This window comes from Pseudomonas sichuanensis (assembly GCF_003231305.1).
In the GTDB taxonomy this organism is placed as follows: Bacteria; Pseudomonadota; Gammaproteobacteria; order Pseudomonadales; family Pseudomonadaceae; genus Aquipseudomonas; species Aquipseudomonas sichuanensis.
In genome coordinates, this window is record NZ_QKVM01000048.1 from 1 (window position 1) to 52796 (window position 52796).

General features: G+C 62.6%; 74 protein-coding genes, 1 tRNA gene and 1 pseudogene. 27 read left to right on the forward strand and 49 right to left on the reverse strand.

The features are described 5' to 3' along the window. The 3 genes from DM373_RS21785 to sohB form a co-directional block, all read right to left on the reverse strand. The coding region (locus DM373_RS21785) for a tyrosine-type recombinase/integrase (protein ID WP_110995547.1) at positions 1-840 on the reverse strand (840 nt) is incomplete at its 3' end. Between the two features lie 139 nt (positions 841-979). Then, positions 980-1053 (reverse strand) — tRNA-Cys (locus tag DM373_RS21790). A gap of 145 nt (positions 1054-1198) precedes the next feature. Further along, a complete protein-coding gene (gene sohB / locus DM373_RS21795; RefSeq protein ID WP_110995613.1) occupies positions 1199-2218 on the reverse strand; it encodes a protease SohB in 1020 nt (339 codons plus the stop codon). A gap of 198 nt (positions 2219-2416) precedes the next feature. Here sohB and DM373_RS21800 point away from each other — a divergent pair, with 198 nt between their 5' ends. From DM373_RS21800 to DM373_RS21815, 4 genes are all read left to right on the forward strand, one after another. Beyond that, complete coding sequence (locus DM373_RS21800) at positions 2417-3130, forward strand: histidine phosphatase family protein (RefSeq protein WP_110995548.1); 714 nt, start codon at positions 2417-2419, stop codon at positions 3128-3130. A 54-nt stretch (positions 3131-3184) separates the two neighbouring features. Next, a complete protein-coding gene (locus DM373_RS21805; RefSeq protein WP_110995549.1) occupies positions 3185-3502 on the forward strand; it encodes an SCP2 sterol-binding domain-containing protein in 318 nt (105 codons plus the stop codon). Between the two features lie 188 nt (positions 3503-3690). Continuing rightward, entirely contained in the window at positions 3691-4758 is a 1068-nt protein-coding gene (locus tag DM373_RS21810) for a phosphotransferase family protein (protein WP_110995550.1), read from the forward strand. Positions 4759-4792: 34 nt separating this feature from the next. After that, the gene (locus DM373_RS21815; protein ID WP_110995551.1) at positions 4793-5560 is read left to right on the forward strand and encodes an SDR family oxidoreductase; all 768 of its coding nucleotides are present in this window, start codon (positions 4793-4795) and stop codon (positions 5558-5560) included. Between the two features lie 3 nt (positions 5561-5563). Here DM373_RS21815 and DM373_RS21820 read toward each other — a convergent pair whose 3' ends face one another. After that, entirely contained in the window at positions 5564-6385 is an 822-nt protein-coding gene (locus tag DM373_RS21820; protein WP_110995614.1) for a class I SAM-dependent methyltransferase, read from the reverse strand. A gap of 135 nt (positions 6386-6520) precedes the next feature. On the opposite strand from DM373_RS21820, the gene DM373_RS21825 reads away from it, so the two are divergent. After that, a complete protein-coding gene (locus DM373_RS21825) occupies positions 6521-7594 on the forward strand; it encodes a helix-turn-helix domain-containing protein (RefSeq protein ID WP_110995552.1) in 1074 nt (357 codons plus the stop codon). A gap of 7 nt (positions 7595-7601) precedes the next feature. Here the strand turns inward: DM373_RS21825 and DM373_RS21830 are convergent, their stop codons facing one another. After that, a complete protein-coding gene (locus tag DM373_RS21830; RefSeq protein ID WP_110995553.1) occupies positions 7602-7952 on the reverse strand; it encodes a hypothetical protein in 351 nt (116 codons plus the stop codon). 232 nt (positions 7953-8184) lie between these two features. On the opposite strand from DM373_RS21830, the gene DM373_RS21835 reads away from it, so the two are divergent. The 4 genes from DM373_RS21835 to DM373_RS21850 all read left to right on the forward strand — a co-directional run bounded on the left by DM373_RS21835 (position 8185) and on the right by DM373_RS21850 (position 12364). After that, complete coding sequence (locus tag DM373_RS21835) at positions 8185-8370, forward strand: hypothetical protein (protein ID WP_110995554.1); 186 nt, start codon at positions 8185-8187, stop codon at positions 8368-8370. Positions 8371-8443: 73 nt separating this feature from the next. Beyond that, positions 8444-8824 (forward strand): glycine zipper domain-containing protein, encoded by a 381-nt coding sequence (locus DM373_RS21840; RefSeq protein ID WP_110995555.1) that lies wholly within the window; start codon positions 8444-8446, stop codon positions 8822-8824. A gap of 167 nt (positions 8825-8991) precedes the next feature. Beyond that, positions 8992-10821 carry an SLC13 family permease gene (locus DM373_RS21845; protein WP_110995556.1) on the forward strand — a complete coding sequence of 610 codons (1830 nt, stop codon included), beginning with the start codon at positions 8992-8994 and terminating at the stop codon, positions 10819-10821. A gap of 115 nt (positions 10822-10936) precedes the next feature. Further along, the gene (locus DM373_RS21850) at positions 10937-12364 is read left to right on the forward strand and encodes a GGDEF domain-containing protein (protein WP_110995557.1); all 1428 of its coding nucleotides are present in this window, start codon (positions 10937-10939) and stop codon (positions 12362-12364) included. A 1-nt stretch (position 12365) separates the two neighbouring features. On the opposite strand, the gene DM373_RS21855 is transcribed toward DM373_RS21850, so the two are convergent. After that, positions 12366-13127 (reverse strand): sulfite exporter TauE/SafE family protein, encoded by a 762-nt coding sequence (locus DM373_RS21855; RefSeq protein ID WP_110995558.1) that lies wholly within the window; start codon positions 13125-13127, stop codon positions 12366-12368. Positions 13128-13227: 100 nt separating this feature from the next. Here DM373_RS21855 and DM373_RS21860 point away from each other — a divergent pair, with 100 nt between their 5' ends. Beyond that, positions 13228-14127, forward strand: coding sequence for a LysR family transcriptional regulator (locus tag DM373_RS21860; RefSeq protein WP_110995559.1), 900 nt, complete (start codon positions 13228-13230; stop codon positions 14125-14127). A gap of 136 nt (positions 14128-14263) precedes the next feature. Here DM373_RS21860 and DM373_RS21865 read toward each other — a convergent pair whose 3' ends face one another. Together DM373_RS21865 and DM373_RS21870 are read right to left on the reverse strand one after the other, a co-directional pair. Beyond that, positions 14264-14458, reverse strand: coding sequence for a hypothetical protein (locus DM373_RS21865; RefSeq protein WP_110995560.1), 195 nt, complete (start codon positions 14456-14458; stop codon positions 14264-14266). Positions 14459-14922: 464 nt separating this feature from the next. Then, positions 14923-15279: an SH3 domain-containing protein gene (locus DM373_RS21870; protein WP_110995561.1), complete on the reverse strand. Its 357-nt coding sequence runs from the start codon at positions 15277-15279 to the stop codon at positions 14923-14925. 376 nt (positions 15280-15655) lie between these two features. Here DM373_RS21870 and DM373_RS21875 point away from each other — a divergent pair, with 376 nt between their 5' ends. Further along, positions 15656-15841: a hypothetical protein gene (locus tag DM373_RS21875; RefSeq protein ID WP_110995562.1), complete on the forward strand. Its 186-nt coding sequence runs from the start codon at positions 15656-15658 to the stop codon at positions 15839-15841. Between the two features lie 94 nt (positions 15842-15935). Continuing rightward, positions 15936-16136, forward strand: coding sequence for a hypothetical protein (locus tag DM373_RS21880; protein ID WP_110995563.1), 201 nt, complete (start codon positions 15936-15938; stop codon positions 16134-16136). Positions 16137-16384: 248 nt separating this feature from the next. Here the strand turns inward: DM373_RS21880 and DM373_RS21885 are convergent, their stop codons facing one another. The 39 genes and pseudogenes from DM373_RS21885 to DM373_RS22075 all read right to left on the reverse strand — a co-directional run bounded on the left by DM373_RS21885 (position 16385) and on the right by DM373_RS22075 (position 43791). Then, entirely contained in the window at positions 16385-16699 is a 315-nt protein-coding gene (locus DM373_RS21885) for a hypothetical protein (protein WP_244215111.1), read from the reverse strand. After that, positions 16692-16985, reverse strand: coding sequence for a hypothetical protein (locus DM373_RS21890; RefSeq protein ID WP_110995564.1), 294 nt, complete (start codon positions 16983-16985; stop codon positions 16692-16694). The genes DM373_RS21885 and DM373_RS21890 overlap by 8 nt, the downstream gene beginning before the upstream one ends. A 79-nt stretch (positions 16986-17064) precedes the next feature. After that, positions 17065-17274 carry a hypothetical protein gene (locus DM373_RS21895; RefSeq protein WP_425272603.1) on the reverse strand — a complete coding sequence of 70 codons (210 nt, stop codon included), beginning with the start codon at positions 17272-17274 and terminating at the stop codon, positions 17065-17067. Between the two features lie 13 nt (positions 17275-17287). Then, complete coding sequence (locus tag DM373_RS21900; RefSeq protein ID WP_425272604.1) at positions 17288-17785, reverse strand: DUF2514 domain-containing protein; 498 nt, start codon at positions 17783-17785, stop codon at positions 17288-17290. Continuing rightward, positions 17782-18411: a glycoside hydrolase family 19 protein gene (locus DM373_RS21905; RefSeq protein ID WP_110995565.1), complete on the reverse strand. Its 630-nt coding sequence runs from the start codon at positions 18409-18411 to the stop codon at positions 17782-17784. The genes DM373_RS21900 and DM373_RS21905 overlap by 4 nt, the downstream gene beginning before the upstream one ends. 40 nt (positions 18412-18451) lie before the next feature. Further along, positions 18452-18883, reverse strand: coding sequence for a phage tail assembly chaperone (locus tag DM373_RS21910; RefSeq protein ID WP_110995566.1), 432 nt, complete (start codon positions 18881-18883; stop codon positions 18452-18454). Between the two features lie 8 nt (positions 18884-18891). Beyond that, positions 18892-19188, reverse strand: coding sequence for a gp53-like domain-containing protein (locus tag DM373_RS29785; protein WP_425272605.1), 297 nt, complete (start codon positions 19186-19188; stop codon positions 18892-18894). A gap of 219 nt (positions 19189-19407) precedes the next feature. Continuing rightward, positions 19408-19971 (reverse strand): annotated as a pseudogene (locus tag DM373_RS29515) (phage tail protein); the annotation flags it as partial. Between the two features lie 10 nt (positions 19972-19981). Continuing rightward, positions 19982-20581, reverse strand: a complete 600-nt coding sequence (locus DM373_RS21920; RefSeq protein WP_110995567.1) for a YmfQ family protein — start codon at positions 20579-20581, stop codon at positions 19982-19984. After that, entirely contained in the window at positions 20569-21609 is a 1041-nt protein-coding gene (locus DM373_RS21925; protein ID WP_110995568.1) for a baseplate J/gp47 family protein, read from the reverse strand. The genes DM373_RS21920 and DM373_RS21925 overlap by 13 nt, the downstream gene beginning before the upstream one ends. After that, entirely contained in the window at positions 21599-21994 is a 396-nt protein-coding gene (locus tag DM373_RS21930) for a phage GP46 family protein (RefSeq protein WP_110995569.1), read from the reverse strand. The genes DM373_RS21925 and DM373_RS21930 overlap by 11 nt, the downstream gene beginning before the upstream one ends. Then, positions 21991-22548, reverse strand: coding sequence for a phage baseplate assembly protein V (locus DM373_RS21935; protein WP_110995570.1), 558 nt, complete (start codon positions 22546-22548; stop codon positions 21991-21993). Before DM373_RS21935 ends, DM373_RS21930 begins: the two co-directional genes overlap by 4 nt. Next, entirely contained in the window at positions 22545-23654 is a 1110-nt protein-coding gene (locus tag DM373_RS21940; protein WP_110995571.1) for a phage baseplate assembly protein, read from the reverse strand. The genes DM373_RS21935 and DM373_RS21940 overlap by 4 nt, the downstream gene beginning before the upstream one ends. Positions 23655-23657: 3 nt before the next feature. Further along, positions 23658-24920, reverse strand: coding sequence for a DNA circularization protein (locus DM373_RS21945; protein ID WP_110995572.1), 1263 nt, complete (start codon positions 24918-24920; stop codon positions 23658-23660). Between the two features lie 2 nt (positions 24921-24922). Continuing rightward, on the reverse strand, positions 24923-26821 hold the full coding sequence (locus DM373_RS21950) for a phage tail tape measure protein (RefSeq protein WP_110995573.1): 1899 nt from the start codon (positions 26819-26821) through the stop codon (positions 24923-24925). 130 nt (positions 26822-26951) lie between these two features. Beyond that, a complete protein-coding gene (locus DM373_RS21955; RefSeq protein ID WP_110995574.1) occupies positions 26952-27248 on the reverse strand; it encodes a phage tail assembly protein in 297 nt (98 codons plus the stop codon). Beyond that, on the reverse strand, positions 27245-27592 hold the full coding sequence (locus DM373_RS21960) for a phage tail tube protein (RefSeq protein ID WP_110995575.1): 348 nt from the start codon (positions 27590-27592) through the stop codon (positions 27245-27247). Before DM373_RS21960 ends, DM373_RS21955 begins: the two co-directional genes overlap by 4 nt. 60 nt (positions 27593-27652) lie before the next feature. Continuing rightward, positions 27653-29149 carry a phage tail sheath subtilisin-like domain-containing protein gene (locus DM373_RS21965; RefSeq protein WP_110995576.1) on the reverse strand — a complete coding sequence of 499 codons (1497 nt, stop codon included), beginning with the start codon at positions 29147-29149 and terminating at the stop codon, positions 27653-27655. Next, entirely contained in the window at positions 29146-29331 is a 186-nt protein-coding gene (locus DM373_RS21970) for a DUF2635 domain-containing protein (protein ID WP_110995577.1), read from the reverse strand. The genes DM373_RS21965 and DM373_RS21970 overlap by 4 nt, the downstream gene beginning before the upstream one ends. Then, positions 29328-29918: a phage tail terminator protein gene (locus DM373_RS21975; protein WP_110995578.1), complete on the reverse strand. Its 591-nt coding sequence runs from the start codon at positions 29916-29918 to the stop codon at positions 29328-29330. The genes DM373_RS21970 and DM373_RS21975 overlap by 4 nt, the downstream gene beginning before the upstream one ends. A gap of 30 nt (positions 29919-29948) precedes the next feature. Further along, a complete protein-coding gene (locus DM373_RS21980) occupies positions 29949-30470 on the reverse strand; it encodes a hypothetical protein (RefSeq protein ID WP_110995579.1) in 522 nt (173 codons plus the stop codon). Beyond that, on the reverse strand, positions 30463-30825 hold the full coding sequence (locus DM373_RS21985; RefSeq protein WP_110995580.1) for a head-tail adaptor protein: 363 nt from the start codon (positions 30823-30825) through the stop codon (positions 30463-30465). Before DM373_RS21985 ends, DM373_RS21980 begins: the two co-directional genes overlap by 8 nt. Further along, positions 30825-31133, reverse strand: a complete 309-nt coding sequence (locus tag DM373_RS21990) for a head-tail connector protein (RefSeq protein ID WP_110995581.1) — start codon at positions 31131-31133, stop codon at positions 30825-30827. The genes DM373_RS21985 and DM373_RS21990 overlap by 1 nt, the downstream gene beginning before the upstream one ends. Next, entirely contained in the window at positions 31134-31445 is a 312-nt protein-coding gene (locus tag DM373_RS21995; RefSeq protein ID WP_110995582.1) for a hypothetical protein, read from the reverse strand. 54 nt (positions 31446-31499) lie between these two features. Next, a complete protein-coding gene (locus DM373_RS22000; RefSeq protein ID WP_110995583.1) occupies positions 31500-32702 on the reverse strand; it encodes a phage major capsid protein in 1203 nt (400 codons plus the stop codon). After that, positions 32699-33340 carry an HK97 family phage prohead protease gene (locus DM373_RS22005; RefSeq protein WP_110995584.1) on the reverse strand — a complete coding sequence of 214 codons (642 nt, stop codon included), beginning with the start codon at positions 33338-33340 and terminating at the stop codon, positions 32699-32701. Before DM373_RS22005 ends, DM373_RS22000 begins: the two co-directional genes overlap by 4 nt. Then, positions 33327-34541 (reverse strand): phage portal protein, encoded by a 1215-nt coding sequence (locus tag DM373_RS22010; RefSeq protein WP_110995585.1) that lies wholly within the window; start codon positions 34539-34541, stop codon positions 33327-33329. Before DM373_RS22010 ends, DM373_RS22005 begins: the two co-directional genes overlap by 14 nt. A gap of 2 nt (positions 34542-34543) precedes the next feature. Then, the gene (locus DM373_RS22015; RefSeq protein WP_110995586.1) at positions 34544-36223 is read right to left on the reverse strand and encodes a terminase large subunit; all 1680 of its coding nucleotides are present in this window, start codon (positions 36221-36223) and stop codon (positions 34544-34546) included. Between the two features lie 3 nt (positions 36224-36226). Next, complete coding sequence (locus DM373_RS22020) at positions 36227-36718, reverse strand: terminase small subunit (RefSeq protein ID WP_110995587.1); 492 nt, start codon at positions 36716-36718, stop codon at positions 36227-36229. Between the two features lie 118 nt (positions 36719-36836). Next, a complete protein-coding gene (locus tag DM373_RS22025) occupies positions 36837-37172 on the reverse strand; it encodes an HNH endonuclease (protein ID WP_110995588.1) in 336 nt (111 codons plus the stop codon). Beyond that, positions 37172-37495, reverse strand: a complete 324-nt coding sequence (locus tag DM373_RS22030) for a phage holin, lambda family (protein WP_110995589.1) — start codon at positions 37493-37495, stop codon at positions 37172-37174. Before DM373_RS22030 ends, DM373_RS22025 begins: the two co-directional genes overlap by 1 nt. Before the next feature lie 73 nt (positions 37496-37568). After that, a complete protein-coding gene (locus DM373_RS22035) occupies positions 37569-38120 on the reverse strand; it encodes a hypothetical protein (protein WP_157966875.1) in 552 nt (183 codons plus the stop codon). Between the two features lie 182 nt (positions 38121-38302). Next, the gene (locus DM373_RS22040; protein WP_110995591.1) at positions 38303-38989 is read right to left on the reverse strand and encodes a hypothetical protein; all 687 of its coding nucleotides are present in this window, start codon (positions 38987-38989) and stop codon (positions 38303-38305) included. Between the two features lie 10 nt (positions 38990-38999). Further along, positions 39000-39317: a hypothetical protein gene (locus DM373_RS22045; protein WP_110995592.1), complete on the reverse strand. Its 318-nt coding sequence runs from the start codon at positions 39315-39317 to the stop codon at positions 39000-39002. Beyond that, positions 39314-40603, reverse strand: coding sequence for a tyrosine-type recombinase/integrase (locus DM373_RS22050; protein WP_110995593.1), 1290 nt, complete (start codon positions 40601-40603; stop codon positions 39314-39316). The genes DM373_RS22045 and DM373_RS22050 overlap by 4 nt, the downstream gene beginning before the upstream one ends. Beyond that, positions 40600-40896 (reverse strand): DUF1364 domain-containing protein, encoded by a 297-nt coding sequence (locus DM373_RS22055; protein ID WP_110995594.1) that lies wholly within the window; start codon positions 40894-40896, stop codon positions 40600-40602. Before DM373_RS22055 ends, DM373_RS22050 begins: the two co-directional genes overlap by 4 nt. A gap of 196 nt (positions 40897-41092) precedes the next feature. Continuing rightward, complete coding sequence (gene dnaB / locus DM373_RS22065) at positions 41093-42475, reverse strand: replicative DNA helicase (protein WP_110995596.1); 1383 nt, start codon at positions 42473-42475, stop codon at positions 41093-41095. Continuing rightward, positions 42468-43259: a replication protein gene (locus DM373_RS22070; protein ID WP_244215113.1), complete on the reverse strand. Its 792-nt coding sequence runs from the start codon at positions 43257-43259 to the stop codon at positions 42468-42470. Before DM373_RS22070 ends, dnaB begins: the two co-directional genes overlap by 8 nt. 322 nt (positions 43260-43581) lie before the next feature. Then, on the reverse strand, positions 43582-43791 hold the full coding sequence (locus DM373_RS22075; RefSeq protein WP_110995598.1) for a transcriptional regulator: 210 nt from the start codon (positions 43789-43791) through the stop codon (positions 43582-43584). A gap of 87 nt (positions 43792-43878) precedes the next feature. On the opposite strand from DM373_RS22075, the gene DM373_RS22080 reads away from it, so the two are divergent. Then, positions 43879-44622 carry an XRE family transcriptional regulator gene (locus DM373_RS22080; RefSeq protein WP_244215114.1) on the forward strand — a complete coding sequence of 248 codons (744 nt, stop codon included), beginning with the start codon at positions 43879-43881 and terminating at the stop codon, positions 44620-44622. Between the two features lie 587 nt (positions 44623-45209). Here DM373_RS22080 and DM373_RS22090 read toward each other — a convergent pair. Next, positions 45210-45440: a hypothetical protein gene (locus tag DM373_RS22090; RefSeq protein ID WP_110995601.1), complete on the reverse strand. Its 231-nt coding sequence runs from the start codon at positions 45438-45440 to the stop codon at positions 45210-45212. 253 nt (positions 45441-45693) lie between these two features. Here DM373_RS22090 and DM373_RS22095 point away from each other — a divergent pair, with 253 nt between their 5' ends. From DM373_RS22095 to DM373_RS22135, 9 genes are all read left to right on the forward strand, one after another. Then, on the forward strand, positions 45694-46077 hold the full coding sequence (locus tag DM373_RS22095; protein ID WP_110995602.1) for a response regulator transcription factor: 384 nt from the start codon (positions 45694-45696) through the stop codon (positions 46075-46077). Between the two features lie 20 nt (positions 46078-46097). Next, complete coding sequence (locus tag DM373_RS22100; protein ID WP_110995603.1) at positions 46098-46367, forward strand: hypothetical protein; 270 nt, start codon at positions 46098-46100, stop codon at positions 46365-46367. Continuing rightward, positions 46364-46909: a hypothetical protein gene (locus tag DM373_RS22105; RefSeq protein WP_110995604.1), complete on the forward strand. Its 546-nt coding sequence runs from the start codon at positions 46364-46366 to the stop codon at positions 46907-46909. Before DM373_RS22100 ends, DM373_RS22105 begins: the two co-directional genes overlap by 4 nt. A gap of 81 nt (positions 46910-46990) precedes the next feature. Beyond that, positions 46991-47377 carry a hypothetical protein gene (locus DM373_RS22110; protein ID WP_110995605.1) on the forward strand — a complete coding sequence of 129 codons (387 nt, stop codon included), beginning with the start codon at positions 46991-46993 and terminating at the stop codon, positions 47375-47377. A gap of 268 nt (positions 47378-47645) precedes the next feature. Beyond that, the gene (locus tag DM373_RS22115; protein ID WP_244215115.1) at positions 47646-48197 is read left to right on the forward strand and encodes a hypothetical protein; all 552 of its coding nucleotides are present in this window, start codon (positions 47646-47648) and stop codon (positions 48195-48197) included. A gap of 85 nt (positions 48198-48282) precedes the next feature. Continuing rightward, positions 48283-48591 carry a hypothetical protein gene (locus DM373_RS22120; RefSeq protein ID WP_110995618.1) on the forward strand — a complete coding sequence of 103 codons (309 nt, stop codon included), beginning with the start codon at positions 48283-48285 and terminating at the stop codon, positions 48589-48591. A 3-nt stretch (positions 48592-48594) separates the two neighbouring features. Next, entirely contained in the window at positions 48595-48981 is a 387-nt protein-coding gene (locus DM373_RS22125; RefSeq protein WP_110995607.1) for a hypothetical protein, read from the forward strand. Positions 48982-48994: 13 nt separating this feature from the next. Further along, positions 48995-49918 (forward strand): DNA cytosine methyltransferase, encoded by a 924-nt coding sequence (locus DM373_RS22130; protein WP_110995608.1) that lies wholly within the window; start codon positions 48995-48997, stop codon positions 49916-49918. Between the two features lie 275 nt (positions 49919-50193). Continuing rightward, on the forward strand, positions 50194-50715 hold the full coding sequence (locus DM373_RS22135) for a Lar family restriction alleviation protein (RefSeq protein WP_110995609.1): 522 nt from the start codon (positions 50194-50196) through the stop codon (positions 50713-50715). Positions 50716-50943: 228 nt separating this feature from the next. Here DM373_RS22135 and DM373_RS29285 read toward each other — a convergent pair whose 3' ends face one another. After that, complete coding sequence (locus DM373_RS29285) at positions 50944-51225, reverse strand: hypothetical protein (protein ID WP_110995610.1); 282 nt, start codon at positions 51223-51225, stop codon at positions 50944-50946. A gap of 199 nt (positions 51226-51424) precedes the next feature. Here DM373_RS29285 and DM373_RS29290 point away from each other — a divergent pair, with 199 nt between their 5' ends. The 5 genes from DM373_RS29290 to DM373_RS22160 all read left to right on the forward strand — a co-directional run. Next, positions 51425-51802: a hypothetical protein gene (locus DM373_RS29290; protein ID WP_244215116.1), complete on the forward strand. Its 378-nt coding sequence runs from the start codon at positions 51425-51427 to the stop codon at positions 51800-51802. A 64-nt stretch (positions 51803-51866) separates the two neighbouring features. Then, on the forward strand, positions 51867-52016 hold the full coding sequence (locus DM373_RS28830; RefSeq protein WP_157966876.1) for a hypothetical protein: 150 nt from the start codon (positions 51867-51869) through the stop codon (positions 52014-52016). Next, complete coding sequence (locus DM373_RS22150) at positions 52013-52216, forward strand: hypothetical protein (RefSeq protein ID WP_110995611.1); 204 nt, start codon at positions 52013-52015, stop codon at positions 52214-52216. The genes DM373_RS28830 and DM373_RS22150 overlap by 4 nt, the downstream gene beginning before the upstream one ends. Then, complete coding sequence (locus DM373_RS22155) at positions 52213-52596, forward strand: ASCH domain-containing protein (RefSeq protein WP_110995612.1); 384 nt, start codon at positions 52213-52215, stop codon at positions 52594-52596. Before DM373_RS22150 ends, DM373_RS22155 begins: the two co-directional genes overlap by 4 nt. Further along, positions 52593-52796 (forward strand): hypothetical protein (locus DM373_RS22160; protein ID WP_244215117.1); only part of this gene is annotated, 204 nt, incomplete at its 3' end. The genes DM373_RS22155 and DM373_RS22160, both read left to right, overlap by 4 nt.

Consider the following 52796-nt stretch of genomic DNA (forward strand, 5'->3'; position numbering starts at 1 on the left):
ACGCAGGTCATGGAAGTGCAGGTCACGGACCAGGGCCGCTTTGCAAGCCCGGTGGAAGTACTGGCTCACCGAGTGCGGGGACAACGAGAAGATTTTCCCATCCAGCCGAACCGGCAAGCCGTCCAGCAACGCCCTGGCCTTGGAGGACAGCGGCACAAGCCGACGGCTGCCGTTCTTCGTGTCCTCCAGCAACACATGCTTGGCCTTCACGCTCTCACGGCGAAGGCCAAGCAGCTCGCTGCGCCGCATGGCAGTCTCGATCGCCAGTTCGATGATGGCCGGCATTTCCGCATGGATCTCCCCTGCCGCCTTCAACACCCCGTTGAGCTCGATGCTCATCGGCCGGCGGTCCCTCTCCTTTGCCCCCTTCGGCATCCTCAGCTTCATCACCGGGTTGCTCAGCCCCTCAATACCCCAGTCCTTGATCGCCACCGTATACAGGTGGCTGATGATCGCCAGGTCCAGCCGGACCGTGGCCGTGGACTTCCCCTCCTTGAGCGCATCATCCCTGTACAGCGCAAAGTCACTGGACTTCAAAGCGGCCAGGCTCTTGCCAGCGAAAGCGTGCTTCTTCCACTTGTTGATCCTGGTCAGCTCCTGCTTGGCGCCCTTCTTCATTGAGCTGATCTCACGGGCATACCGATCCAGTGCTTCAGCCAGCGTCGTTCGCTCGGCCTCGCGCATGTCGACGAACCGCGCTCGCGACATGTCGCCCTCGATCTCGGACGCCCAGCGCTGGGCCTCGGCCTTGGTGTCGAAGGTTGCTGATAGAGCTGGGTATCCCTTGCGGCGGATCTTCGCCCGCCATGCGCCGCCTGGGCGCTGTTCGAAAGTAGCCATGCTGCGGATTCTGCCGAGGGCTTGTGGGACGCGCAATTTCCTTCGGTGTCCCAGATTTGTCCCAAATGGGGACCCCTGGGGCAATCCGCAGGCATGAAAAAAGCCCCGCAACCTCAATGATTGCGGGGCTTTCGAATGGTGGAGGCCGAGGTCGGAATCGAACCGGCGTAGACGGATTTGCAATCCGGAGCATAACCACTTTGCTACTCGGCCTCAAAGTCGGAGTCAGCTTTCGCTATCTCCTTGAAACCGCTGGGCTTTTTCAAGTTCAGCTGCGTTTCGATGGAGGCCATTATGTCGGCAATCGATTGACCTTGCAACCCCCTTCAAGAAAAAAATCTTCAAGAGGTTCAAGGTGTTAGCGAAGGCGCCCAAGTTTGCTCCACAGCCCTACCAGGGTGTTCTCCACCGCGCCACTGGCAGCCACGCCAATACGCTCCTGCAGGCTCTTGCGCTCGGCAAAACGCAAGTGGAATACATTGGCCTCGCGGGCGCTGCGGCTCAGGTACTCGTCACTGGTGCCAAGCTCATCGACCAGATGGCGGTTGAGGGCCGCTATGCCCAGCCAGACTTCGCCGGTCGCCACCTCATCGATGTGCAACTGCGGACGGTAGCGGGCAACGAAGTCCTTGAACAACTGATGGGTGATGTCGAGGTCTTCCTGGAACTTCTCCCGGCCCTTTTCGGTGTTCTCGCCAAACACCGTCAGGGTGCGCTTGTATTCGCCAGCCGTGAGCACCTCGAAATCAATATCGTGCTTCTTCAGCAAGCGGTTCACATTGGGCAGTTGCGCCACCACGCCGATCGAACCGAGCACGGCGAACGGTGCGCTGACGATCTTCTCGCCGATGCAGGCCATCATGTAGCCGCCGCTGGCGGCGACCTTGTCGATGCAGATGGTCAGGGGAATGCCGGCTTCACGAATGCGCGCCAGCTGCGAAGCTGCCAGGCCGTAGCTGTGCACCAGGCCGCCGCCGCTTTCCAGACGCAGCACCACTTCGTCACGTGGTGTGGCCAAGGTCAGCAGCGCAGTAATCTCGTTGCGCAGGCTTTCGGTGGCCGAGGCCTTGATGTCGCCATCAAAGTCGAGGACGAACACCCGGCGTTTCTGCTCGGGCTTTTTCTTCTTCTGTTGCTTCTCGTCCTTCGCCTGCTGCTTGCGCAGCGCCTTGAGCTCGCCTTTGTCGAGCAGACCCGACTCCAGGCGCTCACGCAGCTCTTTATAGAATTCGTTGAGGCGGGTGACCTGCAATTGCCCACCCGGCTTGCGCCGCCCCTTGCCGCGCAGACCGGCGATGGCCGACAACACCATCAGGATGGCGATCACCAGCGTTGCGGTTTTGGCGAGAAAGCTTGCGTATTCGGCAAGAAACTCCACGTTGACTCCTTGATAGACCAGCGCCAGACAGGCACGAAATGCTTGCAGCATACCGGGCTGCCTGGGCTGCTGCCAGCCGTCGACAACGCCGGCAACACAGTTCAAACGACCTTTTCAAACGCTTGTATGTTTTTTCGTTGACAGCCTTGGCAGGGCATCCTAACCTCGCTGCAACCTCCAACCGGGCCGGACAACTTCGTGGGCAACCTCTACCTGATCCGACATGGCCAAGCCTCTTTCGGTGCCGCCGACTACGACGTCCTGTCGGCCGTAGGCGAGCGTCAGAGCCTGGCGCTGGGCGAGCACCTCGCCCAACTCGGGCTGCGCCTGGACCGTTGCGTCGCTGGCAGCCTGCGCCGCCAACAGGATACCGCCCGCCTGGCACTGCAAGCCTTGCACGCCAGCGGCAGCCAGCCCCCTGCCATCGAAACCGACCCGGCCTTCAACGAATTCGATGCCGACGGGGTGATCCGCGCCCTGCTCCCCAGCCTGCTGGCCGATGAACCCGAAGCGCTGCACGTGCTGCGCAACGGTGCGCAGAACCGCAGCGAGTTCCAGCGCCTGTTCGCCTTGATGGTACAGCGCTGGCACGCGGGTGAGCATGCCCACGACGACGACCTGGAAACCTGGCAGGCCTTCACTGGCCGAGTGGGTGGCGGTCTGCAGCGGCTGCTCGACAGCGCTGCCAGTGGTGAAAACATCGCCCTGTTCACCTCGGGTGGCACCATCGCCGCCCTGCTCCACCTGATTTGCGCAATCACGCCGGCGCAGGCATTCGCCCTGAACTGGCAGATCATCAACACGTCGCTCAGCCACCTGAAGTTCCGTGGCCGTGACGTGGTACTGGCCTCCTTCAACAGCCAAGCCCACGTGCAGCTGCTGAGGGCGCCGGAGCTCATCACCTACCGATGAACCCGGCCTGTTTTGTCCCTGCGGACTTGAATATCACTTAATAAGGAAAACACCATGAGCGATGTAGCAAAAGCCGTCGAGGCGATGAAAGCGAAATTCAACCCCGCCGCTGCCGCCGGCCTGGACCTGGTGTTCGGCTTCAACATCACCGACGAAGACAAGCACTACGCGCTGCTCGTCAAGGATGGCACCTGCGAGATCCAGGAAGGCGAGAACGCCGACGCCAACTGCACCCTGGTGCTGGACAGCGAGACCCTCAAGGGTATCGTCAGCGGTGAGACCGATGGCATGCAGGCCTTCATGGGCGGCAAGCTGCGCGTCGAAGGCGACATGATGCTGTCGATGAAGCTCAGCGAGCTGTTCCCGGCCTGATCGGCAGCGCGAACCGCGAATGAAAAAACCGAAGCGTCCTGCGCTTCGGTTTTTTTTTGCCTGCCCAGCATCAAGGCCATTGATCGACCGGCAACACCCCGACCAATAAGCGTCTGGCACGCTTGTACCAACAGCCATGGGAAATTAGATTAGCCAATAATCCTTGCTACAGATCATAAGGAAATCGCATGACGATCACCGATCAGTCCACCCAGGTCCGCCCCGGCGAAGAACTCGATGCCGCCGTCATCGATCCCTATCTGAAGGATCACATTCCCGGCCTTGAAGGCGTGCCGACCATCAGCCAGTTCCCCGGTGGCGCCTCCAACCTCACCTACCTGCTGGCCTACCCGCAGCGGGAGTTCGTGCTACGCCGCCCGCCGTTCGGGCACAAGGCCAAATCGGCCCATGACATGGGCCGCGAGTTCCGCATCCTCAACCGGCTCAACGAAGGCTTCCCCTACTGCCCCAAAGCCTACGTGCACTGCACCGATGAATCGCTGATCGGCGGCGAGTTCTATGTGATGGAGCGGGTCAACGGCATCATCCTGCGCTCGGACATCCCGGCCGGACTGAACCTTGACCCTGCCCGCACCGAAGCCCTGTGCAAGAGCTTCATCGACCGTTTGGTCGAATTGCACCAAGTGGACTACAACGCCTGCGGGCTGGCCGACCTGGGCAAGCCGGAAGGCTATGTACAGCGCCAGATCGAAGGCTGGGCCAGCCGCTATGAAAAGGCCCTGACGCCCGACGCGCCGCGCTGGGAGCAGGTCATTGCCTGGTTGCGCGAAAAAATTCCGGCCGACCACCCGCGCCCGGGCATCGTGCACAACGATTACCGCTTCGACAACGTCATCCTCGACAGCAACAACCCCATGCGCATCATCGGCGTGCTGGACTGGGAGATGGCCACCATCGGCGACCCGCTCATGGACCTGGGCAACAGCCTGGCCTACTGGATCGAGGCCAGCGACCCGGCACCGGTGCAACTGATGCGCCGCCAGCCCAGCAACGCACCGGGCATGCTGACCCGCCAACAGTTCGTCGACTACTACGCCGAGCGCGCCGGTATCACGCTCGACAACTTCGATTTCTATTACTGCTATGGCCTGTTCCGCCTGGCCGGCATCGTGCAGCAGATCTACTACCGCTTCTTCCACGGCCAGACCCAGGACAAACGCTTCGCCCAGTTCATCCACATGAACCGCCTGCTGGAGCAAATGAGCCTGCAACTGATCGACAAATCCCGCCTGTAAAACCCGGCAGCGACAGACAACAAGGAATACAAGCATGTCCAAGACCCAGCTGTTCGACCTCGACGGCAAGATCGCCTTCGTCTCCGGCGCCAGCCGCGGCATCGGTGAAGCCATCGCCCACCTGCTGGCCCAGCAGGGCGCCCATGTGATCGTCTCCAGCCGCAAGCTCGACGGCTGCCAGCAGGTGGCCGAGGCGATCATCGCCGCCGGCGGCAAGGCCACTGCGGTGGCCTGCCACATTGGCGAGATGGAGCAGATCCAGCAGGTGTTCGCCGGGATCCGCGAACAGTTCGGCCGCCTCGATATCCTGGTCAACAACGCCGCCACCAACCCGCAGTTCTGCAATGTGCTGGACACCGATCTGGGCGCGTTCCAGAAAACCGTCGATGTGAACATCCGCGGCTACTTCTTCATGTCGGTGGAGGCCGGCAAGCTGATGCGCGAACACGGCGGCGGCAGCATCATCAACGTGGCCTCGATCAACGGCGTGTCGCCCGGCCTGTTCCAGGGCATCTACTCGGTGACCAAGGCGGCGGTGATCAACATGACCAAGGTGTTCGCCAAGGAGTGCGCCCCCTTCGGTATCCGCTGCAACGCCCTGCTGCCGGGCCTGACCGACACCAAGTTCGCCTCGGCGCTGGTGAAGAACGACAGCATTCTCAACGCCGCCCTGCAACAAATCCCGCTCAAGCGCGTGGCCGACCCAAGCGAAATGGCCGGCGCCGTGCTGTACCTGGCAAGCAGCGCGTCCAGCTACACCACCGGCACCGCACTCAATGTCGATGGCGGTTACCTGTCCTGAGGCTCAGCCCTTGAGCGCCTGCAGCGTGTAGCTCAGCGGCAGGCGCCAGGGGGCTTCGATCAGGCGCCACTCACCGTCGGCGCCCTTTTCCATCTGCCCCGGCAACGCCTCCCAGGGGATGCTCCGGTGCTCCTCAAGGGCAGTCAGCCGCAGGCCATTGCCCAACAGTGCGCTGATCACCTCGCCCAGCCCGTGGTTCCACTCGTGGGTCTCGGTCTGCACCAGTGCCTGGTCGGTGTCCACGTAGGTCTGGTCGCTGTGCCACACGGTGGGCGCTTCACGCTCGAAATACGGGTAGTCCAGTTGCAACCGGTCCTGATGGTCCTCGTTGACTGCCATCAGCATCGGATGGCCATCGCGCAGGAACAGGCGCCCGCCCGGCTTGAGCAAGGCCGCCACCGTGCGCGCCCAGCGCTCGATGTCGGGCAACCAGCACAAGGCGCCGATGCCGGTGTAGATCAGATCGAAGCTGCCTGCCGGCAGCACCTGCTCGGCACGATAAACGTCCGCCTGCACATACTCGATGCTCGCGCCACAGCGCCCGGCCAGGCTGCGCGCCTGCGCCAGCGACGCCGCCGAGAAATCCAGGCCCCAGGCCTGGGCGCCAAGCCGAGCCAGCGACAGGGTATCGGTACCGATGTGACATTGCAGGTGCACCGCGCGCAAGCCGCGAAGGTCGCCCAGCCGTGGCAGGTCGAAACGCACGACCTCGGAAAGGTGCCCGGGATCGCGAACGAATGTCTCGACTTCATAATCCTTCGAGGCCGCGTGCAGCGGCGCGCGCTCATCCCAACTGGCGCGATTGAGTTCCAGTGATCGGCTCATGCGGTACATCCCTGTCCTGATGGAGTCAGATGCCACGTTAACCGCCCCTGCGCCGGCGCGGCAATACCCGTCAACCTGAGGTTGACAGCTCAGGTATACTGCGGCCTTCGGCCCCCGCCCAAGGATCCAGCACCCATGACGGAAAACAGCTTCGCCTTTCGCCTCAAGGAACTGCTCGAACACCACAAGCTGACCCTGCAAGCGGTTGGCACGGCCCTGGGGATATCGCGCACGGCGGTGCACAAATGGACGCGCGGCGGCGAGATCGACTACGACAACCTGCGCAAGCTGGCGGACTTCCTCAAGGTCAACTGGATCTGGCTGCGTTACGGCGAGGAAGCCCTGCACAGCGTGCAGCAGGCCGAAGTGGTCGAGCTGCCGATGACCGACGTGCGCCGGCGCTACACCGCCGAGATCATGGAGAGCGAAATGCGCATGAAGCTGGCCCAGGAAGGCGCGCGCATCGTCACCTGGGAGTGGAACCTGGTCAGCGACGAGGTCACCTACTCGCCCAACGTCGAGGCGGTGTATGGCTGGCGGGTACGGCGCAACGAGGATTTCTGGGCACATATCCACGCCGAGGACGCCCGCCACATGCAGGGCATGTACGCCCAGGCAGTCGCGCAAGGCACTGGCTGCGAGTGCGATTTTCGCATCACACGCCCCGATGGCAGCCAGCGCTGGATCGCCTCGCGCGCAACGGTATTGCAGGACAGCGTCGGGCGCCCGGTGAAGATGGTCGGCATCAGCATGGACAACACCGAACGCAAGGTCGCCGAGGAACACCTGCGCCAGAGCGAGGAACGCTTTCGCGCGATCTTCGAACTGGCCTGGGGGGCATTGGCCTATATCGACCCGGACGGCACCTGGCGACGGGTCAATGGCGGCCTCTGCGAATTGCTGGGCTACAGCGAGGGCGAGCTGTATGCCATGACCTTCCAGCAACTGACCCACCCCGACGACCTGCCGGACAACCTCGTGCTACTAGGACGCATGCTGGCCGGCGAAATCGAGCGCTATGAAGTGGAAAAACGCGTGCGGCACAAGGATGGCCGCTTTATCTGGGTGCGCGCGCGCACTTCGCTGCAACGGCATGCCGATGGCCAGCCGGAGCACCTGATCAGCGTGTTCGAGGACATCGGTGCCGAGCGCGAAGAGCACGAGCGTTTGCAGGCGCATATTGCCGGGCTGGAGGCGCGGCTGCGCTAAGCGCAGCCTACAGGCAGGTCGCCGCTGCCGCCCGGCGCTGCAGGGCCATGCCGTCGTTGTGCTGGGCGTAGTAATCCACCCGCGTGCCGCCGGCCTGGGCGTAGACATCGACGAACGATTCCGCCTCGCGGGTATACACGGTGAAACCGCCCGCCTTGCGCGCTTCAAGGTAGCCGCTGGCATCCACGCCAAAGGTCTTCTCTTCCTGCCAGCTGAACTGGATGCACTGGGCGACCACATCCGGGGTCTTGTGCGAGTCCAGGCGTGCGGTCGGCGCGCCGGTACGCGCTGTCTCCATGGTCGACGACGCACAGCCCACCAGCAGCAGCGCCACAGTCATCGGCAGAATCGCTCGCATGTTCCATCCTCGGGACAAAAAAGAACGCGACTCTAGCACGGCAAACCAGGGTTCGGCGTCTGTCCCGACCTGATTCAGTGCCAGCCATGTGCACGACGTTTCGCCCACCCGCCCTGGCCTGGATGCCGCTTATCGCCAGGGCACCAATATTTTGCGGGGTAAAGAAACCAAATCGATCGACCAAGGTCTCAGCGAGTACCCGGTAAACCTTTACCGATCAAGGACCTATATCTTGAAGACTCGCCTCGCAAGCCTTTCGCTGATCACCGCCGTGCTGTTGCTTGGCGGCTGCTACAGCCACCACTACCACGACGATGATGATGGCTGGCGCGACGGTGATCGCGGCCACCGCCATCACCACCGCCATGATCGCGATGACGACGACGATCGCCAGTACCGTGACCGCTACCAGCGCTGAAGCGTCTTCCCAACCTTGATTCGCCGCCCGCAAGGCGGCACCCCACCCCGATGATTCCTCTGAGGTTCACAACATGCGTCTGACTCTGCCTTCCCTCGCCCTCGGCCTGCTGCTCTGCCAGGGTGCTTTCGCCGGTGACGGTACCGCGGCCATCGGCGGTGGCCTGGGCGGCGCCTTGGGTAACGTGGTCGGTAAACAGATCGGCGGCAGCACCGGCGCCGCCATCGGCGCAGGCCTGGGCGGCGCGGCCGGCAGCGCCGTCGGTGCACGCAAGGGCAACCGCACCGAAGCAGCCATTGGTGGCGGCCTGGGTTCGGCCGGCGGCTCGCTGATCGGCGGCAAGCTCGGCGGCTCCAATGGTTCGACCATCGGCGCGGGCCTGGGCGGTGCGGCCGGTGGCGCCATCGGCAACCACATGGGTGACAGCAACCGCAAACACAAGCACCGTCACTGATCGACGCTGACACCCTCGCGGGCGGTGCAGGCTTGTTACATGGCCGCACCGCCCGCGATCGTTTCGCCCGGCAAAACATTGCAGCACGTCAACGACGCATTCGCGTCAAGCTGCCACACTAGGGCCATCGCTTTTCGCGCCCTTGTGTGAAGGAACACCCCCTCCCCATGAACCAAGAGTTGCTCTGGGTCCTCGGCCTGCTGGCCGTCGTCGTCGTGCTGTTCATCATCAACCGCCCACGCATGGACGTGGTTGCGTTGCTGGTGATCCTCATCCTGCCGCTCACCGGCATCCTTACCGTGGACCAGGCCCTGGCCGGTTTCAGTGACCCCAACGTGGTACTGATCGCTGCACTGTTCGTGATCGGCGAAGGCCTGGTACGCACCGGCATCGCCTACCGCATCGGCGAATGGATGAGCGAGCGCGCCGGCAACAGCGAGGCGCGCCTGCTGGTGCTGCTGATGGTGGCGGTGGCCGGCCTGGGCTCGGTGATGAGTTCCACCGGGGTGGTGGCGATCTTCATCCCCGTGGTGCTGAGCATTGCCGCGCGCCTGAAACTCCCCCCCAGCCGGCTGATGATGCCGCTGAGCTTCGCCGGGCTGATCAGCGGCATGCTCAGCCTGGTGGCCACGCCACCCAACGTGGTCGTGCACAGCGAGCTGATGCGCCACGGCCAAAGCGGCTTCGGCTTTTTCAGTTTCACCCCGTTCGGCCTGGTGGTGCTGGTACTGGGCATTGGCTACATGCTGCTGACCCGCCACTGGCTCAATGGCGAAGTGCGAAAGGATGGTCGAGTGGAAACCCGCCGCACCCTGCTCGACCTGGTGCTGGACTACAAACTCAACGGTCGCGAACGCCGCCTGCGCATCCGCCCGCACTCGCCGCTGATCGGCCATACCCTGGGCGAACTGGAACTGCGCACCCGGCATGGCGCCAACGTGGTCGGCATCGAACGCCAGCACAAGTTCACCACCCGGGTGATCGCCGCCGACTCGGGCACCGTGCTGCAGCAGGGGGATATCCTGCTGCTCGACCTGTTCGCCAACCGCGACGACCTGCGCAGCCTGTGCCAGACCATGCAACTGGAGCCGCTGCACTTCAAGGCGGCCTACTTCATCGACCAGTCCCAGGAGCTGGGGATGGCGGAAGTGTCGCTGCCGCCAGGCTCGCAACTGATCGGCAAGAGCATCCTCGAACTTGCGTTCCGTACCCGCTACGACCTCAACGTGGTGGGGCTGCGGCGCGACCAGCTGGCCATCGAGGAGCAACTGGTCGAAGAAAAGCTGCGCCTGGGCGACACCTTGCTGGTAGTCGGCCCGTGGAAAGCGGTGCGCCAGCTGCAGGCCAAGCCCCGCGACTTCCTGGTGCTGAGCCTGCCGGCCGAGATCGACCAGGTGGCACCCGCAAGCGCCCGGGCGCCTTATGCCTTGCTGAGCCTGGCGGTGATGGTCGGGTTGATGGTCAGTGGCCTGGTGCCCAACGTGCTCGCCGCGCTGATCGGCTGCCTGCTGATGGGCGCGGGGCGCTGCATCGACATGAACAGCGCCTATCGCGCCATTCACTGGCAGAGCCTGGTGCTGATCGTCGGCATGCTGCCGTTCGCCCTGGCGCTGCAGAAGACCGGCGGCATCGACCTGGCGGTGGGCGCCCTGGTGAGCCTGCTCGGCGATGCCGGGCCAAGCGCGATCCTCGCCTGCCTGTTCGCCGTCACCGCAGTCATCGGCCTGTTCATCTCCAACACCGCCACTGCCGTGTTGATGGCGCCGGTGGCCATCAGCACCGCGCAACAGTTGGGCATGTCGCCCTACCCGTTCGCCATGACGGTCGCGCTCGCGGCATCGGCTGCGTTCATGACCCCGGTGTCGTCACCCGTCAACACCCTGGTGCTGGGCCCCGGGCAGTATCGCTTTGCCGACTTCGTCAAGGTCGGAGTGCCGTTCACCTTGCTGGTGATGCTGGTGACCGTGCTGATGGTGCCGTGGGTTTTTGGCTTGTAATCTGACGCAGTATTCAGGAAATTCCCGGCGAATTGACATCAATTGGCGACTTGAAACAAACTGACGCGACTTTGCCCCAGGTGCCTACGGCCGTTTTCCTGGATTCCGTCTTCGCTTGCCGGTCGAGCTTATGGTGTCTCCAGTTCCGTCGCGCCTACTGCCTTTGGCCATCCTGTTCGGCTTGACGCTCGCCCTGACACTTACGGGCATCCTGGCCAGGCCGATCGAATCCCTGTCGTTGTTCTGGCCGGTCAACGCCGTGCTTGCCGGCGTATTGCTGCGCAACCCGCGCCAGGCCACGGCGGCCGGCTTCGGCCTGATCTACCTGGGGATGGTCGCTGCCGACCTGGCCACCGGCTCCGCCTGGCAACCGGCCCTGTGGTTCAACCTGTGCAACCTTGGCGCCATCCTCAGCATCTGGTACCTGATGGCCCGTTTGCCACGGGTTCACAGGCGCCTGCGCACCCCCCACGGCACCCTGTGCCTGTTCGGCGCCTGCGCTGTCGGAGGCATGGTGGCCGCCAGCCTGGCCTGCGTCATGGCCGCGCCGTGGTTCGAACAGTCATTGCGCGCCACCTGGCTGGCCTGGTTCAGCGAGCAGTTCTCCACCAGCGTGCTGGTCCTGCCGGTCCTGCTCACCGCACCCTCGCCCCGCGCCTTCACCCGCAGCTCCAGCCAGCCGATCTCCCTGGCCCCGCTGCTGGTGATGCTGGCCTCGCTGGCCTTGAGCATCTTTTTCGGCGGGCCGGGGGCGATTGCCTTCCCGATCGCCGCGCTGCTGTGGTGCGCCTTGAGCTACTCGCCCTTTCTCGTTTCGTTGCTGACCCTCACTGCCGGCAGCACCTTGATCGTTGCCGTGGCGCAGAACCTCATGCACTTCAGCGTGCCGCAGAGCGAGCCTGGCGTGACCACCTTGATGTCGGCACGCCTGGGCATCGCCATGCTGGTGCTCGGCCCGCTGGTGGTGGCTTGCGTGAGCAATGCCAACCGCAGCCTGATGGCGCGCCTGGCGCACCAGGCCACCATCGACCACCTCACCGGTACCCTCACCCGCAGCGCCTTCACCCGCCGCGCCAATGGCCTGCTCGACAGCCGTCAGCAGCAGGCTCCGGCCCTGCCGTTGACCCTGATGATGCTCGACATCGATCATTTCAAGACCATCAATGACCGCCACGGCCACGCGGTGGGTGACCTGGTACTGCGCCAGTTTGCCGACACCCTGCAGGACCAGTTGCACGACGGCGAACTGTTCGCCCGCCTGGGTGGCGAGGAGTTCGCCATTGTCGTCCTGGGGCTCGCGCCGGAGTTGGCCAGGTTCACTGCCGAACGCCTGCGCCGGGCCGTTCAGGACCTGCAGTTCGCCCAGGCCGGGCAGCGCCTGCAGATCACGGTCAGTATCGGTATCGCCGGCTGCACCAGTGACGTTGCCGCGCCCAGCCTCGATGTGCTGCTGGCCAGGGCCGACCAGGCGCTGTACCGCGCCAAGGCCCACGGCCGCAACCGTATCGAGCTGGCCGAGGCCCAGCGCCAGATCGTGGTCTGACTCAGCCGGTGAACAGGTCCCAGCTCAGTTTGGCGATCAGCACACAGAGCAGAATCAGGAACAACCCGCGCACGAACCCCGCCCCCTTGCGCACCGCCAGCCAGGTACCCGTCAACGCGCCGAGGATGTTGAACAGCGCCATCGGCAGGGCAATCGCCCACAGCACATTGCCCGAAGGGATGAAGAACACCAGGGCCGCCAGGTTGGTGGCAATGTTCACCAGCTTCGCCGAGGCAGAGGCATGCAGGAAGTCGAGGGCGAAGAAGCGAATGAACAGGAAGATCAGGAAACTGCCGGTACCCGGCCCGAACAGGCCGTCGTAGAAACCGATGGCGCCACCGATCAACACCGCCAGGCATTGCTCCTTGCGGCCAATGACGGTGGGCTTGTGCAAGGTACCGAAGTCCTTCTTGCAGAAGGTGTACACGGCCATCAGCACGATCATCGCCAGCACCATCGGCCGCATCACGCTGGCCGGCACCAGCGACACGGTGGCCGCGCCGCAGAACGACATGACGAAGGCGCTCAGCGCCGCCGGCACGATCAGCCCCCAGTCCAGTTGCACCTTGCGGATGAACGAACGCGCGGCAAAGCTGGTGCCACAGACCGACGCCAGTTTGTTGGTCCCCAGCAGCGCGGCTGGCTGCGCAGTGGGCAACACGTTGAACAGGGCCGGGATCTGGATCAGCCCGCCGCCACCCACGGCGGCGTCGATCAGGCCAGCGGCGAAGGCAAACAGCGAAAGCAGGGCGATATCCATCATGTCGGCAGTCCAGGCGGCAATAAGCAGGCCGCCAGACTAATCAAAGCGCCGCGCTTGTGTTGAAATGCCACGTTGCGAAAACTGCAACGAGGAACAGCCCATGGCCCTGGACATGCTGCGTGAGATCCAAGCATTCGTCAGCGTTGCGCACAAGCGCAGCTTCGTCAGCGCGGCCCGCGCCCTGGGCCGCTCGCCCAGCGCCGTTACCCGCGCGGTGCAGGCACTGGAAGATAACAGCGGAGCCAAGTTGTTCAACCGCAGCGCCAGCACCGTGACCCTCACCGAAGCCGGCGAACGCCTGCTGCCCCATGCCGAGCGCTTGCTGGATGTGCAACGCGATGCCGCCGACGAACTGGCCGCGCTGGCGGGCAGCGCGCAAGGCTGGATCCGCCTGGCCGCACCCGAGGTTCTGGCCCAGCAGGTACTGCCGCAGGTACTGGCCGAGTTCTCCAGGCGTCATCCGCAGGTGACCCTCGATGTGCAGTTCAGCGACCAGGCGCTCGACCCGCTGCTGGGCAAGCTCGATTTCGTCATCCGGGGCGCATTCCCCCAGTCCAGCGAGCTGATCGGCTACCCGCTGTGGAGTTACCGCCGACACCTGTATGCCAGCCCGCAGTACCTGGTTCGCGAGGGCACACCCCAGGGGCTGGAGGATCTGGAGCAGCACGCACTGATCCTGCACACCGCGCCACGCATCCTCAAGGCCTGGCACTTCTGCCGCGAGGGGCACATCACCAGCCTGCGGCCACAACCACGGTTGCGCCTGGGCTCAGGTGTCGCAGTGCTGCAAAGCACCCTGGCCGGCGCCGGCATCGCCCGGCTGGCCGACTGGCTGGCCGAACCCGAGGTGCGCGCCGGGCGCCTGGTGCGGGTCTGCGCCGATTACCACCTGACATCCAGCAGCGGCCAGGACCCGCAGATGCATGCGCTGTACCCGGCAGGCGACGTGCCGACCCGGGTACGCGAGCTGCTGCAGGCCCTGCGCGCCGCGCGTCCGTGAACACAAAAACAGAGGGTGAAAACGCTGTTCACTTTCTGCTCAATTTGACAGAAGCCACGGACCACTAGGCCCAGAGAACTTTATCCACAGACCTACCCACGTTTTTTGTGGACAGTTTCGGCAACGCTTGCAGGAATTATCTGAGCTTCAGCAATGCCGTATTGGCCAACCTGACCAGTTCGATCCATTCACTTGCACTGATCACTCCAGAATGCTCCAACGCTTCGGCACTGCGCAGCGCCTGATCGTAGTCCTCCTCATGCAGGATGCCCTCTGCGAGATAGCGACTGCGCCACTCCAGCAACGCTGCAGTGTCTTTCTTGCATTCCATAGTGCGTATTGTCTCCAAGGCAAGTGATCGGCCCGTGTTCCCGGGCCCTTTTTACGGGGGCGGGAGACTACACGAGCACCTTGCACTTGAGAATGACTTGCAGCTACCGCCTGTCTAGACGACTTCGGCAAATGGCCAAGGGCCGGAGGGAGAAAATCGAGCCCGCCTTGATGCCAGACGGGCTGAGGGATGAAGCGCGGGTTTTCAACCTGGCGGAATGGTACCCAGCAAACCGATCATGATAGTCAGCAGCAGAAAACCACCCAGGAACAGAGCAAGCTTGCCCATCGGAACCTCTACAGTGTGATGACGGAACAGCGGGGCCGGCCGATGCGGGTGCAGAGCAGCACAACCGGCCCGGTGTTTGCCGGTTCGCAAGCGCCGGGCCTGGAAGGTATTGTCGGCTCGACGCTGATACGGTTACAGATTCAGGTTCGTGGAAAAAAAGCAGATCAGATGAACTTTCAGCAGCCCAGCAAGCGCAGTTTCTGCTGCGGCAGCCAGCCCAGTTCGCCGTTGCGCAAGTTGCGACACCACAGCCAGCCGTTCAGTGGCCGCAGGCCTTCGACCTGCTGGCCCGGATCGATGTCCAGTTCATGGGCGCAATAAGCCTCCACTGCCCTGCCCCGGTCGACGCCGATCCGCTCGATCACCTGCGCCGGTACCCAGCCCGGCACCTGCCCGCTGCAACTGCACAGGTACCAGTCCTGCCAAGGTTCCTCGCCCTCGTAGCGCTGACCGATGTCCAGCAACGTGCCGCCGGCGAAGGTGATGGGGGTGGGGTATTCACTGCGGTGGTGCTCTATGACGACGTACTTCACATGCCTCTCCCTGGCGGTGAAAAGCGTCGATGCTAGCAGAAACCGCCAATGCGGGATCGCCGGGGCCGGCAACTTCGCGCGCAAGGCAATTGCAACATATCGTTTCGACTCATTCGAAGACGTCCTACGGCGCCTGGTCCATTATCGACGCTGTGTGTATGGCTTAAGCCCAACCATGCCAAGGCTTCTGGCGCGTCCGTTGGAGAACACCCAAAAATCAAGCCCTGCTCTATTCGTAGGACCAATCTGAATGTTCTGTAGTCGAATTACCGCCAACTCAGGAAGCGTGTATGAATGATCAGTATTGGCACGCGGAATGAGCTGATACCTTCGTTGGCTCTAACAACGGCAAGGAGGCCCTTCATATGAGATCGACATGGATCAGTACCACACCTCCGCCCTCTCCCTGCAGAAACATCTGCTGAACCTGCGCCAGGAACTGGTGCGGTTGAAGGCAGACGGCCAACTGGAAAAGGCAGATCACCTCGCCGGGTTGATCGCGCATATCGAACTTACGCTGGCTGACATGGCCTCGCCCTTCAGGTCACCGACGTTGCAGTGAACACAGGGGTTGGGCGAGCGTTTGGCCTGGAGGGTGGTAACCTAGGGCTCGAGCAGAATGCCACTCACCCTCAGGCACCAGGAAGATCCGACACGTGCACGACGCACTCGATAGTCTACTAAGCGCGATTGGCAGCATTTTCGAAGCCATCGGCAACCTCTGCAATGCACTGCTCAACTGGCCAAGTTTCGACAAGCCACGCCGGGTGTTCACCCGAGGCTTCGTGGCGTTCTGCGTGCTGGTTGCGGTGCTGGAGTTGTGGTTCTTGAATGCGACGTTCGGGCAGGGTGCCTGATGGGGGAAGCGGCGGGGATGACCATGCCCCAGAAACGCAAAAAGCCCTGAATAATCAGGGCTTTGAATGTGGCGGAAGCGTAGAAATTCGAACTTTAGGATAGTTGCCCATCGACGGTTTTCAAGACCGTACCATAAGCCCAGCAATTGCAAGGCGTCAACGCCAAAATCGATTCCAAAACAAAGACGAAACGGCACGGCTACAGGCCGCATACTGCAAGGGTCGCCGTTTCAGTTTTGGAACCGATTTCACCCCCTCTCCGGCGCTCCGCCGACGACGATCCGTCCTGGCTCGTCCCTCTCCCACTCAGCAGCAGATTCATACTGAAACAGCCCGATGTGAAAGGCCTCCTCATGCTCGAGCAGCGCCCACTCACGAGCAGCCTCGGCAAACTCCAGCATCTCGGAAAGCTCACCGCTGTCGATCTCGCAGCGGCGATGGGCGGCATAGGCCATCTCGCACAGCACAGCGGCGCGCCCGTCAGGATCCGTGACCAGGGCGGACTGATCGTTGAGCTCATCCAGCCAGGCCGCTGGGAGCTGAATGGCTGTGCGCTTATTCAACACGGCACCACCAGGACTGCGCGTACAGAACGCCGTCGATCTCCTCCACGCCGGTGATGTTCATCCCGAGCGTGGCCATGCCAGTCACTTTTGCATCGAGCAGCGGCGGGATAACGTCCGGGCCTGGCGTGTGATTGAACACCGTGGCCTGGGTGGTGACCCGGCCAAGCACTGGGCTGTGATGCTCGCCGATCTGAATGTCAGCCCTGAATGACTGGGCCTTGCGCAGCTGGTCGGCCGGGATAGCAATACCGCGCTCCCGTCGACGAACGAGGTTGAAGTACATAGGGCACCGATACTGTATAAAAACACAGTATCGTATAGAGCGACCTCATCACAGGCAACGCCCGATCGGCGGCACCCGGTCAGTGGCTGGTGTAACCAGGTCCGCCGAGCACTTGCAGCTGGTAGTCGATAATGGCCTGGAACAGCGACTCAGCCAGGATCCTCAGGCGCTCAACCTCTTCAGGCGGAGCGCCAAGATCCCTCGCTTCGTGGTAAAGCCTCATGGCCTCGACTGCCTGCTGCATTTGCGGGGAGTCCGGCATGATCACTTTTTCTAGGCTGCGCTTCACGGCTCAGCTCCAGTCATTCGACCAGGGCAGTATAGGACCCCTCGCAGGTCAGCCCCGCTATTCGGGCGCGGTCATATGCTGCCGCCAGCTCTCGATTCGTATCGACAGCCCGCTCGAGCAGGTCGGAGAGCACCATGGCGGCGCGGGTGGCTGCCTGGCCTCTGGCGATAGCGCCGGAATCCGTGGCGGGGCAACTGACGGCGGCGGCGAACTGGGCGGCGTCACCGCGCAGCCGCTGGCCAGCAGCATCAGCGCTGGCAGCACCAGCATCAGCAATCGTTCGTTGTTCCTGCGCATGCGCCCTCACCTCTTCCATGACCGCCTCGCGGCGATTCTCTTCTTTCCGGGCGTCACGCTCGCCCAGCAGCTCGGCCAGGCGATCGCCGCTGTCGCGCTTGGCTGATGCCTGCTCAGCCTCTGCACGCTCAACAGACCGGCCATGCTCGTAGGCGCCCCAGTAGGACGCCACCACCAGAAGCAGCGCGATGACGCGCATGCCCCAGCCGTTCACGCCAGCACCTTCAGCGCCAGGTCATACAGCGCCTTACGCTCTGCTGCGCCATGCGGCACCCGGCCCGACTGGCCGGTATTGATCACACTGCCGATGTCCTGGATGCGGCCGGCGTCGGCCAGCTCGTTCAGGCCATGCTTCGCCCACCACCAGGCGGCGGACTGGGCGGCATGCTCGGGCTGCTCGAGCAGTTCAGGCTGATCTTCCAGCGGCAGGCCCAGGCCGGCGGCGGCGGCGCGGTAGTTCGAGCGGCCGGTAAGCTGGATCAGGCCGCGCCCCTTGAATCGCCATCCATCGCCCGAGGTGTCCGCGCCGTTGCCCATCCGGCCGCCGTATACCTCGTTGGCGATTTTCTCGGGCTGGCGGGCGTAGGTGCCGGCGTTCTTTGGGGTGAACCGGTTTGGCCAAGTGCGTACCAAGGCCTCGGCGCTGTAGTTCAGGTTCTCGACTAGGCTGCGCAGTTGGCCAGACTCGTGGCCAACCTGGGCCAGGAATGCGGCCATGCGCACGCGACTGTCGATCTTCCAGCGCAGTGCGGCGCGGTTCAGCGCAGGCAAAAAAATGCCCGCTACTGGGCGGGCTTTGGGAAGAATCTGCAGCAATTGCTGCTCGGTAAGTGGTGTCATGCTCTCTCCAGGCAAGAAAAAGCCCCGACAGTGCGGGGCTTCATTGGGTTTGTTCTGCGATCCAGGGCGGTGCCACGGGGCGCTGCGCGCGGTCGGGGAAGGCTTCAGACTGGGGCCAGTCGCGCAGCTGCTGCATGTACTCCAGCAACTCGGTGAACTGCCCAGGCGTCAGGGTGGTGGCCGCGCCGATCTCCAGCTGATCGCGGTGGCGATCACGCAACCAGACCAGCGGGCTCAGCGTGCTGTCCCGCCAGCGGCGCTCGTCTTCGGCCTGGTCCGCCGGTGAGGGCGGCGGCGGATCGATCAGCACGGGCAGGCCGGCGGCGTCATGTTCGCGTAGTTTGCCCAAGGGCGGATTGGCAATCACCGCCATGTAGCGCTCCTCGGTAATCTGCACGGCATCCGCCGGCATACTGTCGTGAATGCCTTCCAGGTAGGTGCAGCCGGTGGCCCTGCTGTAAAATCGTTGCATACAGATCCTTAGTAGCCGATGGCCAACCAGTTGTATGTGTTGGTGCCCGTCGCATTTGTCGCACTGATGAGCGCGCTACCGCTGAGGTTCGTCTTGGTTCTGACCATGACAACAGCCGCGCCGTTGTCGGTCTGCATGTTCACGCAAGCGAAAACACAGGCCGACGGGAAGGCGACCGGCAAAGACAGCGCGATGTTCTCTCCCGTGTGGCTTGTGGTCGCCCACTGCACAATCAGCCCGCCCATCCAGGTAGGGAAAATGATGTAGCCGTTGGCGGCCAGGCTAACCGCGAAGCCCCAGCGCATCTTCTTCGGCGTAACCGCTACGGTGTCCAGTTCGCCCGCGTCGACCTCGGCCTGCGTGCCGATCCGAAGCACACCGCGCAACACCTCCGTTGCGTTGGCCGCCGCCGAGCGGAGCGCCTGGAATACACGCAGCGGGCTCAGCCACTTGTTCGAGACGGTGCCTTCCTCGGCTTCGACCTTACTCGCATGGTCGCTTGTTGAGACGCCATCGGTGATGCCGTAGTCGGCCAGCGTGGTCGACTTCTTGCCCAGCAGCACACGGAACGTCAGCGCCGTGGCGCCGAGCGTGGGGGGCTCGGTGTTGGTCAGCTGCCACACGGTCAAGCTGTTGACCGTGCCGGCCTGCACCGACACCAGGTGACCCGGCGTGCACTCGGCGCTTTCGTTGGCGTCCTGCGCACGCACCCAGGCGTTGGCAGACACGGTGTAAATCCAGTTCTGCGAGGCGGCCGCCTGATCCTTGACCAGCACCCGATCACCGGCGACCAGCGCTACACCGTCGACGGTCTGCAGCCCACTCAAACCGATAGGCCCGGTGGTGGCGCAGCGCACCGACTTCTTGTAGTCCGACGACGCCATGGTTTGGATAGCGCGCAGCAGCTGTGCACGGTCGGCCTCATCAGGCACCATGCCGGCCGCCTGGATCACGCCAAGCAATTCGGCCATCAGGGCGTTCGCCCAATCAGCCGGAATCAACGATCCCGGCGTACCTGCAGCCGGGTCCTCATCTACAAATTTGCCATTGACAAGCCCGGCGTTGGGCAAGCTCTTTGGATAGTCCACTCTCTACTCCTCACGTGAAATCAATATTGACTATCGTGTGGGCGGGCGCCGCACGGCGAATGACGCACTCAAGGGCGTTCCCAGGATTCATGCCGAATCGTTCGCCCCAATAGCTGGCACCGAAGCGCCGCCCAACCCGCTGACGATCGCCTGTGTGCAGCGTCCACAGAAACTGTGCTTTCCAGGTCCCGAAACGCGAAGGCCCGAACCGAGCACGACCAAAGCGAGGCGCCCGATGTTCGGTAATTGTTGCGTTGGGGTAGCCCTGCCCAACAGCGAGACTGATCAGGTACGCGATATCTTGGCCACCAATGGCGGTTAGCCTTTGTTGGACCGAGAGGCGGCGATCCTCAAAAGATGGGTTATTGCCGAGGCAGGGATCGGGAAGCCCCATCACAGCCTCCCAATCCGGCACAAGCTCACTCACCCCGCTTGCATCCATTTCGTTGAGCGCAGCAACGGCCCGCGCTTCGATACGGGCAAACTCCTGCGAGACCCCTTCCAGCACCAGATCCACCTCAGGCACAAGCTCCGGATCCCAGGCCGGCCCGAGCGGCAGCAGCGCTCGCAGCTGCTGCTTGTACTGTGCCGACGATCTCATGCCAGCCATGCGCAACCCCCGTAGGTCAGTAGCTCGTTGTTCGCCGGCGCGAGGTCAGCCGCTGGCGAAACCAGTTCGTGATCCCATTCGCCCCTGGCGCCACTGATTGCTTCTCGCATATGACTCAGCAGAAGCTTCTCGCCCAGGCCGGCCTCACGGTTATGCAGGTCGAGTAGCTGCGCTTCGACGGCGGCGCGGGTCGCCGTTGTATCTGGATCGAGGCGGACCTGATAGGTGACAGGCACCGTGACCGGTGCCAGCACATAGACCTCGGCAGTTACCGGCCGGCGCTCCTCGATGTATGCCTTCACCTCCGCCAGCTCACCAGCGTCTGGCACCGGGTTGGCGTCGTCGTCACGCATGAAGAACACGCCGACCGTGCCAGGTCCCAAGTAGCTGCGCACGCACCAGGCGCGGGTCACACCGGCGCACTCCAACGCCCAGGTTTCATAGTCGTCCCTGTTGCCACCGTGCGGGATCACGCGATAGGAGCGGATCACGCGAGCACGTAGCGACTCAACGCTCTCTTGAGGCGTGCCGCCAGTCAGGCCGGGCGCCAGCACGGTGAATGCCCCCGCTATGCCCTCAACAGGCTGCACCAGATTCAGGGTTAGCCCTTCGACCGCATTGCCCAGTGCGCCGGCATCTACCGCTTCGACGGTCGTGGTATTGGTTCCGGCCTCGGTCGTTATGCTGGTGGTCACTTTGTAGGCGCGGCCGTCTTCCGCTTGGAGCACCGTGTCGATATCGAGCGCAGCCCCTGCAGCAGCCTGAAAGCGCACAGGACCATCGGCGGGCGCAGCTGCTTTGCGGGGCTGCTGCAATCGCAGCGAAGCAATGCGCTCCAGCGTTTCCTCGTCGGCGGTATCGGGCAGGATCTGCTCGACAATCCAGTTGAGGTAACCGTAAAGCCCAAACGCTGTGCCGGCTTGCGACCTGGCCAAGACCTGAGCATCGGAGTGCCGCAGGGCGTTGCTGCCAAGATCTGCCTGAGCACGACTGATGAGTGTCGGCAGCGCCGGGATTTCAAACGGCATAGTTCACCTGCCAGAGTTGGTCTGAATCGATGATGAGAGGTGCGCCGCTGGGCAGCGTCAGCACGACACGAAGGTTCAGTCGAGTGCTATCGGCGCGCTCGCTGGTGACTGCCACGCTGAGCACCTGGCCGTCGTCTACCAGCCATCGAAGCGCCTCTTCGGCGTAGTACTCGGCGTCACGCTGGGAGCGCTCCGTCAGCTTTACCCGGCGCAGCAGCCAGAGGCGCGAGCCGATGCGGTCATCTGCAACGCGCGGGAAGCTATCACCCCACCAGCCGTAGCGCTCTTCGTCGTCGACCGGGTCATCTGGGCCGGCGCGCCGCCAAGTGAACAGGCTGATTACAACAGTCCGCACGAGCGACTTATCGGATTCGGCAAGGGTCATGGGGCAGCACCTACAGGGGGATTCGATTCGGCGTTGCCGCGGCTGATGCCGTCGTGAATGTGCTTGATCTGGCTGACGCCTGCGGCCACTTGGTCGCCATCGGATTCGATGCGCCCAGTGGTCGTGATGAGCGGAGTATCAAACTCGACGCCAGAGCTGGCTGTTACCTTGAAGACCTCGGTATCGAACTCGACCGCTTTTTCAGCCTTGACCTTGAGCGTCAGGGTTTCCAGCTCGACTACCCGGCCTCGCTTGAACACGAAACTGTCGCCCTCGTCGGTGTACAACGCCACCTCTCCCGGCTCCAATTCCTTCAGCCGAAAGCGGCGGTCTGCTACACACACCACCACCCCATGGGAGCGATCGCCACCCAGGAAGAGCGCGATGCCTTCGGCGCCTTGCTTCGGATGGCTGGTGAAGCCGTAGGGTTCGAAGTGCTCCAGGTCATCCTTCACTTCACCGGCGGTCAATCGCATCTGCAGCGCCTGGAGCATGTTCCCGGCGCTAGCCAAGACCACTGTGCCGCGGGCCATCATGCGCGTCAGCATAGTCATTGTTTCCCCCAGTCTTCTGGCAGCAAGTATTCGAAGTTGTCGCCCTTCTTGCCCTTCTTCAGCTTGCGGCGCTTCAGCGGGTCGGGCGGCTCTGGCTCGTAGCCTTCAGGCGGGCCGACCACCAGGGTCGTGATCATTCCGCTTTCGCTCAGGGTGTAGGTCACTTCGGCAATCACCATGTCGCGATCAAAGCCGATCAGCGGATCAATCACCCGCACAACGGTGTTGTGGCGCCACAAGGCGCCGTTGCTCTGCCGCCAGCCTTGCACGGTGTAAGTGGCCTGCAGGGCTTTGCCCATGCGGTTGCCACGTTCCCAATTGGCGCGACCCTGGGCGAGCTCGTCGGTCATCTGGCCGGTCTGGTGGATGATGTGCGTGCGCTTACGCGAAGTGCGGCTGTCGCTGACAGATGCCGACACCTCGGCCGCCTTCTCGCCGTAGGCCTTGTCGGTGCCGCTGCGCTGGCCAAGCACCTGGTACTCGGAGAAGACACCCGAGAAATCCAGGCCAGCGCTGCCGGTAAGGACGTTGCTGCCGACTTCGATCCGATCGAAGGCGCGACCCTGGCTGCCGACGCTGGCCAGCACAACCTGGCCCCTGGCGTCGTCCGTGGAAAACACTCGGAACAGGGTGAGCAGGCGATCGATGGATTCGAATGCAGTCTCTCCCGGCTCGATGGTGTGGTCCGACAGTTGCGCTGTAGCCGATATCTCGCTGCTGACCCGCAGGTTGTACGGTGCAGCCAGTGCGCTGACGATCGCTTGCGCGCTCTGGTTCTTCCATTGCCCTGGCTTGTTGACGGCGGCGCAGTCCACCAGGTCGGCAGTCAGCGAGCGGCCGGATACCGACAGGGTGATCTGGTCGGCGCCATGGCTGATCGGCGTCGAGAACACCCAGCCGGTTAGCACCAGATCGGCACCAATGCGCACTTCGCAGCGCGCCCCCTGGCGGATGGGGCGGACCACCTCCTGCCCTGGCCAGCGCCAGGTGACGCTCAGGCGGAAGTCACGGGCCTGGCGCTCGATCCCCGCGGAGATCTCCACGTCCTTCCAGCCGCCATAGTCCAAGCCGTCAACCGTCAGGGTGACGGCGTTCTGTCCATCCATGCCCTACTCCTTTGCGAGCTTCAATGGTCGCGGCGGGACGAACCCGGGGTGTCGAAGGCGGTTGCGCTGCACCACCTCACCTTGGCGAGTGGCATCGCCGAACCGACGATATGCCAACACCAGAGCCGGCAGCGTTTGCTCAGGGGTCACATCGACCAGGCGCACGCCCGAGGCGGCCACAGCCGTCAGGTGGTCGCTGAGCGCGTGCCGCAGATCGGTCAGCGCCTGGTAATGCGCATGGCCAGCCTTGAGCGATGCCTGCCAGATCGCATCGCTCAAGTCATCCCGAAGCGCGAGCACGTCATCGGCGACCGGAACCTCTGGGCGCTCGATCGGCTGCTGCACTTGCTGGTCGAGCGGAGGGACGCTTGCCGGCGGCTCGGCCGGCGGCGCCACTGGCAGGTCGGCCACGATGGTGCCGACCTGGACCAGCAGCGCGTCCTGCACCAGGTCGGCTGTCGCCTGAGCAGCTGCCGATGTATCAGCGCCGCCAGCCGGCGGCAGCGTGTCGACCGCCCGAACCGACTCAACCTGCTGATTCGCCATGCTGAGCGAGCCGCGGTAGCTGGAGACTGAGGAGTCCGAGGCAAATAGGCTGAACAGCCCGCCACCGATGCTGCCGAAATAGCTGCCAAACATCGAACGAAGACTGTCCGGCGCATTAACGATCGACTGCACGAAGCCTGTGACACCATTCACCGCCGAAGCGATCGGCGAGAAATGCTGCTGCACCGTGGCGAAGACGCCGCTGACGCTGCTGCGCAAGCTGTTCAGGTTGATCCTCGCCGCGTCGACTCGCTCCATGGCGGAGCCGTAGCGCCCCAGCGCCGAGTCAAGCAAACCTTCGGAGGCCTTGGCTGCACGCTGCTGCGTGTTCGGCTTCGCGCTTGGGTACTTGCGGGGCTGGTCCGGATACATCTCCAGCTCGAAACGAACCAGCCCCCCTTCGCGACGGTCATGACTCACGTCGCAGGAGCCGGCCTTGACCAGCATGCGCCCGAGCCAAGGGTGTACCAGTTCGCCCGCGCCCGGGGTCTCCAATGCATCCAGCAACTTGTCGCGGCGCTCGAAGCAGTCAGGCCCGATGATGAAGGCCGTCAGCTTGTGGGGTTGAGCGCGCTTGCCCAGTTGCTCGAAGAAGGGATCGTCCCGCTGCACAAACTCGTGCAGTTGCCCGCGCTGGCCTGTCGGCATCGAGGTCTGTTCGACTTCAAACGATACGCCACGAAAGGACGCCGGCAGCAGGCTGTCACGCCAGGTTGTCACGCTCATCCTGCCCCCAGGGTCCGATGGCCCACGTTCGGCTTGATTTGCAAGCCAGCCTGATTGGTTTTCGGTTGTTCGACGCGTGTGCCGGGCGGCGCGCCGTTGATGTTGATGTTCAGCTCGCCATTGACCTGGGCCTTGTTGCCGGCCATGACCAGGCTGCCAGGCGTCGGTGCCTTGAGCAGAGCCCCCGCCGAAGGGATCCCCATGGCCGAGGTCATGCCCTGCTGCCGCGCAAGAGCTTGCGCTCCCGCATTGGCCGCGAGCATCGAGCCGTCTCCTCCCCCGAGCGCCTCGCCATTGCGCTGATTCTGGGCGTAGGCGGCGCGCTGCACCTTGGCCGTGATGCCTTCCCCGCCCTCATCCAGCCCCATGAACTTCATGATGGGTTCGATGAAGCCGCTGATCTCACCCCACAACGACTTGAAGAACTCGGCGATGGGCTCCCAGTTTTTGATGATGAGGCCGAGCGGCGTCCAGGCGGCGAACTCCTTGAACATGTCCCAGGCCGGGACCGCATAGGCCTTGATCAGCTCCCACATGGCAGAGAAGAACGGCCCTACCGTTTCCCAATTGGCGATGATCAACCCTGCAGCAGCAGCGATACCTAACGCGATCAGGCCGATAGGGCTTGCGGCCAGCGCCAAACCCATGACCTTGGTAGCAACCGTCGCGGCCACAATCGCGGCGCGAATGCCGGTGAATGCCACGCCGGCCCCAACCAGGCCGCGAACCAGGTTTGGGTTCGCCTCGATCATCGCGGCGGTGTAACTGATGAGGGGCCTGATAGAGTCGACGGCCTCATTCAGGCCGGGCAGCAGCGCATTGCCCAGGGCTCGACCAACCCCGTCGATGGTGTTGCGCAGCAGCTGCAGGTTGTTCGCCGTAGTCGCTGCCCGAGAGGCGTACTCCTTGTCCATGGATCCGGAGTAGCCCTTCTCGTCGGCCACCTTTTGCAGGTTGCCTTTGAGTAAGTCGAGGTTGGTCAGCAGCGGAGCGATGGCGGTGATCGATTCGCTGCCGAACAAGTTGGCCATTAGCCCGGCCTGTTTGGACTTGTCCACGTCCTTGATTCGGTCAAGGATGCCCAGTACCGCGCCTTGGGCGTCGGTCTGCATGGCCTTGGCGACTTCCTTGGAGTCGAGCCGCAGCGCCTTGAACGCTTCAGCCTGGCTCTTTGTCGCCGCTGAACCCTTGGTCATCGCGAGCATGAAGTTCTTGATGCCCGTGGCGGCCACCTCCTCCTCCACACCCACACCGGCCATGGTTGCGCCCAGGGCTGCGATCTGGCCCGATGCCAGGCCCGCGATCTCGCCCAGCGGACCGATACGGGTCACGATGCCCGAGATCTGCTTGGTGTTCGCCGGCCCCGTGTTGCCCAGGTAGTTGATCTTGTCGGCCAGCGCGACCACGTCGTCCTGGCCCATCTTGAACGAGGTGCGCCACTTGGCCATCATCTCGCCGGATTGATCGGCGGTCTGGTCGAAGGCTACCCCCATCTTCACCGCGGCCTCGGCGAAGCCAAGCAGTTCATTCTTGGCAATACCGGACTGGCCGCCCGCGGCGACGATCTTGGCGATGTCGCCGGCCGCCATGGGCAGCCGTTCGGACATGCGCCCGATATCATCCCCCATCTTCTTGAACTGCTCTGGGGTGTCGAAGTCGACGACCTTCTTCACGTCGGCCATCTGCGACTCGAACTCGATGGCTTTGCTGATCCCGGCCACGAACGGCGCCGCGATGGCGCCACCCGCGATCAGATCACGAAACCCGATCTTGCCGAGCCCGGTCTTCTCCAGGCCCTTCTGAAAGCTCGAAACGTTTTTGCGGATCCCCGCCAAGGTTGGCGAGAGCTTGTCGACGCCGGTGATGAGCGCCTTGAGCTGAAACTTGTCGGCCATCACGGCACCTGCTGCAGGGCGTTGATGCGCTGGGCGTGCACCAACGATTCGAGGAAGAGGTCCAGCGGCTTGGCGAGGATCTGGTCAGGATCAACCTTCCAGAACCACGCAAGGTCGTAGGCGAGTGCGATCAGGCTTTCGGTGTCGGCGAGGCCGCACTCATGAAAAAACGGGCAATCGCCCAGCTGGCCGTGTGCAGGTCAGACAGGTCCAGCTGGTTCACCGACGACGGTGGAATGCCGGCGCAGACGGCGATGTACTTGGCCGAGGTGTCCATGTCCAGGCTGATCTCGTCGTTCTGGTTGACCTTGTAGGGCAGCGACTTGATGGCCCGAACTTCCTGAACCGTAGGCCGGCGCAGCTTGAGCTCGTTGAGTTCTTCGTCTTGCGCCTTGATTGGGCTGGACAGCTTGATCACTTCAGTCATTGCCATACCCCTTTGAGGCCGTCGAATTGCAGGTCGGCAGTGCCGTCGTCACCGCTCAACACAGGCTCGTCGACCAGGTAGGCGGCAGACAGCACGTACACCTTGCCGTTCTTGAATTCGCAGGTGATGGTCATGTCTGTACCGGTCACCAGTTTTTTCAGCGGAAAGTCAGGCGTGTACACAGCAGTGACCTTCACGTAAGGCGTCAGGTCCTCCTCCTTGTAGCAGCCCGGCACCACCGACTCTCGCTTCACGTCCATCAGCGGGGCCTCACAGCCGCCAGTGATGGTCAGCTGGGCACCGTCCACTTTGATGTAGCAGGTGCCAGCGACTCTTTGACCCATGGTCTTGTCTCCGAAAATGAAAAAGCCCGCTCAGGCGGGCTTGGGATATGGGCGACCGAATCAGGCCGCGTCGTCGTACTGCAGCCGGAACTGGTTCAGGAGCGCGAAGACGCGCAGGCCGTTGATGTAGTCAGGCGGGAACAGCACGTTCACCCGGCTGGGATCGTTGTTGTCGCGCTCGACCACCAGGTGCTCGGCGAACAGTTCGGCGTTTTCGACGTGGCCTTCGTTTTCCAGCTTGCCGTACTGGGCGATCAGCTCGCCGCGAATGGTGCTGGGCGTCACTATCGGCTGGCCGGCGCCGAAGCGGGTGCCGTCGCTGGCCAGTTTGTGCCGACCATACTTGCTGGTGATGACACCCTGCAGGCGGCGGATGATGAAAGCCGACTGGTGCATGGTCTCGCTGTCCAGGTACGAGTTGTCCGGCTGGCCGTAAGCGTTCTTCTGGTAGGTAGTGATCGAGCGCTGAATGCGCATCGAGCCGCCTTCGAAATAGGCCGTGCCGACACCGTAGCTGAGCAGCGACTGACGTTCGGTGAGCGTGAATCGGCCGCTTGCCGGCGCCGCGTCGATACCCGGCATGGCGCCGCTCTGCGTCGGACGGCTGGCGTCGGCGGAGATGAAGGCCGCCGTACGCGCCGCGAGCGCTGCAGCTACTTGCCAGACCGGTTGCGGCACACCCTGCTCCACCCCCTGGATGGTGACATGCTGGTCGTTGCGCGCCTGGCCCGCAGCCACCAGCGTGCCGATGGTCCCACGCTTGGCGCTGTAGACGTGGCCGAACAACTGCTTGGCCCAGGACCAGCGGCCGGCGCTGTCGTCCATGGCCAGCTTCCAGGCATCCAGGGTGGTGGTGTCGGTCCAGGGTAGGCAGATGAACTCGAACGGCTCATCGCCGAGGGCAGCCAGGGCATCAATCTGGTCAGGCGTGCCTGCACCGCTGGCCATGGCCGCCACCGCGACGGTGAGCCCGGCGGGGGTGAATTCGCCATTGGTCTTGCCCAGGCGATTCATCTGCACGGCGATGTCGTTGCCGCTTTCGCCCTTCCACTTGCAGGTCAGGGTCACAACTGCGCCTGCAGCTGCTGCAGTGACCGGAAGATCAGCCTTGGCATTCACCTGCACCGCCAGCGCCGAAGCTGCCTGCTCAGCAGTTGCGGCGGCAGTCACAGTCGCCTGTACGCGCACACCGCCGATGTACAGGCTCAGCAGCCCGGACTCGGTCGCAGCACCGGTCACCGTCACGGTGCCCTTTGCCTCCACGCCGGTAGTGGCCTTGAGCGGCAGACACCAAACCTCACCCACCGGGTCGGCTTTGCGCCAGATTTCGTACATGGCGGCAAGCATGGAGCCCTGGCCGCCGATGGACTTGGCCAGGCTGACGCTCGGCACGAGCACCAGCTGGCCGATCTCTTCCGACGTGGCGTCATCATTGACCTGGGCGACGATCAGCCGGCGCATCACCGACGACGCAGTGTTGGCCGCCGAGTTATCCATCTCCGCGTAGAACAGCGGCACACGGATATCGGCAGGGATGTTGCTGAAGCCGATGCTCATTGCTGGATTACCTCTTTCTTGGCCGCCTTGGCCTGCTTGATGGTGATGTCGCCATCGGCCAGGCGGCGGCGCCACCAGTCGCTGTCGACTACTTCGCGGCCCTCAGCGGGCAGCAGACTACCCGTCTGCGGGTCTGGCACGGCGCGGCCGGCAGCCGGCACCACGGTGATGCGCTGGGTCATGGTTCGGGGTCTCCGGAGAACTTCATTTCGATACGCCCATCAGGGCCGGGGTACTGCAGGTTGGGGTCGGCCGGATCGATGCAGTCCATGTTGATGGTGGCCCCGGTGAACGCCGGCAGGCCGTCGAGCTCGTGCTCGTGCCACGTTTCGGCCGGGTCGTCAGAGCTGTTACGACCGAGCTGGAATGCTGCCGAGAAGCTGAAGCGGTAGACCACCCGGGCTCGGTTGATCAGCACCAGGCCGCCGCCGTCATAGACGATCGGATCGTACTCGGCTGCCGGCCGCCAGCCGACCAGGGCGCGCCACAACTCCTTGCGGAAGTCGTGCAGCAGGTCGGCGGCCTGCTGGCCGCGCTCGTCCTTGGTATCCATGGCCAGGACCACCTCGAAGCGGTCCTCGACATCTTGGATCACGGCGTTCGTGGCTTTGTTGTCGCCCGCCTTGTCATCGGCGGCAATCACGTAGGCCGAGGGGTTCTTCAGCAGCGCCGACTCGCTGACCGCATCCAGGTCGATGCCGCCCGAGACCCTGGCAGCCAGGCTCGGGCAGTTCTCGCGCAGGTGCGCGATGATGGGGGAGATTTTCATGTTCGAGTTCCGGCCCGGCGGGCCTGATGACTAACCGAGGGCCGCGGCGAATGCAGCCTTGAGGATGGATTCGACCTGGCTCTTTTCGTCTTGCAAGGCGTCTTCCATGTAGTTGGCTCTGGGGGCGATTCGCCAAGCGCCTGCAGATCGGATGGCTTTTTCAGCAGCCAGTTGCCCCGGGGCGCGACGATTGGACTTTCCTCGACCTTTCCCCGGGGCTAGTGCTTTGGGCTTACTCCCCATCTTCACGCCGTAGTGCAGGTAGGCGGGGTAATACTCCGCCATCGCTGAGGTCTTGAATGGTGCGATTTTTACCAGGAACCCGGCGCGGGACACCTTGAACTTGATGGAGTCGACGGTCCTGCCGGTACGGTTGATTGGATAGCTGTCCTGGCCGCGTGCCAGTGCCAGGTTCAGCTGGGCGCGGCGGCTGACCACCTGGCCGGCCTTGCGCATCCCCTTGCGGATCTGCTTCTTGTCGAAGATCTCCCGGCCGAACTGGTCGAAGCCTTCAATGTGCAGATAGCTATCGACGGATGCCGAGTTAGCCATAGATACCTCCTCCGACCTGTTGCTGACCGAGCTCTTCGACCTCGATCACGGTGAAGCGCTTGCCAGCCCCCCACGGCGCGCTGCGCTTGACGCGATAGACCATGCTGCCAGAAACGATTTCGTGGGACGTGGTGACACCCTCGATCCGGCGAACCCAGACGCGGTGGGTGATCGTGTCGTCGGTTTGCACGCTGTCGGTGTAGGCCGCAGTGCCGACCGCGCGGAGCTTTGCCCAGCGCTGTCGAGGCTCGGCAAAAACCGACTCCACGTCGGCCTCGTCAACAGGCATATCCTCACGCAGGCGAATGGTGATGCGCTGGTCGAGTTCTCCAGCGCCAGGTTCAAGCTGTGCCATCAGAAGCGTTTCCTGTACCAGAGGAGTCGATCCACAGCGAGCGGCATTGCAGTTGCCCCGGCACCAGATGCTCCGACCACGACCGCCTCGCGGTTGGCGTACCAGTGACCGACCAGCAGCAGGATGGCTTGCTCCACGTCACGGGTGAGCCCCATCTCATCGGGTTCAACCGGATCGGCCGCAACCAGCCTGCGGTCACAGTGCTGCTCGATATGGGCCTGAGCTGCTGCGACGTAGCCACCGATCAGGGCGTCTTCCTCGTCGCCATCAACTCGCAGGTGCACCTTAACGATGGCCAGGTCGAGCATTTACTTGGCCTCAGCCGCAGCTTTCTCGGCAGCAGCCTTTTCAGCTGCCGCTTTTTCTGCTGCTGCCTTCTCGGCGGCGGCTTTCTCAGCAGCAGCCTTTTCCTCCTTGGGCGCAGCAGGCTTGGTTTCCTTCGGTTTCGCCACACGCGGCTTACCATTGGCGTCAACTTCGACGGCCAGGCCTTTTCCGATCAGGGTGTAGGCGTACTCATCATCGGCATCGTCGAAGCTTTCACCGGCCTTGATCTTGTTGGAACTGGCGCCCAGCAAGGCTCCGTTACCAACAAAACCCCACAGAATCTTGATTTTCATGCTGCCTCCAGAAACGAAGAGGCCGGCGGTGCGCCGGCCTTCAGTGAGGGTTGGTTACGCGGCGACCAGGAATCGCCCCTTGACCAGCGCCTTCTTCTGACGCACGCCGAGGCCCAGTCGCTCCTCAACCAGCAGCGCCCGCTCGTTGCGGATGAACTGATCGTTGATCAGGCCCATCTTGAACAGGAAGGTCAGGCGATCGAAAAGGGTGGTGGAGCGCGCGAAGTTCGCCACCAAGAACTCACCGCCGGTTTCGGTATCGCCCTCGTCCATGCTATCGGAGGTGATCACCGGACGACCCCACAGGATCGGAGTCACCAGGCCCTGCAGGTTGGCAAACAGATAGCGGTTCTCGCCGTCCTTCTGCAGCTCGATGTTCATCCAGTCCAGCTCGGTCATGACCGTACCGTCAGCAGACATCTTCGACTGCTTGCGCACTTGGTAGATCGCGCGGCGCACCAGGTCGATCGAGGTGTCGCCAGCCTTGTTCAGGGTGGTGTCGTAGGCGGTCGCCTGGGTCATCAGGCCATTGAGGTTCTCGCCGGTACCGTCACCTTTGAGGATCTGCGCCTCCTCCTCCAGCTTCAGGTCGTAGCGCAGCAGCTGCTGCAGGTAGGCGAACATCTGAGGCACATCGTCGAGGGCCTCGTCGGTGACCGGCATCCACACCGCCAGCTTCTTCACGCGGTCGGTGACGCGCTCGAAGGTAACGTTGCTGGTTGGCTTCAGGCCGCCTTCAGCCACTGGCGCGGCGCCGGTGGTGTGCAGCAGCTCGCGGAAGTAGGTGTATTCCTGCGCGGCCACCGGGATGACGGTCAACAGGTCGCGGATGCGTAGCTCCTGGCGGATGCCAGGTTGAATCACCGGGTCGTAGACCGGCGCAACGATTCCAGCACTGGTGACCTTCATCTCCTTCATGCTGGCCAGGTCGGACTTGGTGACCTCGAGCTGGGCCAGCGCTGCGTTCTTCTGGCTGAGCGCCTTGTAGCTGTCGTCGCCCTGGATCATGTCGATAAAGCTTTTGCCTTCGCTGGGCAGGCCGCGCAGCTTGACGCCTTTCTGCTCCAGATCGACCACCTGGTCGATGACCTTCTGCAGCTCGCCCTTCTGGTCCTCGATCTGTTTTTTCAGGTCGCCAGCCACCTGGTTACCCTTCTGGACCTCGTCCATGGCCGCATCGTACTTCTTCTGCAACCCCTCGAAGCCGCTCTTCAGTTGCAGCTCCAGGGAGTCCTTCAGTTCTTTTACTTCGCTCATTGCGCTACTCCAAAATGGTGGGTGAACAGTTGGGAAATGTCTTTCAGCTCATCCACGATCGCCGTGGCCTCGCTCCCGCCGTCACGGCGTAGCGCGGTGTAGCCGAGCGAAGCGACTGCCGCCGCTTCCTTCTGCGAGAGGCCCATGCGTTCGCGCAGGGCCTTCTCGAAAAGCCTGATGTCCGACTTGACGCTGAGGACTTGCGCCTCAGGGTTCATGCCGAACGGAACGAAGGAGGCTTCCCACAGTTCGGCCTCCTTGATGACTCGCACGCGGCGGCCGGCGCGCTCCTCAAAATCGGCCTTCAGGGTGTTGAAGCCGATCGACATGCTGTCGAGGACTTCGTCTTTCATCAGCTCGTATGCGTCGCGCGCGTAGCTGACCTTGAGGTTGACCTGCCCCTTCAAGAGCAGGCCGTGATCGTCCGACGTGAAGTCGGCGGCGCCGACAAGGCGGGTCAGGTCGTGATACAAGGCAAGCTTGAGCTTGCCGCCACGGGTTGCTTTCACTCGGGTGAAAGCGCCAGGGACAATCACGTCATCGCCAAGGTCCACGTTGTTGAATACTGCCGCGTAGCCCTCGAAATTGCCGGCCTCGTCGACGGACTTGAGCTCAAACGGGCATTCAAGGTTTGCCATTCTTCTCCATCTCCCACCGGGTGACCCGGTTGTATTCGTCGCCTTCCAGGGGAGGCAGGTTTTCCTTCACGCGGACCTCATTGATGGTCATCCAGCCAGAGCCGCCAGATCCGCCGAGCGCACTGCCGTAGTAAGTGGCACGACCCGCACTATCGGCACGCAGCAGCCCCTCGACCGCGAACTCGGCAAAGCGAGCGCCAGATCGATAGAGCTTGTCGTTGAATTCGTCCTCGACTGCGTCGATGAAGGGCTTTAGGCCGAAGGTGATGTAGCCCGTGAGCTGCTGCTCAAGGTTCGAACCCAAGATCGAGGTCTTTCCGGCTCGGTTGGCCAACCAGAGCGGCACGCCATAGATGCCAGCCAGCGCCTCCTCCTGGAACTGCTGAGACTCGATGAACTGAGCATCCTTCTGGCTGATGCCGGCAGGGACGATCTTCGGATTGCCCTGCAGGATGGCCATCTTGCCGATGTCGTCGGCATCGGCCTTGCGCACATCGGGGAACTTCTCCATTACCTGGGCCTGCTGGGCCTTGGTCAGGAATTGCTCGTAGATGACATAGCCGCCGGTGAAGCCGCCCTTGCGCATGAAGCGCGCCGACCATTGCTGCCCGGCCTTCGCCAAGCCCATGGTTTCGGCTTGGTGCTCTATCGGCGAGAGGCCTACGATGCCGTCCAAGCTGAACAGCTTGAAGTGGAGCATGTGCTCTGGCGACACCGGATAGGGATCGCCCTCGCTTGGTGTCACCACGTAAATCAAGTCATCTTCGGTGTCGATCTTCACGGTCCGACAATCCAGCGGCACAAGGCCTATCGGCTCGCCATGGATGTTCCGTTCGATCAGTGCGAATGCATTGCCGCGCAACGCCATGTTCACGACCACGAACTTGAGAAAGTTCAGCATGGTCATGTAGGGGTTCGGCTTGCGCAGTAGCTTGAGCATCCGATCGTTACCAGTGACCAGTGCTCGGCCGCCTTGCTTGTCATCGTACAGCTTGAGTGGCAGGCCACTCAGTGACTCGGAGAGGATCTTGACGCAGGACCAGACCATGCTGATCGACAGCGCCGTCTTGGTGCTGACCCTTATCCCTGCTTTGGTGCGCTTACCGCCGACCTCCAGATCAACTTCGACATAGTCGCCCGTGGCCGGGTCGGCGTAGCCGAAGAAGCCCCAGGTCGCGGGGTTGTACCATTTGAATGCCATGGTCAGCCTACTAATCCAAAGAAGCCGTGGTTGAGATAGTCGTCCAGGCCGCCGCGGGCCTCGGGGTTCAGAGCCATCAGCGACACGGCGTTGAAGGTCGCCATGAGCGGGTCAATTTTTGCGGTGCCAGAAGCCTGCTTGGTGATCAGGAAGGCGTTCGCCGAGGGCACGCCCTTGGCATTGCCGCAGGACCAAGCCATGAGCGGCTGGCCGCAATGGATGAGTGATCCCTCGGCAAGCCGCCGCTCGGTCGTCTTGATCGCGCCGGTGAGCTTCCACCCCTGCGAGATGCCGACCACCTGCTCTTCGTCGATCTCGACATCGGCCAGGGCATCCAGCACGGCACCGATGCCGGCCGGGTCCAGGCCGACCTTGTCGAGCAAGCCCGCCTGATTGATCCTGGCCACGATGGCGGCGAGCTGATCCACGTCGTCGCCGATCTTGTCGACGATGGTTACATCGCCGGCAGCCTTCAAATCCAGCAGCCGTGGCGCCTCGGACTTGCGCCGATCCAGCACTGACGGGTGAGCCCAGGCATGCGCCCAGTGCAGCCAGGTGCGGGACTCACGAACCCGACCGATCACCGCAAGCCCGAGCAAGTCATCCAGACCGCCGCCATCGACGCCAGCGACGATTACCTCGCACTGCTCGAGCAAGTCGTCCAGCCTCATGCCTTCTTTCGCCTGAGGCTCCCAGAAGGCGGCACCGACCCAGCTGTCGGACATGAGTGCCAGGCCGATCTCGATGTTGAGGTGCTTGGCCAAGAAGCCGCGCATCTCTGCCTCGCCATCGATTTCAGCCTGCATGTGCAGGCGTTCCAGCGTGGGGCGATCTACCGAGTAGTTGATGTTCGGGTTAACCAGGTGGAAGTTTTCAGGCTTCCGGGCCTCGCCGCTCTTGATCATCTCCTGAGAGAACTCATAGATAATCGGCAGGAAGCGGTTGTCATCGATGCGCCCATCTCGCACGCCGCGGGCATAGTTCAGCTTCGACTTGAACACCCCGGCGGGCGGTTCGTTCGACTGCGTGGTCAGCCAGATGATGAAACCTTCAGGCCTGGACAGCAGGCCACCCGTGGCTTCGCGGATCATGTCTGCCGCCTTGGGGTTCTTGCCGAACAGCCAGGCCTCATCAATCAGCACGCCGACAGCCTTCTTGCCGCCGACCACATCGCTGTCCGCCGCAACCACCTTCAACGTCGCTCCCGTCTCTCGATGGGTGATCAGGCGAAGATGCGGCTGTACATGCAGCAGGGCCTTCAGTTCGTCATCGTTACTGACCATGTCCTTGGCCGGGATGAACGAGTTGTCAGCAATCTCCTTGGTCGGGGCCAGGATGATGAACTCTGCCGAAAGCCGCCAGTTTCGTATCAGCGCGGTCAGCATGATGCCGGCGGCGATCGTCGATTTACTGTTCTTCTTCGGGATGCACAGCATCACCTCGCGGATCAGGCGCTCACCTGTTTCGCTGTTGTAGCTGCCGAAGATCGCACCAGCAAAGGCCAGCACCCACGGCGCACAAGACGCCTCAATCGTTGGGCTGCCGGGGGCGTCGACGATCTTCAGCCCTTTGAACACCTCTAGGCCGGCCTCCGCCTCGTCCGGGAACAGCGGCTCCGGGATGATCGATTCGCCGGCAGCCAGAAGCCGCCACCACTCCGGGCAGGCAGTAGTCCATTGCATGGCTTACCCCTTGACCATACTGAGTGATGGCTTGCCAGCTGGCGGCTTGCCCTGGGAATACTTGCCCTTCCCCGCCTCCTTGGCGGCCTCGGCCTTCTGCTCTTTCTTGCCTTGGTCGGCGACCTTGCCGTGCAAATAAGGCATCAGCGTTTTGGCCGCCTCCAAGCGCATGCGCAGATCGGCCCCATCAGCGTTCATCAGCTCGGTGAGGAACGCCCGTGGGTCGTCGGTGTGGGTGAGCACTACATCGCCCTGCTCATCCTGAGCGGGGTCGTCACCTTTAACTTTTCGACCAGGTTTAACCTCAACGCTGGCCTCCTGCTTTTGCTTGAGCCGGCGCCCCACCTCCGCGAGGACATCGGGATCTTTAGCAAGCTTGGAGCCCGCTTGCGACGCGGTCTTCTCGGAATATCCGGCAGCTATCGCCGCTTCGCGATTTGTGGCCCCCGACAGCAAAGCGTCAACAAACCGCCGCTTCTTGTCGGTTAAAGCCATGGTTAACTTTTCCAGAAACGGGAAAAAATGTGCGCGTGGGAGGGCGAGTGGTCTAGAAGCGTGGAAGGCCTGAGGTTTTTACCCCCCCCCTCCCCTTGCGGCACGTAGTTGGCGTGCATCAGGCCAGCCCGGCAGCCTCCTCGGCCTGCTTGACCGAGTCGTGGCAGTGCTTGCAGAGGGCCTGCCAGTTGCTCTGGCGCCAGAACAGATCCTGATCGCCGCGGTGTGGTGTGACGTGGTCAACGACCGTGGCGGCGACGGTGCGGCCATGGCGTTCGCAGTAGACGCAGAGCGGGTGGTCGCGCAGGTAGCGCTCTCGCGCCTGCTGCCACTTGTACCCGTAGCCGCGCTCGGTGCTGGTCTTGCCACTGCGCCAACTGCCAGGCGTGACCACCTTGACCCGAGAGCCCGATGCGTCCTTGAGGCGGCAGGTCAGCGTTTTTAGCCTGGCCATCAGCTTTCAACTCGACGAGACGCGGCGCGCTCGTAGTAACCGCGCACCTTCTCGACTCCAAGGAAGCCAACAGCTCCGCCAGCAAAGGTCGCCATGCTCTGGGGCAATCCAAGCCACTCCAGCAGCGGGACGAGTGACAGCGTCACAAGGCCGCACAAGGCGCCTTCCAAGTACATCTGCCGTCGGTCGCCGCCTCCATACACAACCCGGAGAACAGCGATCGCGACGGACAGGCCGGCGGCGTACAGCTGGGGCTGGTGAGCGAACAACCAGGCAATTACTACGGCCCACAGGCCAGGATCCTTCTCGGGCATGTTCGGCATCTCGATTCCTCCCGTTGCTGGGAGCGCAAAATGAAAAACCCCGCCGAAGCGGGGTTTGTGGTGTCAATCTGCCTCAGTAAACGTTCATCTCGAACGGAACGGACTGGGCCTTGATGGTGTTGAAGTAAAACGCCTTGGTGAAGGGCTTGGAAACCGCAGACTTCCACAAATGACTCATGTTTCGCTGCGCCTGCTCAGGCGTTTCGTACTGAGGCTGGAGAGTGCGCATGACGGCGTAAGTCGAGCACATCATCACCCGCAACTGGGGGTCATTCTTAGGGCCTTCCGGCCCCGTGAACTTGGCATTGGAGATTTTGCCCTTCGAGTCCACGTCAAGGATGATATCAAGGCCGGCGCCGTTCAATTTGAGCGTCTGGTAAACCACCTTTCCATCCTTGATCAGCTCGCCCTTGCCAAGCTTGGCGCCGGCACACTGCGGGATCTCCTTTAGATGCTTGCTCATCCCGGACTGGAACGACTTCGGCGTCAGGTCCAAAGAGGTTTCCTTTGCAGCTGTCGACTTATTCGCCTCCCAGTCTTCTGGGATCAGGTACTCCGTTTTTTGTGCAGCGCTCGCAATGAGCGGGACCATCAGCAGGCCAATTGCAGCAGTTCGCGCAAACATTCCTTTTGCTCTCTGGTGAATAAGTGAGATCGGAATGCTATCAGTCTTTGCTGAATTCGAGAGGCCCGAAAACGCAAAAGCCCGACACAGTGGCCGGGCTTTCGGTGGTCACTCCTCAACACGCGCAGGAATGACAGGATGGGGATAATTTCGCTCAGTCGCTCACTGATGTCAACAGGCAATCATGCGGCCTCACTCATCAGCAGCCCTTCTGCCTCCAAAATCACCCGCACCTCCGCCAGGGCGTCGTCGATCATGCCGTCGAGCTTCTCGTTGATACCTTGCCTCCAGCGTCGGCGCGTCGGCTCGGGCGTGGCATCGAGATCCCAGGTGTTCATGTCGTAGAAGCTGTCCGGCAGGATAATCACATCCTCTTCGAGCGCCTCGATGCGCTTCTTTGCGGCATGGCCGGCGGCGACCGCAGCATTCACGGTGGCCTCGCGGCGCCATGGCGAGGCATCCAGCGGGATGTTCACCGAAACAGATTGCGGGGCCTTGCGACGCGCTCCCTTGAGCTTCGGAATGGCCCAGGCAGTGACAGCCTTGTAGATGAAGAGTGTCGGCGCCGGGCTCGCGATCAGTGGCCGGACCAGCGTAATCGCCTGAACCTTCTTCGCCTTGTTGGTGCTGTATTTGGCGACCAATGCATCCCAGTGCCGCCCCTTGAGCATGTGGTGCAGGCGGGCCGACAGCCAGTAATCGACCTGGGTGCGGTCGATACCGCCAGAGCGGCCACCCAGTGACGCCAGGCAACCACCCTCCTCCTCTGCCGACTTGTAAAGCTTCTGCCAGGCCTGGGCCTTCGCCGATCCCTTCTCGCCCGCCGCCAGAGCGGCAACTACTGCACCCGATACGCTGCTGTAAACCATGTCCTTCCCCTCAATCCCCGGTGTAGTTGGTGCCGCCGGCGCCGCGCCGGTTGCTTCCCTGATATCCCGCCTCCGGCCCGCCGGCCTGAGGTCTTTTCAACTGTTCGATCTGCCGTGTTGCGGCCTGCAGCCTCATGCTGAGCTGGGTCACCAGTTCATCCAGGGCCAGGGCCTCGCCAGTTGCAGCCGCCACCCACCCGGAGGCGTTGCAGTGGTCGCATGGCAGTTCGTAAAACACGCCCTTGATGACCGCTCTCCCACGGCACAAAGGGCACTGAGCCAGGTCGATCACCGGCTTCTTGATGGCCGGGCCGTGGCTCTTTCTCATCGTTTCGAATCCTCGCCTATGGTTGTTTCCTGAATCCCGTCGCAGCCCTTGCCCTGCGTGGCTTGCGGGCCATTACCCGAATCTGCGTTTCTAGCCTCCTTCTTCCCGTGGATGCGCTCGAAACCCTTGCTGTCGAGAAACGCATGCCACTGCTCCAGGGCGTCGCGCTTGCGCTCCTCGGCGGTGGTCTGGATGTACACCTGCACGTTGTGGCCCATGGCGTGGTTGATCAGCAGCTCGCCGATCAGGAAGTCGATGCCCTGGTCTGCCCAGCAGCCCCGTGCCAGCTTGCGCAGGTCGTGACTGGTCCACTCGCCCTGCCCCAGGCGGGTGAACACCTCGGCGGCCTGCTTCTCGCTCAGGCAGCGGCCGGACCTGCCCGGGAACAGGAAGCGGCCGGTGTAGCCCTGGGCCTGCTGGAACTCGCGGTACCCGCTCAGCAATGCGCACACCTGATCGGTCAGCGGCAGCGAGTGCTCCACCCGGGTCTTGGTGTTTTCTGCAGGCAGGTACCAGCGGCGGGCGGCCAGGCTGATGTGCGGCCACTGCGCCATGCGGGTCTCGCCGACACGGTTGCCATGGCACAGCATCAGCAGGGCGAGCATGGCATCGGCGGGGGCCTGGGCGTTGGCCTCGGCCAGCAAGGTCAGCAGGTGCTCGATCTGCTCAGCGCGCAGGCGGGCGGCCTTGGGCTTGATGCGCGCCTTGGTGAAGTCACCGAAGCGCATCCCCGCCATCGGGTTGGTGGCGATCATCCCCAGGGCCTGGGCCTTCTTGAACGCATCGGCCAGCAGGCCGAACACCAGTCGCACGTACTCGAGCGACAGCTGCTCCTGCAGCGGCCACACCAGATCGCGGTCCAGGGTGCTGCGGCTCACATCGGCCAGGGCCATGCCACCCAGGCGCGGGATCAGGTGGCGGGTGATGGCCGACTTCGCCGTGGCCTTGCGCTTGGTCGACAGGCTGCGGGTGCGCTCCAGGCGATCGGCGAACCAGGCCAGCAGCTCGCCCACCTGCTCCCAGCCCGACACGGTGGCCACGCTATCGGCAGCCAGGCGCTGGCGGATCTCCGGCAGCGCGGCCAACACCACCTTGGCGGACTGGTCGGGGTAGGCGCCGATCCGGTGCCAGCGTTTGCGCACCACCAGGTACCAGGTGCCACGCGGGCGGGTCTCGCTGAACCGGAAGCGCAGGCCCGGGTAGCGCGGATCGCGCAGCAGCACGGCGGACAGGTCGTCGCCACGGCGTCGCAGCTCGGCGTCGGAGAAGGCGATAACCGAAGTCATGCGACCAGCACCCCTTCGCTGAGCAGGATGGCCTGGGTGCGCATCACGCCCTCGGCGTGGTACTGGCGCGCCGTATCACGATCAACGGCACGGCTGCGACCGTCGCAGGCGTCATGGCAGGCGCTGCAGCACCAGGCGCCCTGCAGGTCGTGCGGCTTCTTGCCAACGCCGCAGGTGCCGGCCAGGCGATAGTGTGCGAGCACGGTGGTTTCGGGGTTGCCGTTGCAGACTCCCGGGATGCGCACCTGGCACTCCCGACCGCGCGCGGCCTTGGTCAGTTTGGTCTGCCGCATGGGCTGTCTTCTCCATGAAGGTCAATGACGCTGTAAGCGCTCGGCCACATGAGCTGGCCGTGGGCAATCGCCGAGGCCTCGTCGCGGTAGAGCGCAATGGGTGGTTGCTGCGAAACGGCCAGGCCGAGCAAGTCGCCACGGCAGTACAGGGCCCACCGGTAAGCGGTGAGGTCGGGCGGGGGCAGTAGGTGCTTGCTCAAGCAGGAATCTCCTTTTGGGCATAGCGCGCGGCCAGCGGCCTATCCTTGGTCGTGGGCGCCTTGGCTGGCGGCTGCCAGCTGGCAGAGAGGTTTTCGAAGCGGTTGTACTGGCCCAGGAACGCCGCGCGGACGGTGCCGGTTTCGATATCGCGACCCTTGCCGATGATGATCTCGGCCACGCCCTTGAATTCGCTGTTCTCGTGATAGACCTCGTCGCGATACACGAACAGGATCACGTCGGCGTCCTGCTCGATGGCCCCAGATTCACGCAGATCGGACGGCACCGGGCGCTTGTTGGGACGCTCCTCGCATTTTCGTGAAAGCTGACTGAGCAGCACGACAGGGATACCCAGTTCGCGGGCAATCTGCTTGCAGCCGCGGCTGATGCCGCTGATCTCCTCGGTACGGTTGCCGCCCTCGCCTTCCATCAGCTGCAGGTAATCGACCATCAGGAGGTCGAGGCCATAGCGCATCTTGTGGCGGCGAGCCAGCGAGCGGATTCGCCCAACGGTGGCGCCCGCTCGGTCAGCGATGAACAGGTTCGCCTGTTGCACCTTCAGCGCGCCGAGCCCGAGTTCAGTCGCATGGGACTGGCAGGCAGAACCGTTCTTGATCAGGTTGAGCGGGACACGCCCTTCCGAGGCCACGGCGCGGTCGATGAGCTGGCTTTTGCTCATCTCCAGGCTGACCACCAGCGCCGATTTGTTCTGGCGCACGGCGGCGTCGAGGGCAAACCCCATGCCCAGAGTTGTTTTGCCCATGCCTGGGCGCCCGGCGACGACGATCAGTTGCTCGGGCTGCAGGCCGCCCAGCTTCTCGTCCAGGTCATCCAGGCCGGTAGAAAGACCGATCAGGGTCTCGCCGCGTGACAGCCTGTCGTGACGCTCCTGCCAAACCTCGACTTGGCTAGCCATCAGGTCGGCGGCCTTCACGACCTCCTCGACCTCACTGCCGGAGTCAATCGCCATGGCCGCCGCCTGCACCGATGCGATCTTCGCCTGGATATCGCCCTGGCTCTGGGCGATCTCGAGTGTCCGCTCGCTCAGGTCGTAGAGCGCCCGCTCGATGGCGCGCTCGCGGACAATCCCGGCATACGACGCGGCGTTGGCCACGCTCGGGGTGTTCTTCACGATCTCGGCGCAGTACGCCAGCGCGTCGTCGCCGGAGGTCAGCACGCCGATGCGGTCGGCCACGGTGAGGAAGTCGACAGCGCTGCCAGCGGCGCGCACCGCCATGATCCCGCGATACACGTCGGCGTTGTCGGCGAAGTAGAACGATTCGGCCGAGAGATCATCGGACAGCACGTCGATCAACTCAGGGCGCAGGAGCATTGCGCCCAGCAGGCTGTGTTCGGCTTCGGCGCTGTAGGGATCACGCATGGTAATTGCCCTCCACCACCTTCACGAAGTTGGAGGGAGTGATCAGCCAGTCGAAGGTGGCGCGGAAAGGCTTGGAGCCATTGCGACCCTCGACTCCGCCCGTCAAGAACTTGGATGCACTCACCTGGGCGAAGTAATCAGCCCAGAAGCCCAGGTCGCGATGCACGTCGCTCTCCCTCCAGCGGGCCTGCAGGACGCGCTTGCGGCCTTCGCTCAGGATCACCACGGCTGGGAGCTGAGGCAGAGCCAAGTGGTACAGGTCGACAATGGCCTGGTATGGGCATGCGTCCATCGCCGGTTTCTGTCGAGCGGGTTTTACCTGAGCTGGTTGGCCCTCAGCGACGACGACTACTCCGTCAGGAGTAGTATTTGTATTTCTGTCTTTATTGTGTGGTAGAAACGCCACATTGGACGTGTCGGAAACGCCACACTGTGGCACTTCTTTTGGCTTGTTCGGATGGGTGTTTTTCTTGTCGATTTTCCACTCGCCGACAGGTGAAAAACCGATCGGGCTGCGGCTGCCGCCATCGCGGTAAATCACGCCCTGACGGAGCAGCTCGGAAATAGCGCGGGACACGTCTTCGCGACGGATGCCTGACATCTGGGCGATGTAGGACGCCGCAATGCAGGCGCTCTCCAGGTTGTAGCCAGCGGTTTGGCGGTGGATTGCCAGGGCGACACGAAGCTCGCGGCCTGACAGCTCAGCCCCGATCAGGGCCTCGTACAGGTCGTTGTCCATTCGGGTGAATCCGCTTTTCGATTGGATGGGGGTGACGGTGCTCACGCCTCACCTCCGCACAGCGATGCCCGCAGGTGCTCGACACACTCGCGACGGAGTGCGGACTTCGAGGAGGCTGCGTATTGGAGGCGAATCATTCGCGCGGCATGGAGTGCGGCGGACTGGTGGTAGGCTTTCTGGTGCGAAACGGCCAAGGGTGCGGTGTTGCTTGCATCCATTGCAGAGTGCATAATCGACCTCGATGTTTGTTGTAGAGAAGCCGCCCTGCCAGGCGGTTTTTTTTCGCCTGCGATTCGACTACTGGATGGATTCGCAGGTGTTTCAGTCATCTACTGGCGCAAGGCCAGGTCACGCATAATTCGCTTCGTCAGGCCGCTGACTGCTTCACTGCCTGATGGCAAAGCTCCTTAGCTGTCACCACTCCACCGGTTAGCTCCTCGGCGAGGAATGCCCGCTTTGCGCTCATGGTGGTGGTGCCGGTGAACCAGTAGGAAACCGCTGCCTGGCTAACGCCGAGCGCCTCTGCGGTCTTCGCTTGCCCGCCAAAGAAATCGACGAGCTTTTCAATGGGGGTCATGGATTTAACTCCTGATAAGCGTGCTTATACTGTATGAATAAGGAGCCTTATTTGCAAGCCTATAAGTTGCCTTATAGATTCCCGGGCATGGATACCCTCGCAGACAGAATCAAGGCAGCGCGTAAGCATGCGCAGCTGACCCAGCGCTCACTGGCCGACAAGGTCGGTGTAGAGCAGCCCGTCATTTCCCAACTGGAGACGGGGAAGAACCTCCGTAGCGTCCACCTCACCAAGATCGCCCAGGTATGCCGGGTTAGCCCCCTCTGGCTTGCTGAGGGCGTTGGGCAGATGACCCAGACCGATTCGCAACCAGCAAATCAGCCCATAGCGCACGAGCTGGAGCTGCTTGGAGAGCTCTCCGCCTGGGATGAAGGTGATCCGCTTGATGATGATGACTGCGAAGTGCCCTACTTCGCAGAGGTGGAATTTTCTGGTGGCAATGGAATGACAGAAGTAGTCGAGGTCGCTGACCGCAAGCTGAGGTTCAGTTGCGCCACCCTTCGAGCGGCGGGCGTCGACAAGAAAAGCGCTGCAGTTGCACGCGTCAAGGGTCGAAGCATGGAGCGTCTAATCCTAGATGGCGCAGCCATAGGATTCGACATGAGCGATACGTCGATCATTGACGGCGAGATCTACGCCTTCAACCATGGCGGATTGTTGCGGACCAAGTACCTCTATCGCCTACCCCAAGGCGCTGTCCGTATCAGCAGCGAGAACGACGATGAGTACCCCGACGAGGTAATGACAGCCGAGCAGTGGCAGGATGAGGTTCGCATGCTTGGCCGAGTATTCTGGTGGTCAACCGTGCGCAGATCGCCCCGCCGCAAGTAGCCATTCGCCCATCTTGAACAGCCCGCCGCGAGCGGGCTTTTTCATGCTTATCAGAAAATTTATAAGGAGGCTTATTGACACGAAAGATAAGCGTACTTATATTTTGTTCATCGCCGGATCAACACCGGCCAGCAACGAAGGCAGCGATGAACAGGCCTCAACTGTTCAGAGGGGTGGCAACTGCCCTGGGCGTGCAGCGTAAAGCGCCAAGACCAGTTATCCAGCGGGAAGAAATGCCGAAAGGCCCGCGGCTGGAGGAACAAGACGAGTGCGAACTGGGCCAGGTCCAGGTGGTAATCAAGGCGCACATGAGCCAGCGACCGACGCCAGTAGCGGGTCGCGGCAGATTTCACTAGCTGGCCTTGGCGACAGGGCCAGACGGGAAATCAACGGGAGAAATGCGATGCAGAGTAAGCATCAAGTGGCGGGGGCGTCGGTCAGCGCGCCGACGCTGGAGGGGAGAATTGAAGCTGCACTGATGACCTTGGCATGCCGGGGCGAGCCCGGGCTGAGGACGAAGCTCGCGCTCATGCATCCCAGCCGGGATATCGATAAAGACAACTGCTTGAAGTACGCCACCATCGTGCTCAGTCGGACGATAGCTGCTTCATTACAAGCTTTGCCTCCTCAGGAGTCAGCGAAGATTTCGACAGCGTTAGCTGAATATCTCGCTTCAGAATTCGAATGTCCGTGACCCCATACCAGAAGCCATCCGACAGTTCGACAGCATCACCGATCTTGATCGCCTGATCAGTCTCTAGGTGCGTTGGGTTCATATCGTCAGCGTCGTGTAGGTATTTCAGCTTGAGCTTGCGCATATGCAGCTCGCCCTCCTTTGCAGGCTGTGTTGTGTGAGAGCGCTCAGCCTAGCGCAAAGCCCGTCACCTGGGCAGTGGTGAGCTGGCCGCCGGCCATCAAACAACCAGCGCCACGTCAGCCTGACGTTAACTGCCCGATCACCTGGTCTTCCCCAGCACCAGGCTGCATCGGAGAGCCTTCCCGACCCTACACAAGCGTGTTTAGGGAGACAGGCGGGATCGGCTCTCCAATGCAGCCCACCGAGGACACTTCATGGAAACGATCACTTGCGGCTCATGGATTGGCCAGCTCGGTAAAGCTCTGGCTCCCCGTGAGCTCGAAGCATTGCTGTGGGTGGCCCAAGGCCTCACCACAAAGGAAATCGCCCGTCAGATGGCGGTCAGCCCCGGCACCGTGGCCAACCGCATTGAGGCCGCGCTCTTCAAGCTGGAGGCCGGCCGGCGCATCGAGGCGGTCACCAAGGCAATGCGACAACAGATCATCAGCCCGCTGTGCATTGCCCTCGCCGGCCTGATCGCCATGCATGCGGTGATCGACGACAGCGACCCGCTCCGCCGCGACCGCCGAGCGCCCGAGCGGCGCACCGCCCAAGTCCGCATCGTTCGCAAGGCCGAGGCCTTCGAATACCACGCCTGATTCCCCACGAGGAACGCCCTATGCAAACAGCAATGCATCCCGCCTTCGAGGCGAAACTCGCCGTGCTCGCGGCACTGCTCGAGCGCAGCCAGGCGGTGCGGGACGAAGCCCGCGCCAAGGTTGAGAAAGGCAGTCCGCGCTACCAGGCCTCAGGCCATGGCAATACCTGGGACGTGGTCGAGATCGCCACCGGCGCTGTTCAGGGCTTCGCCTACAGCTACCGGGCTGCGTTGCGCTTCGTCGATGCGATGGAGGCCGGGGCGGCAAGCAAGCAGAGGGCCCTGCAATGAACACTGCCACGCACCAAGACCAGCGCGCCGCCGTGCTGGCCCAGCTCAATGCGAGCATTGATAGCTTCTTCCTCGATGGCGGCCAAGTGCAGTGCCTGCCAGCCAGCGAGTACGTTCCGCGGCGCGTACACCGCGATCTTGAGCCAGGGCGCGTAAAGGCGACGCCGGTGAACAAGAGGTCGGAAAAAAGGCTGCAGGACATCGAGCAGGTTCGCGAGCTGGCCAGGCGCATGACCTATGCCGAGGCAATGGTCCACACCGGCCTGTCGCAGGCATGCCTGGTTCGATACGCCTTCGACGGCCAGTTCAAATTCCAGCCCGATCCGCGACGCGGCAAGGGCAACCTGGGCAAGAAGCTCAGCGATCCCGTGGCGGACAGGGCCAAGGCCGAGCAGATCATCGCCTTCCGCAATGTCGGCATGAGGCGTGTCGATGTGGTCCGACACTTGGCCATCTCCTACAAGCAGCTCGGGCGGATCCTTCGCGAGTTCGCGATCGACTTCCCGACCACGGCAGAAAAACGAGCACAACGAAAAGCATGAACCGCATCACCGCACGCGTCCGGCACGGCCGGCGTCAGCAACACATCAATCTGCCGCCCAGCGGCTTGGGAGGAATCGGCCATGGCCGAGCAGAAGACCGGGGCCGCGAAGCACTCAGCGGACTACCGAGATCGCCAGAAAAAGCAGGCTGCGAAGCTCGGCATCGAGAAGGTGCACTTCAACATGCCGGAAGGGATCAAGACCGCCATGGCAGCCGAGATCGAGCGCCATGGCTACGACCAGGTGCAGGAGCTCTGGCAGGACCTGGCCTTGTCGTGGATTGCGCAGGAGCCTGAAGAGCGGGCGCGCCGACTTGAACGACCTGACGCGCCAGCTTTTTACATCTCCCCAAAACTAGCGCGCCAGTTCGAAGAGGCCAGCAGGGCGGAGCTGAGAAGAAACCCTGGAGATGATTCTCAGGAGCCTACCCATGAGGCGGGCGCCAGCTTGGGTTGCAGCGCTCCATGAACATCTGCTCAGCGTTTGTAACAGCGACGCTGAGCTCCCTGTATTCCTGATACTGCTCTTCGGAGAACGGATAGTTCTTGAGGAAGTATTCATCTAGCGCTTCCCAGCAAGCGTTGCGATTCAGCAGCAGCTCATGAGCAGTTTCCGAGCTCGACATATTGCTCACCTCTTGGGCGAATGGTTAGAGCCCAACTATTACCTGAACAAAACCTCATTTACCACCATGCCGCATCCGGCCACGGAGGGCGGCGCATGCATGGAGAAAACCATGAGCTACTTCTACAAGACCGATTCGCCGAAAGTCCTGGCCGCCGTGCGCGCCTGGGACCATAAGAAAGCTGCCTGGAACGCCCAGCGCGAGAAACTGGGCCAGGCATTCGGCGGTGCCGCCTCGCCGATGTTCAGCGGAACCCGCAGCTACGTCGGCGGGATCAAGCTCAGCGCCCATACCTCGCTGGATGTGCACTGGTGCCGGCCGGATCAGTATGGCTACCGAGCCCTGCGCGCCTCGCCGAAACACGCCAAGGGCATCGACAAGGAGACTCGGGCAAACGAGAAGGCCGAGCATCAGCGCCTTCGCGACCTGTGGGCCGAGCACTGCCCGCCGAGCATCGACCAGGACGAGATGTGGACGGCAATCGGTGTGAACACCGGTGGCGTCTGGCTGGCCGGCGGCGTGTGCTTCGAGCATGAGGGCAAGGCCTTCATGAACCTGGGCTGCCAGGCTGACAGCAAAGAGGTCGATGGCCTGGTCGAGATCGTGAGCAGCGAATACGAGGCGGCGCGTCAGCGGGTGCTCAACCAGCGCAAAGCCGCCTGACCCTGCGGCGCTGCCCGCCAGCGCCCTCCCCACTTCAACGAATCACGCCACCCCGGCGAGGGCGGCGCCTGCAATGGAGATTGCCGTGAGCATCCCAGTGAATGCCCTGAAAGAAGATGAGCTTCTGCACTACGCCGCGCTCGAGCCGGGCGCCGCAGTGGAGCTTGCGCGCCGAATCACCGAGCAAGGCCTCGACCCCAGTGCCGCGGCTGAGGAGCTGCGCGAGGACATCCGCAGACTGGAAAGCCAGCTCGACGACGAGTCGCGAGATGCTGACGAGCTGCGCGACAACGCCGAGGATGCCTGTCGCTGGATCCGGCGCGCACTCGACCCTGATGACCGTGAGCTTTCGGTGGGGCAGCTGCTCCAGAAGGCCCTGGATTGCCTGGAGTAGAACATGAGCACATTCGCAGTGTTCGGCATGACCGCGAGCCAAGCGCTTGCCGATGCCAGGAAGCAGACCAAGAACACCAGGCCGAGCGGCAAGGTGAATTGCCCCCCCATAGAGCTGACCCTCACCGAATGGACTGAGGCCGTGCAGCGAAACGCCGACGCCATCATGGCCGGCGAGAAGGTGAAGCAGCTCAGCGCCCTCTTCGATACCCCGCAGCATGCTCAGCAGTTCATCGAGCTGGCCAAGCGCGCCGGGGCGTGCCGCGACCTGCGTATCCGCTGCAAGGCAGCCCTGCTCGACGAGAAAGGCCGCACGATCATCAGCCCCAAGACCAAGATGCCCGTTATCGGCTGGGCGGACTGGAAACCAGAGATGCACAAAGCCGCCTGACACGGAAATCACCATGACAACAGCAATCGACCTGTTCGCCGGCCTAGGCGGATGGAGCACCGGCGCGCGCGCCGCAGGCGTCCAGGTTCTCTGGGCGGCAAACCATTGGCCTGAGGCCGTGAAGTGGCACGCAGCCAATCATCAAGACACCGACCACGTGTGCCAGGACCTGCACCAGGCCAACTGGGCGGCGGTTCCTCGCACCGACATCGGCATCGCCTCCCCGTGCTGCCAGGGCCACGCAAAGGCCCGCGGCAAGAAGAATGGCAACCCGGAGCATGATGCATCGAGATCCACGGCATGGGCGGTGCCGGCAGCGGCCGAAGTTCTGCAGCAGGAAGCCTGGGTGATCGAGAACGTGCCCGAGTTCGTGAACTGGGTGCTCTACCCCAGCTGGGTGGATGCGATGCAGCGCCTTGGCTACCAGGTCGCGCCGCACATTGTCGATTGCGCCGACCTCGGCGTGCCTCAACATCGAGTACGCCTGTTCCTGATCTGCACAAAGAGCAAGGCACCAATACAGCTCCAGTTGCAGCAGTGCGAGCACGTGCCGGCCAGCAGCTTCCTCGACTTCGACGCCGGGCGCTGGTCGCAGATCGAGAAGCCAGGCCGAGCTCAGGCAACGCTTGACCGAGTGGGCAACGGGCGTCAGCGCTTCGGCGACCGATTCATCATGCCCTACTATGGCAAGGGCTCCGGCACCACCGGCCGAGACATCAGCCGGCCGATCGGCACCATCACCACCCTGGACCGCTGGGCACTGGTCGATGGCGACCGCATGCGGATGCTCAGCGCCAACGAGGCCCTGGCCGCCATGTCATTCCCAGCCGACACCCTGCGGCCGGACAACCACCGGCTGACGATGCACATGGCGGGCAACGCGGTGCCGCCACTGGCTGGGCAGCGAGTCATTGAAGCGCTGCTCAAGGCTGCTTGACTATGTCTTCCGGAAGCAGCTTCGTTTTGCAGGCAGGGCAACGAAGCCCGATACGTTCGAACACTTCCGGCCAATCAGCAAAGCGGTCGAAGTGCACGCGGGATCCGCTCAACCCAACAGGCGTGTAGCACTCGCTTGCCGCTGAGCGGTTGTCGTTCTCGGCCAGGCGGATGTCACCCTCATGGCCACATTTGCAGCGGACCGCTTCGGTTGTGCGCAAGGTCACTCTCAATCCCCCCAGGTAGTTCAGCAAACTCTATCGTAGAGGTATCCCCATGCCCACAGAAAACCGATCCAGCAATACCGAGATGGTCAGCGAGCTGCTTCCCTGCCCCTTCTGCGGTCAGCAGGACTTCCTCATCGAGCGCCTAGACAGCGATGCTTCAGTGGTGATCTGCCAAGGCCTGACCGGGCCGCATGAGGCTTGCCTGGCCCGTGGCCCGGTGGGCGTGGCGCAGGATGAAGGTGAGGGGCAGCCAGGCCGCGACAAGGCGGTCGAGCTGTGGAATGCGAGAGCCGAGCGCGCCGCCCGCTCGATCCCTGATGGCTACTGCCTCATGCCCAGGCGGCTCACAGCCGAGAACGGCGCCAAGGCCCTGTTGCTCGGTGAGTTCAAGCTGGAAGTCACCCGTGAATGCCCAGAATGCCTCGAGCTGGACGAGCCGGCGGAAGACTGCGAGATCTGCGATGGAGAAGGTGAGTACGGCCAGCGCCACGTGATCCCATGGGACAAGATCAAGTTCATCTACAGCGAGACGGTGAAGGGCCTTGCACTTAAGTCGCAGGGCAAGCCATGAAAATCCACTGGGCTGCCCACATCGACTACGACCACGACGGCAATGACGACGAGCACTTCTCAGCGTGCGGCGTTGGCCGCGGCAACCGCGACGGCGAGGAGTGGGAGTCGGCTAGGTTCAAATCCGAAGTCACCTGCAAGACCTGCCTTAAGGTCATTGCCAAGCAAGAGAACATTTGTACTCCACCGAGTGAAGGGCCGACAGTAGCCAGCCCTTTGTGCGATGGCTCTACGCAACCGCGGATGAGCCCTTCGAAGCGATACGCCTAGCTCGCTCTACTCCCCAGGCCAGGGCGCGCGTAATGGTCTCTCCCGGGCGCTTGGCGTAAGCCTCTTCTTTGATCGCCTTGCCGGAAGAGTCATAGACACCGATGAACATTTGAGTGGCTCCGCACCTTGAAAGCCGAGCCTGGATATCAAGGATGGTGCCATCAGACAGCACCTCCTCATGCGTTCTGCAGTGAAGATGGGCATCGGCCCATTCCCAGTATTTCTTTCCTCTGGTTCGCATAGCTGTCTCCATATCAGCCCCCATGAAGCATCTGGACCGATAGATGGACCGCCCTGGCCAACTCGTCTGACCAACGGGTCAAAAACCTATACAGCCGTGACGATATCGGACCTGCTGTACAGATTTCGCAGTAATCCATCCCAGCTGTAACCCCTCTCCCCTCTATTCACTGCCGCGATATGGCGGCCAAGGAACGACCGTGCCTATAGAAAAAACCGCCCTCGACTCCATCGATCTGGACGCTCTGCATGTCGCCGCCAAGGCCGCTGCCGAGGATGTGATCCGCTCCCACGGCTGGAAGGGAATGGTCGAAGACGCCGATCTGCTTGGAACAGATGAGCGCTACCTGGTTCTTGCTGACCCTGCCGTCATGCTGGCTCTGATTGCAGAAGTCCGCACCCTCCGAACTGACGCAGAGCGGTATCGCTGGCTGCGCGATCCTGACGGCCAGGAAGACCTGGGCAGCGAATACAGCATGCCGCCCATCATCTGCGGCTACGCCGAGCATGAGGATATTCTCGCCAATGATGCGCTAGACCGCGCGATCGACCTTGGCATGGAGGCGCTCAAGCCATGACCCGCCTCGCCCTCCTCCTCGCGCTGCTGGCCACCGGCGCCAGCGCAAGCCAAGGATTCCGCCAATGAAAAAAGTCCATATGTGGTCCCGCATGGCAATGCTCGGGCTCATCGAAGTGAAGTGCGGCCGACTGGTCAAAGCGACTCAGTTCACCAATGAGGCAAAGAAGGTCACCTGCCTGGCCTGCCAAAATCAAATGGAGAAGAAATCGTGAAGACCGCCATCGGAATTTTTCTGGTAGCCATTGGCAGCATGATCTTTGGCCACATGGTGGCAACTCACCAGACGCGCAGCTTGAAGTGCGCAGCTATCCAGGTCGGCAACGAGCGCCAGCTCTCCCCGCACGAACAGCAGAACGGACCAACACCTGCAGGTGCGCCTGCGCCATGGAGTGAAGAGAGGTATTCGCTGTGAAGGCACTTTCAATTCGCCAGCCTTGGGCCTGGCTGATCATCAGTGGCAGGAAGGACATCGAGAATCGAACCTGGCACACGAAATTCCGAGGCCGTTTCTTGGTGCACGCCGCCGCCGGCATGACCCGTCGTGAGTTTCTTTCGGCATTTGATTTCATGACCCAAAGGGGGATCAAGCCGCCATTCCCGGTGCCGGCTGACAACCTGTTGCGAGGCGGAATCATCGGCTCAGTTGAGCTTGTCGACAGCGTCGATCACAGCGAATCGCCCTGGTACATGGGTGAGAAAGGGTTCGTGCTGCGCGATCCGAAACCGCTGCCGTTCGTCCCGATGAAGGGACGCCTGGGGTTCTTTGATGTGCCTGGCGAGGTGCTGGGATGACCGACCTGATCGAAGTGAAGAAATCCACTGATTTCCTGCAGGCCGCCATCGACGTGCAGGCCGAGCGCGGCAAGCAGTACGACGCGCCGGACGGTACCCGCAGCATGGTGAAGACTGTCCAGGCCTTCAATGCGATAACCGGCCATAACCTCACCGAAGCCGAAGGCTGGCTCCTGATGCAGATCGTCAAGGACGTGCGC

Bases quoted from the DNA above. Each gene is read 5' to 3' on its own strand.
- DM373_RS21805 (WP_110995549.1), top strand. From the start codon at position 3,185: ATGAGCGATGTAGCAAAAGCCGTCGAGGCGATGAAAGCGAAATTCAAC.
- DM373_RS21810 (WP_110995550.1), top strand. From the start codon at position 3,691: ATGACGATCACCGATCAGTCCACCCAGGTCCGCCCCGGCGAAGAACTC.
- DM373_RS21815 (WP_110995551.1), top strand. From the start codon at position 4,793: ATGTCCAAGACCCAGCTGTTCGACCTCGACGGCAAGATCGCCTTCGTC.
- DM373_RS21820 (WP_110995614.1), bottom strand. From the start codon at position 6,385: ATGAGCCGATCACTGGAACTCAATCGCGCCAGTTGGGATGAGCGCGCG.
- DM373_RS21825 (WP_110995552.1), top strand. From the start codon at position 6,521: ATGACGGAAAACAGCTTCGCCTTTCGCCTCAAGGAACTGCTCGAACAC.
- DM373_RS21830 (WP_110995553.1), bottom strand. From the start codon at position 7,952: ATGCGAGCGATTCTGCCGATGACTGTGGCGCTGCTGCTGGTGGGCTGT.
- DM373_RS21840 (WP_110995555.1), top strand. From the start codon at position 8,444: ATGCGTCTGACTCTGCCTTCCCTCGCCCTCGGCCTGCTGCTCTGCCAG.
- DM373_RS21845 (WP_110995556.1), top strand. From the start codon at position 8,992: ATGAACCAAGAGTTGCTCTGGGTCCTCGGCCTGCTGGCCGTCGTCGTC.
- DM373_RS21855 (WP_110995558.1), bottom strand. From the start codon at position 13,127: ATGATGGATATCGCCCTGCTTTCGCTGTTTGCCTTCGCCGCTGGCCTG.
- DM373_RS21860 (WP_110995559.1), top strand. From the start codon at position 13,228: ATGGCCCTGGACATGCTGCGTGAGATCCAAGCATTCGTCAGCGTTGCG.
- DM373_RS21865 (WP_110995560.1), bottom strand. From the start codon at position 14,458: ATGGAATGCAAGAAAGACACTGCAGCGTTGCTGGAGTGGCGCAGTCGC.
- DM373_RS21875 (WP_110995562.1), top strand. From the start codon at position 15,656: ATGGATCAGTACCACACCTCCGCCCTCTCCCTGCAGAAACATCTGCTG.
- DM373_RS21890 (WP_110995564.1), bottom strand. From the start codon at position 16,985: ATGTACTTCAACCTCGTTCGTCGACGGGAGCGCGGTATTGCTATCCCG.
- DM373_RS21905 (WP_110995565.1), bottom strand. From the start codon at position 18,411: ATGACACCACTTACCGAGCAGCAATTGCTGCAGATTCTTCCCAAAGCC.
- DM373_RS21910 (WP_110995566.1), bottom strand. From the start codon at position 18,883: ATGCAACGATTTTACAGCAGGGCCACCGGCTGCACCTACCTGGAAGGC.
- DM373_RS29785 (WP_425272605.1), bottom strand. From the start codon at position 19,188: ATGCGCTGGGGCTTCGCGGTTAGCCTGGCCGCCAACGGCTACATCATT.
- DM373_RS21920 (WP_110995567.1), bottom strand. From the start codon at position 20,581: ATGGCTGGCATGAGATCGTCGGCACAGTACAAGCAGCAGCTGCGAGCG.
- DM373_RS21925 (WP_110995568.1), bottom strand. From the start codon at position 21,609: ATGCCGTTTGAAATCCCGGCGCTGCCGACACTCATCAGTCGTGCTCAG.
- DM373_RS21930 (WP_110995569.1), bottom strand. From the start codon at position 21,994: ATGACCCTTGCCGAATCCGATAAGTCGCTCGTGCGGACTGTTGTAATC.
- DM373_RS21935 (WP_110995570.1), bottom strand. From the start codon at position 22,548: ATGACTATGCTGACGCGCATGATGGCCCGCGGCACAGTGGTCTTGGCT.
- DM373_RS21940 (WP_110995571.1), bottom strand. From the start codon at position 23,654: ATGGATGGACAGAACGCCGTCACCCTGACGGTTGACGGCTTGGACTAT.
- DM373_RS21950 (WP_110995573.1), bottom strand. From the start codon at position 26,821: ATGGCCGACAAGTTTCAGCTCAAGGCGCTCATCACCGGCGTCGACAAG.
- DM373_RS21955 (WP_110995574.1), bottom strand. From the start codon at position 27,248: ATGACTGAAGTGATCAAGCTGTCCAGCCCAATCAAGGCGCAAGACGAA.
- DM373_RS21960 (WP_110995575.1), bottom strand. From the start codon at position 27,592: ATGGGTCAAAGAGTCGCTGGCACCTGCTACATCAAAGTGGACGGTGCC.
- DM373_RS21965 (WP_110995576.1), bottom strand. From the start codon at position 29,149: ATGAGCATCGGCTTCAGCAACATCCCTGCCGATATCCGTGTGCCGCTG.
- DM373_RS21970 (WP_110995577.1), bottom strand. From the start codon at position 29,331: ATGACCCAGCGCATCACCGTGGTGCCGGCTGCCGGCCGCGCCGTGCCA.
- DM373_RS21975 (WP_110995578.1), bottom strand. From the start codon at position 29,918: ATGAAAATCTCCCCCATCATCGCGCACCTGCGCGAGAACTGCCCGAGC.
- DM373_RS21980 (WP_110995579.1), bottom strand. From the start codon at position 30,470: ATGGCTAACTCGGCATCCGTCGATAGCTATCTGCACATTGAAGGCTTC.
- DM373_RS21985 (WP_110995580.1), bottom strand. From the start codon at position 30,825: ATGGCACAGCTTGAACCTGGCGCTGGAGAACTCGACCAGCGCATCACC.
- DM373_RS21990 (WP_110995581.1), bottom strand. From the start codon at position 31,133: ATGCTCGACCTGGCCATCGTTAAGGTGCACCTGCGAGTTGATGGCGAC.
- DM373_RS21995 (WP_110995582.1), bottom strand. From the start codon at position 31,445: ATGAAAATCAAGATTCTGTGGGGTTTTGTTGGTAACGGAGCCTTGCTG.
- DM373_RS22000 (WP_110995583.1), bottom strand. From the start codon at position 32,702: ATGAGCGAAGTAAAAGAACTGAAGGACTCCCTGGAGCTGCAACTGAAG.
- DM373_RS22005 (WP_110995584.1), bottom strand. From the start codon at position 33,340: ATGGCAAACCTTGAATGCCCGTTTGAGCTCAAGTCCGTCGACGAGGCC.
- DM373_RS22010 (WP_110995585.1), bottom strand. From the start codon at position 34,541: ATGGCATTCAAATGGTACAACCCCGCGACCTGGGGCTTCTTCGGCTAC.
- DM373_RS22015 (WP_110995586.1), bottom strand. From the start codon at position 36,223: ATGCAATGGACTACTGCCTGCCCGGAGTGGTGGCGGCTTCTGGCTGCC.
- DM373_RS22020 (WP_110995587.1), bottom strand. From the start codon at position 36,718: ATGGCTTTAACCGACAAGAAGCGGCGGTTTGTTGACGCTTTGCTGTCG.
- DM373_RS22025 (WP_110995588.1), bottom strand. From the start codon at position 37,172: ATGGCCAGGCTAAAAACGCTGACCTGCCGCCTCAAGGACGCATCGGGC.
- DM373_RS22030 (WP_110995589.1), bottom strand. From the start codon at position 37,495: ATGCCGAACATGCCCGAGAAGGATCCTGGCCTGTGGGCCGTAGTAATT.
- DM373_RS22035 (WP_157966875.1), bottom strand. From the start codon at position 38,120: ATGTTTGCGCGAACTGCTGCAATTGGCCTGCTGATGGTCCCGCTCATT.
- DM373_RS22040 (WP_110995591.1), bottom strand. From the start codon at position 38,989: ATGGTTTACAGCAGCGTATCGGGTGCAGTAGTTGCCGCTCTGGCGGCG.
- DM373_RS22045 (WP_110995592.1), bottom strand. From the start codon at position 39,317: ATGAGAAAGAGCCACGGCCCGGCCATCAAGAAGCCGGTGATCGACCTG.
- DM373_RS22050 (WP_110995593.1), bottom strand. From the start codon at position 40,603: ATGACTTCGGTTATCGCCTTCTCCGACGCCGAGCTGCGACGCCGTGGC.
- DM373_RS22055 (WP_110995594.1), bottom strand. From the start codon at position 40,896: ATGCGGCAGACCAAACTGACCAAGGCCGCGCGCGGTCGGGAGTGCCAG.
- dnaB (WP_110995596.1), bottom strand. From the start codon at position 42,475: ATGCGTGATCCCTACAGCGCCGAAGCCGAACACAGCCTGCTGGGCGCA.
- DM373_RS22075 (WP_110995598.1), bottom strand. From the start codon at position 43,791: ATGACCCCCATTGAAAAGCTCGTCGATTTCTTTGGCGGGCAAGCGAAG.
- DM373_RS22080 (WP_244215114.1), top strand. From the start codon at position 43,879: ATGGATACCCTCGCAGACAGAATCAAGGCAGCGCGTAAGCATGCGCAG.
- DM373_RS22090 (WP_110995601.1), bottom strand. From the start codon at position 45,440: ATGCGCAAGCTCAAGCTGAAATACCTACACGACGCTGACGATATGAAC.
- DM373_RS22095 (WP_110995602.1), top strand. From the start codon at position 45,694: ATGGAAACGATCACTTGCGGCTCATGGATTGGCCAGCTCGGTAAAGCT.
- DM373_RS22100 (WP_110995603.1), top strand. From the start codon at position 46,098: ATGCAAACAGCAATGCATCCCGCCTTCGAGGCGAAACTCGCCGTGCTC.
- DM373_RS22105 (WP_110995604.1), top strand. From the start codon at position 46,364: ATGAACACTGCCACGCACCAAGACCAGCGCGCCGCCGTGCTGGCCCAG.
- DM373_RS22110 (WP_110995605.1), top strand. From the start codon at position 46,991: ATGGCCGAGCAGAAGACCGGGGCCGCGAAGCACTCAGCGGACTACCGA.
- DM373_RS22115 (WP_244215115.1), top strand. From the start codon at position 47,646: ATGAGCTACTTCTACAAGACCGATTCGCCGAAAGTCCTGGCCGCCGTG.
- DM373_RS22125 (WP_110995607.1), top strand. From the start codon at position 48,595: ATGAGCACATTCGCAGTGTTCGGCATGACCGCGAGCCAAGCGCTTGCC.
- DM373_RS22130 (WP_110995608.1), top strand. From the start codon at position 48,995: ATGACAACAGCAATCGACCTGTTCGCCGGCCTAGGCGGATGGAGCACC.
- DM373_RS22135 (WP_110995609.1), top strand. From the start codon at position 50,194: ATGCCCACAGAAAACCGATCCAGCAATACCGAGATGGTCAGCGAGCTG.
- DM373_RS29285 (WP_110995610.1), bottom strand. From the start codon at position 51,225: ATGCGAACCAGAGGAAAGAAATACTGGGAATGGGCCGATGCCCATCTT.
- DM373_RS28830 (WP_157966876.1), top strand. From the start codon at position 51,867: ATGAAAAAAGTCCATATGTGGTCCCGCATGGCAATGCTCGGGCTCATC.